The organism is Mammaliicoccus sp. F-M27, assembly GCF_022387115.1.
Classification (GTDB): Bacteria; Bacillota; Bacilli; order Staphylococcales; family Staphylococcaceae; genus Mammaliicoccus; species Mammaliicoccus vitulinus.
The window spans coordinates 1-56,658 of the sequence record NZ_JAJNIE010000006.1; the positions used below are offsets into that span (position 1 = coordinate 1).

Genomic DNA, 56,658 nt, shown 5'->3' on the forward strand with positions numbered 1-56,658 from the left:
CGCACAGTCTACTCCTCTCTATAACTATAAAAAATAGCTATGAAAAAATCTATCGTCATAGATTTCTTCATAGCTAATCTTAGTATGTTTTTATAATAGGAATACACATAAGCATATTATCATCTTACAGAATATTCAGTATTTAATAAACCCTATTACACCAGAATGGTAAAATATCTTCTGGTTCAAAATAGTAAGATATAAAAACAAAGATCTCTTCACTAGGCTATAACCTAATGAAGAGACCTTTGTTTCGAGAATGGATATTTATGTACCAAACTGTTTTATTTATTATCCTACATGTAGCACTCTACAATGTTTTAAAAACTGATGAGAGTATTGTTGTTTAATATCTTCTAATGTGCCATAGCATAAACCGATCATTCTCCACTTTGGATTGTGACGGTAGAATGAGTCTTTTTCTAAACTCCATTTGACCATTTTTCCTTCGTGGTTATATCTCGGTACTGTCATTTCATGCCCATCAAGCACATTTAAGAATAACTGAAGTATTTCTGGATCGATTCTTTCAAACTGATCTATAACGAGCCACTCTCTTTCAGAGTTCGTAATATGACCTGTGATAAATCCCTCTCTATAATACAACGCACCACTTTCATTCGGTAAATATCTGCCATATAACATTTCTTCTGAAAAGTCTGGATGACCGACAGTATATATACCTTTAGCAAGTTCACGTTCAACATAATGTTTAGCTTTTTTCAATCCATCTTCTTTATTATCACAAAGCATCAAAATGATAGGCTTGTCTTTTTTATGTTCAGTTTCTTGCTCTCGTTGAACAGGCATCTCATATTGTTGATTTGAGCGTTGTTGATACGTACCGTTACTCATATCCAACATTGCGTCATATTGAGCTTTAGTTAAGTTAGCAATAGATTGCTTTGAATTTTCTTGTAAGAAGTATAATTTTTTTAAAGATTGATGTTTATTTAATTCTCCAACATTTATAGGGTTAATATCGTTATGATATTTAACTTTAATACAAGTAGAATCTGTTCTACCAGGCTGTGGTGGAAGTTTATGTATACTATCAGAAACTTCTCCAGTACCAATAATTGAGTGATTAGCATTTCTACTTAAAAATACAATTTGGTCACCTATTTCTAATTGCGTATAATAGGTATAACCATTTCTTTTAATGCCATTTACAGTATGAGTAAATATAGTATAAGTTTCATCTTCTTCAAATGGGATTTCTTCAGATAATAGAAAATATCTTGGGATTTTAATTGCACCTTGTCCTAATCCAATAATTAAATCAAACTCTTCTTTTGAAATACGATTAAACAATTGATCTGTAATCTGTTTGATTCTTAATTCTAATTGTTCGCTTCTTTTTAAATATTCAATAGATAGCATCGTTAAAGATTTCTCGAATTTAAAGTGGATACTCACCTTTTGATTACCACCAGTTTGAACATGAACAATTTCACCATAACCTAGCAATCCTACTTGATTTTGAACTTGATAGTATATTACTTTGTCTCCAGGTCTTGCTGTTTTAAATGCATGATATCCTTGAGTAGGATTAAAACTTGCACCTGACTCAAATACCGCTATTTGTCCTTCTAATGGTTCCGTATGATTCCACCTATTATATCCACAATTTAACCAAAAGTAGTTTCTTTCTTCAGACATATGTATACTCCTTAATATCAATAATTATCGATTATCATCATCATCAAATTTGTTTTGATGTCATTGTTTTATATTCTATGAAAAGTTCACTTTGCATTTACTTTTTTAACAACACATTAATATTTACATTGTATAAGACATTCACATTCATGTCTATGTTTACACGTATAAAAAAACTGAGACAACAATGTGTCTCAGTTTTGTGTTTTAATGTATAAAATTATAACTTGATACTTGTGAAGCCGCTATTGTTCTATAAGTTAATACACCTGGAGATGAAGCAAAGTTCATTTCTGAAACTTGAATGCTACCATTTGAATTTATACGTTCTACAAATGACACATGACCGTAATATCCAGCAGATGATTGCAAGATTGATCCTACAGCTGGCGTACGATTGACTCTATAGCCATCTTTAGCTGCTGCACTAGCCCAGTTATTTGCATTCCACCAGTAAGTACTGATTGGTTTACCGATAGCTTGACGACGGTTAAAGACATGCCAAGTACATTGTCCCCAGTCATATAAATTTTGATGGTAAAACTTAGGTGCTACATAACCGCTATTGTTATTAGAAGTTGAATTGCCGCCAGTGTTAGAAACAGTGCCGCTTACTTTTAGTTTTTGTCCTGGATAAATAATGAAATTTGATAATCCATTTAAAGACATAATTTTTTGGTAAGTTGTACCATATCTAGCTGCAATTGCTGATAATGAATCTCCCGATTTCACTGTATATGTAGAAGTGCTACCTGAATTATTTGACGTCCCGGTATTATTAGAACTACTACTAGAACTTGTTGTTCCATTAACTTTCAACCTTTGTCCCGGATAAATAATAGTATTGCTCAATCCATTCAATGACATAATCTTTTGGTATGATGTACCATATTTACCGGCAATTGCTGATAATGAATCTCCCGATTTCACTGTGTAATATGTCGTTGATGAAGTTGAAGTAGAACCCGTGTTAGAATTCGATGAACTTGTTGTTCCCGGTACTTGCAATACTTGATTAGGGAAAATGAGATTAGAGTTTAATTTATTTAAACTTCTTATTTTCGCAATTGTTGTATTATGTTTGTCAGCAATTAACCACAAAGAATCTCCACTTTTAACTTTATACGTTGCCGCTTCAGCGTGATGAGAAGATACTGCTACTGCTACAGAAGCGCCAACGAAAGCCGCTATTGTCTTTTTCTTCAAATTAATTTACCTCCATCTTCTTTCCAGTTATGTATTTATTCTTTCTAATTATACACTGTATTTAGAGTGGTTTATATTACAGTTTTATTTCATTTTCACTAATCCTATAACTCTATATTATTTTGAAATATTAATAATAAGATAATAATATAAGATACTACATTTATAAAAAATTTCTCAATTTAAATAAACCACAAAACAGCCGGCAAATTTATATTTTGTCGGCTGTTTTTTCTATTTATATAATTAATGATAATCCGGCTAAGCATGGCATCAGATTTACTAAAATGCCTCCTAGCTTAAGTCCTGCTGAAATTTCTTTATCTTTTACTGTAGAGATAGCTAATAGCAATCCTATTAGCGCAATTATAAATGGAATGACAGGAGTAGGATATTTTGGTAAGCCAAAGAATATTCCTAGCCCGGCTATAACTGCACACGCTAATGATAAATATAAAAATTTCTTCATTTTATTTGCTCCATTCTAAACATAGCTAATAATAACTTCTAATTGACCGTTAATATGGTTATCTAAATCATCTGCAGTCATGATTAAGTGATCACCTTTATCTACTTCAAATACATTTCCGTCAGTTATAATTTCTCCGTTACCTGCAATGACACTAACTAAACAATAATCTCTCGGTTTTCTAAAGTTAAATGTTCCATTGATTTGCCATTTAGCAACTGTAAAGAAATCACTCTCAACTAACAATATACCTTTTTGTTCTTCGTCATCAATTTTTTTAGGCGGTACGTTCGGACTTTGTGAACCAACAGTAATGACATCTTGACTCTTATCTAAATGCAGCTCTCTTTTGTTTCCGTCTTGATCGATGCGATCATAATCATAAATTCTATAAGTTGTATCAGAATTTTGCTGTGTTTCTAAAATCATAATGCCGCTTCCTATAGCATGTACTGTTCCACTTGGCACATAAAAGAAGTCTCCCTGTTCTACTTTAATACGTTTAAAAAGATGATCCCAATCTTCGTTTTTTATAAATTCTTCTAATTGCTGTTTTGTATTAGCATATGTACCATATATAATTTCTGCATCTTCTTTTGCGTCAATAACATACCAACATTCTGTTTTACCAAATTCACCATTTTCATGTTCGGATGCATACGTGTCATCAGGATGTACTTGAACTGATAATTTATCATTAGCATCTAAAATTTTAGTGAGTAATGGAAATTTTTCTTCTGAAGGGTTGCCAAAAAGCTCAGGGTGTTCTGACCAAACTTGGTCTAAAGTTTGCCCTTTATACGGGCCACTTGCTATTTCGTTAGGTCCATTTTCATGAGCAGATATTCCCCAACATTCACCAATCTGTCCATCTGGAAGGTTATATCCCATTTTTTCTAAACTTCGGCCGCCCCATATGCGCTCTTTAAAGACAGGCTTTAACATTAACGGAGACATTAAATCATCCTTTTCTATTTGTTGTTATATATATTATATATTGTATATTCTTATTTGAAATGTTATTGATCTACCATTGGTGATTGTACCATATAGACAGTTATTTATGGAATAGCTTTCATACAAATATACTTGAAATAGAACTATTATAACTAACAATTAATTCGTCTAGAATAAATTTATTTATTAAAGTAAATATCTCCACCTGGACCAAGAGGTATACCTAATAAAAACCATATAATCATAAATATTGGCCAAACGATTGCTAGAACGATTGAATAAGGCATTAAACTAGAAATTAATGTTCCTAATTTCATATTTTGATCGTATTTTTGAGCATAGGAAAGTAATAATGGTAAGTAAGGCATCATCGGTGTTATTGGGTTCGTTATAGAGTCCCCTATTCTATAGATCATTTGAGTAAATGCTGGATGATATCCAAGCAACATAAACATCGGTATAAAAATCGGTGCTAATATTGCCCATTTTGCTGATGCACTTCCAATGAGTAAATTGATTAAACTACTCAATATAATAAAGCCGATAATGAGCACTACACCATTTTGCCCTTGCAACATCTCTGCTCCTTTTACAGATATCACGATACCTAAGTTGCTCCATTCTAAATATGCGAGTAATTGAGCAGCAAAGAAGACAATCACAATAAAGCTACCCATTGTCGACATTGAATCTGATAACATTTTCCCTAAATCTTTAGTATTGCCAATTCTTCCAGAAACAATACCATACACAAAACCTGGCACAAAGAAGACAATTAAGATGATAATGCCTACTCCATCCATTAATGGTGCTTTCTCAATTAAGCTACCTGTTTTAGGGTTTCTTAACCATCCGTTTTCTGGTATAGATAATGCCAGTAATACACCTACAACGATCATAAAACTAATGTTCGCAAATTTTAAAGCTTTATTTTCTTTAGCGCTAATTTCATTTTTTGCTTCATCATTTTCAGTATCTTCATTTGGTTTATATTCTCCAAGACGTGGAATAACAATTTTCATACTGACATAATAAATTGCTGGGAGTAAAATAATCGTCGATGCAGCTATAAAGTACCAGTTCATCGCTACATTTAAATTAATATCTTTATCAATAATTTCTGCTGCTGGTTTAGTAAATGCATATACTAGTGCATCGCCCATTCCTAAAGTTATATTCGCTGCAAACGCACCAAGTGCTGAAGCATAAGCCATAGCAAGTCCTGCAATTGGATGATAGCCTAACTTTATAAATACTAAGGCCGTTAAAGGTGGAAGTACAACTGGCGCAGCATCGCCAGCAGCATTACCTATAATACCTACAAATATGATAATTGGCACAATAATTTTTCTAGGTGCTTTTTGTACAACTTGAATCATTAATTTATCGAAATAACCTGTTTTTTCTGCTACCCCAACACCTAACATTACAGCTAATACTAAACCTAATGCTGGAAATTCAGAAAAGTTTGTAATGGATTCACTTATAATTTTCCCAAATCCTTCTCTAGAAATAAGGTTTGTAACTTCAACTGTCTTTCCTGTACCTGGATTCTCGACTTTAATATTAAATAAAGAAACAAACCACGAAAGAAAAATTAACCCAGCACATAAAAAGAAGAATAAAATACTTGGATCAGGTAATCTATTACCTGCTTTTTCTATAAAATTGAGAAATCGATGAATGAATGAAATCTTCTGTTTTGTTTGGCTCATAAGTTTTCCTCCCAAAAATAAATTAGGGACAGTATATCATAAAATGCATTATTTTTTGAAGTTTCTGATAATTTTTGTAAGTAGCATACCATAAGCATTTGCGAGTCATGTCATATATGAAATTTAAGTGTAAATTTGGCATATTTTTTTATGAATTAACATTGATAATATGTAATGTTGAGCTTATACTAAATATACAGATGATAAGTTGTAATAAATGTACTTCATTATTGAATAGGCATCATACAATTTATTATTAACTGTAAGAAGTCTTTATATATGATTATGAAATGGAACGGATGGGGTTATATACCCTAAAGCGATAAGCCTCCTGAAGCTTATCGCTTTAATTTTTACATAAAAAATTTAAAGTGTCTGGGACATAAATACCATTCACAAAATAAAAGATCTCTTCATTAGGCTATAGCTTAGTGAAGAGATCTTTTTATCATTTTAAAATCTTACGATTTTGAAAGTGCATGCTTGCCTGGGGGTATGGTTCGAGCCTGTAGTCTCTCGCACATACTATTCCCCCGGGCGTCAGCACTTTACAAAATCGTGGAGAATAATATATTTTCCATATATTTTTTTGCTTGTTCTTTTAGGTACATGCTCTATGTTGCAAGACTTACTAAACAAGCAACATAGAAGGCCTGAATGTTGCAAGACTGACCAAACAAGCAACATAGAACGTCTGTATGTTGCAAGACTCCTCAAATCACAAGAAGACTCAAAAGATATCATACTCAACTTTATATATCTTCTACAACTATATATGTTGCTTTAACAGGTCCATGTACCCCTACTACTAACTCCATTTCAATATCTGCTGAATTAGATGGACCTGAAATCAAATTGATACATGATGGAAATCGTTCTTTATCTTTCATCATTTTATTCATTTCTTGTGCTGCTTGTGTATATCTCGGCACAATTGTTGATTGAGGAACGATTGCTATATAGTGTGTTGGTAATAAACTGACGCTTCTGCCTTTGCCTTTTCCTGCATATAATACGACAGTGCCACTTTCAGCTAATGTTGTGTCACTGAATGTAATACCAATATTGGCTTTTTCAGCTACTACTCTATTCTCTTCACCATTTTCTTCGTTCCAAATATAAGTTTGATATTGTTCCAAATTTATACCATTTTCTTCAAAGCGCTTATCATTCCATGCAATGATTTCACCTTGATTATATGCTTTAATTACATCACGCAAAGTATTATCTAATGAAGCTTTAGTCGCCTTAACAAATCCTGTATGAATTTTTTTACATTGTTCTTCTAACAAGTCTACGAGTTGTGATGGACTAAGCCCCGTTAATGTTTTTTCTTGTGGTTGATATTTCCACTTAGGCTTGTTCACTTTTATTGGTTTCGGACGACCTAATTGCTCTGAAATATTGTTTAAGAACTTTGTTCTATTTTGTATTGTACCAGCCATTATTGATCCTCCCTTTCTTTAAGGTGTTGTTGCATCCAATCTTTAAACCTCGTTTCTTCAGGTAAAGGAAAATCTCTTGATTGTGTCCATGCGTGAAGTGGTGCAGGTCCTTTATGAATTGAATCATCATCACTGAAAGGTTTCATCATTGGTCTAGCTAACTTCATACTATATTTAAATAACGTAGGTTTAGAAGCACCAAAACCAAATCCTTTCATTAACATGCGCTCTGTTTTAGGCGTTGATTTTTGTTGTTCCGCTTCTACTTGTCTATGTTTTAACAATAAATCATGCAAAGGAATTTTAACAGGACACGCTTCTGTACAAGCTGCACATAATGAAGATGCATATGGTAATTGTCCGTAATCTTCATATCCTCCTAATAAAGGTGAAAGTACTGCACCAACAGGACCTGGATATATAGAACCATAACTATGTCCTCCTGAATGTCTATAAACAGGACAAACGTTAACGCAAGCGGCACAACGTATACATTGCAAAATGGACTGAAATTGTGTACCTAATATTTTAGAACGTCCATTATCAATAATAACGAGGTGAAATTCTTCTGGTCCGTCTATTTCACCAATGCCTCTTGGACCAGTTAAAGTCGTCACATAACTTGTTAATTTTTGACCTACTGCACTTCTCGTTAACATACCAACAAGGACTTCGAGTTCTTCATGTGTCGGAACAATTCTTTCCATTCCCATCACCGTAATTTGTGTCTTAGGTAAAGTAGATACCATTCTGGCATTACCTTCATTTGTAACTAAAGTAAAACTACCACTCTCTGCTACAGCAAAGTTACATCCTGTCACACCAACATCTGCTGATAAAAAGTCTTGGCGCAATTTATTTCTTACGAATGAGGTCATTTCATCAGGAATTTCTGTTCCTTCATAGCCTAACTTTTCATGTAAAGTATCTTTAATTTGGTTTCTATTTTTATGTAAAGCAGGTGCAACTATATGAGAAGGTGGATTGTGATCATCAATTTGTAGAATGTACTCACCTAAGTCGGTTTCAACAACTTCACAACCAGCTTTTTCCATTGCTTCATTCAAATTAATTTCTTCTGTTACCATAGATTTTGATTTTGCGACTTTTTTAGCTTTTTTCTTTTTCAAAACGTTTGTCACATAGTCATTAGCTTCTTCAGGTGTGCTAGCAAAATAAACGTGTCCGCCTAATTCTGCTACATTGTGAGCTAACAAATCTAAATAATAATCTAAATTTGAAAGTGTATGCTGTCTAATTTCTTCAGCATGATTTCTCCATTCTTCCCAATTACCAAGATCTTCTTGAGCTTGTAATTTTCTATCTCTTAGCCTATCTTGTGCCGAGCTTACAGCACCTCTCATAAACGTATCTTTACTCTCTACTTTAAAAGCTTCTTTGAACGTCTTATCACCTATACGCATTGCCATGTTATTGCACCGCCTTAGCTAGTTGATTATTTAATACTTCAGCAATATGCAATACTTTAACATTTGCTCCACGTCTTTTTAAACGTCCTTCAATATTCATTAAACAACTCGCATCTGCACCAATTAAATAATCAGCACCCGTTGCTAAAATTGAATCCACTTTTTCATCAACCATTTCAGTCGAAACATCACCCATTTTCACAGCGAACGTTCCACCGAATCCACAACAATTATAATAATGAGGCAATTCTACTAGCTCAAGTCCCTCAACTTGTTCTAATAATGCTGTTGGTTGATTCACTACACCTAGTAATCTCGTCATGTGACAAGAAGGATGAACGGTAGCCTTACCATCTAAATGTGCACCAACATCTGTAATATTCAACACATCTACTATAAATTGTGTAAGTTCATAAGATTTGTCGCTCAGTGCTTGAGCTCTTTCATACCATTCTTTATCATCTTCAAACACACTTGGATAATGTTTAAACATTGTAACGCAACTACCAGAAGGTCCAACTACATACTCAGAATCTTCAAAAGCATTAATCATAATCTTAGCTGCTTTCTTAGCTTCTTCAACATAGCCAGAATTGAATGCAGGTTGCCCACAGCAAACTTGACTAGCCGGATAGTCCACTTCACATCCTAGTCTCTCAAGCAATTCAACAGTTGCGATACCTACTCGTGTGTTTAATGCCTCTACTAAACAAGTAGAAAATAAACTCACTTTCATAATATAACCACCCTTATCAGTTTTTAAATTAGTTAATTCAATGCCCATATCATTAACTTAAAGTGATACTAATACTGCCCATATATAATTAGTACCTGCATTATATTGGTCTAACATGATCAACTATAATGTAATAGAAATATTATACCACAACTCATATAGTCATCGTATGACATTATATGTATTTATTATAAAATCTAGGTAAATCACACGAAGACTTGATCTGCTCAATTCAAAATAAAAAAGCATATCACGCTACTGATATTTCTCAGTAAGTAGTGTGATATGCTTTCTTTATACAGTGTTACGATTTTGTGCATGCTTGCCTAGATGTGAATGTCCCAAGCTTTTTATTATTTAACTGTCAGTTTTTTTAATATTACTTAACACGACTTTTTCTACTTCTTCTAAATGAAAAGCCATTTTACTTTGAGCTAGTTTAGCGTTTTGAATTTTGATTGCTTCAAAAATTTCTTTATGCTCGTTATACAATTTTTCGATTGATTTACTTTTAGTATATAAGTAAATTCTTCTTGTTTCTTTCATTGTATGTCTCATGATGTCAGATACGTTTAATAGCAATTGTTTTAAAATATCATTTTTAGCTGCATCCGCTATCGCTAAATGAAATTTTAAGTCTGATGCTTCTCCTAAATCATTTTCCTTTATTGCTAATTTCATATCTTTCAATGCAGACTCTATCGCTAATAAGTCTTCATCGTTTCTATTCTTCGCTGCTAATCTTGCAACGCCTACTTCTACAATACTCCGAACTTCTAATAAATTTTCGATGTCTTTAACATCTCCGTTTATTGCTTCAAAGTTAAATCGTGGTTCTTCTCTTTCCGTTATAAATGTTCCTTGGCCATGTTTAATATCTATATATCCCATAGCTCTTAAAGCATTTAACGCTTCTCTTATAGTTGCTTGTCCTACCCCAAAGCTTTCAGACAAAGCTTTAATAGATGGTAAACGATCTCCAGTATTTAAACGTCCTTCATTAATATCCAATATCATGACATCTGCAACTTTTTCGTATAATTTCTTGTTCGATATCTTCATTTATATTTCTCCACCTTGTTAAAATCATTAGTAGAGCAATTATATCATTTAATATTTATTAAATCGTAAAAAAATTTATATACTTTTACGAAAATTCTCTTTTAATACTTTCAATTGCTTCTTCTAATGTTGCACCTGTAGATAAAGATACGCTTGCTAAAAATGCACCTTCTACGATTGGACCGTCTACTTTATATAATTTATATTCTCCTTCATATAAATCCAGTGCCATTTCAAGGTTCATTTCAGATGAACCTATATCATAAAATAATAATGCATCTTCTGTTAATTCATTTATAACTTCATTAACGGTATCAATACTCGTACCGATTTCACCTTCATTTGTACCACCTTTTGCAATAACTGTTACATTAGGAGACATTTGTTCTAATAAATCTTTAACACCTTGGGCTATTTCTTTACTATGACTAATAATTCCGATAGTCGCCATAATTTACACATCCTCACTTAGAACTTTTAATACATACACCATACTTTGAGCACCTGGATCCATATGACCAATTGAATCTTTTTTAAAATAAGAAGCTCTTCCTTTAGTTGCTTCTAATGCTTTAGTATCTTCAGCAAATTGTTGCAAATCTTCTTCAGTTAATTGATGTCCATTTTCTAAATGTTCAGTTGCTTTTAACAACACATCATACATTGTCTTTTCTCCACCTGATACTTTACCCCTTGTAGCAACAGCATCTTTGAATGTATTAACATATTCTTTTAAATTTTCTTGGGTGATTTCATCATGGTCAAGACCTGCCATTTTAACAAAGCTAAATCCGTAAAGTGGACCTGATGCACCTCCAATTGAACTCATGAGTGTCATTCCCGTAGATTTTAATACATCACTAATTGTTTCACCCGACGCTTTCTCATCAACTGCTTTAAAGCCTCTTAACATATTTACACCATGGTCACCATCGCCAATCGCTCTATCTAGATTGGTTAAATTTTGTTCTTCAGTTTCAAATGTATTTTTTAAATCTTTAAGTCTATTTAAAAGCGTTTCTGCATTCATCAAAAATGCCTCCTATTTAAAATATTTACTTTCTGTCGGTGCATTAAAAGCCTCTTCTAACGCTTGTTGATATGGCACAAGTGTTATAGAGAATCCTTGCATATCAAGTGCTGTCATATAATTTCCAACAAAGTATTTTTTAATGTCTAAGTCTTTGTTTAATGCATATTCATTGAAATAATGAGCTATAATCGCAAGTTCTGAGTCCGGCGTTGCGCCCATACCATTAATCATAACAATTAATGACTTATCAGAAATTTCCTTTTCAAGCTCATGCATTAATCTATTTATGATTTCATCAATAGATTCCATATTCTCTTGATATATACCTCTTTCGCCGTGAATACCTATACCTATTTCCATTTTACTGTCATCTAAGTCAAATCCATATTGACCAGTTGTAGGTACTAAACAAGGATATATTGCCATGCCAATTGTTCTTATACTTTCAATAAACGCATCAACTTTTTCCTTAATTTCAGTTAAATTATATCCATTATCTGATAAATAGCCAGCGTATTTGTGGACTAATACCGTTCCAGCTACACCTCTTCTATCTTGTTCATTCTCTATAGAAATATCATCACGAACAATTACCGACTGACAAGAAATACCTTCCATTTCAGCCATTTCTTGAGCCATTTCAAAATTCATAACATCACCAGCATAATTTTTAATAATAAGTAATACGCCTTCATCTGTCGCAACATGTTTAATAGCCTCAAGAATTTTATCAGGTGTTGGTGACGTAAATACTTCACCACATACAGCAGCATCTAACATACCTTCCGCAACAAAACCTGCATGTGCCGGTTCGTGACCTGATCCACCACCAGAAACTAAAGCCACACCACTTTTTTTAAGTTTTTTTCGAACAACAACATTATCACTTATAATTTCAACTGAGTTATCCATTACTTCAATGCCTTTTAGCATATCGGCAACAAAATGTGTTTTTTCTTTCATTAATTTCTTCATAAAATAGCCTCCCGTTGAATTGTTAATCCTACATTTCTATTATAAAGCGTTTAACTTAGTAAGCGTTAACAATATGAATAAAAGTATGATTGAATCCCTAGAATATCTTTGTCCTTTAGCTTGTACCTTTCACATAATTTATATAAGTTCCTCTAAAAATCAGAGATACAATTTCATACTAAATCTTTGTTAATTTTAAATTTTGATCATAATCTCTTGCAATTATAGTACATAGGGTGTACTATAATCTTTGTGTTAAGTACAGGAGGTGTACTAATTGGATGAAGATTTAAAAAGAGCATTTAATTTATTTCATGAATCTATCATTAATATCCATAGTGAAGTAGCAAAAATTTTAAATAATTCTGGATTAGATGAAGTTATTTCTAAAGAACAATATCAAACTTTAAAAATTATTAAAGATTTCCCTAAGTGTACGTATAGTTTTATTGCATCTAAACAAGGTGTTTTTAAAACAGCAATATCAAATAGAATAAACAAATTGAAAAACCTCGATCTTATTTCAATTCAACAAGGTGAAGATAAAAGAGAAAAATCTGTTCTGTTAACTGAAAAAGGATTGAAACTTGTTAACCGTACTGAAGATGTCATTTACGAAACATTCAATCGTAAACTGTCTGCTCACTTCTCTGATCAAGAAATCATCACATTTGTTAAACAATTAGAAAAAGCTAATAATCTTATAACAGGAAAGGACAATGTTAAACATGTTTGATGATATAAAAAATCTGTGGACACACAAATTTTTACTCGTTTCCTTAATCGCAATTATGTTAATCCCCTTAATTTATAGTTCAGTTTTTGTAGGTTCTTTATGGGATCCGTATGGTAAGACTGGCGATTTGAAAATATCTGTCGTTAACAATGATAGTGGCGGAGAAGTTAACGGAGAAAAAGCGAATATCGGTAACGATGTAGAAAACAAATTAAAAGATAACGATAAGTTTAAATGGGAATTTGTTAAACAAGAAACAGCAGACAAACATTTAGAAAAAGGTGAATCATTCGCTGTTATTTCAATTCCTTCTAACACGTCGAAACATGCTGGCTCTATGTTGGATAAGAACCCTGAAAAAATCGATTTAAATGTTAAGACAAACCCAGGTTATTCTTACACAGGTTCACAAATAGCATCTAAAGCTGTTACAGCTGTTGAAGATGATTTAAGCGCTTCTGTTAGAGAAAAATATATATCTGAATCATTTAAAGGTATGAACAAACTTACAGATGGTTATAAAGATACTTCTAAAGCGCTCGGACAAATGTCAGATGCTGAATCACAACTAATTGATGGCAACAAACAAGTTGAGTCAGGCTTAGAACAATTAGCCCCAATGGCAGGCGCTGAAGGTCACCAACTATTACAAGGTAGCATGCAAGTATCACAAGGTTTAAACGATTTACAACAAAACAACGATAAATTAAAACAAAATATCGATAAAGCAATCAAGCAATCAGAGGGTAAATACTTTAACGAGGAAAATGTTAAAGCTATTAACAGCCCAGTAGTATCAAATGAAGATGACTTAACTGAAGTAGACAACTACGGACAAAGTTTCGCACCATATATTCTCTCATTAAGTTTATATGTTGGAGCTGTCGCATTCTCAGCAGTCTACCCTATTGATAAACGAATTGGAGATTCAACAGGATTTAGATGGTGGTTAAGTAAATTTGCTATATTTATGATGCAAGCTTTAGGATCAGCTTTAGTTTTAGCAGCCCTATGTTTATATGGTTTTGAAATTGAAATAGCTGATCCAGTATACTTCACGTTAACATTATTATTATGGAGTATTGCAGCATATATGATTGTAACGTTCTTAACAGTCGTATTAGGTAATATCGGTAAGTTCTTGGCAATCATTTTACTCATCCTTCAATTAGGATCAAGTGAAGGAACATTCCCAATACAATTATCAGGTAAGATATTCCAAAACTTACATCCATTCTCACCAATGAGTTATGTCATTAAAGCTCTAAGAGAAAACATATTTAACTTTACAAGTGATGTAACTTACGGACAATCAATGCTCATAATTGGCCTTATTGCAATAGTGTTCGCAGCACTTACGTTGCTCGTATATGTCGTGCGTTCTAAATATCCACACTTAAGACGTAAAGCAAACGAAAATGACTATTAATATGAAATTAAAAAAGCACAACCTCAGCAGAGGTTGTGCTTTTAATTTTACGATTAGTTGTACATCTTCAAGTCTTCGTGTGATTAAGTAGCTCATGAGAATCGCACAATACTTCTAATATTCTATTACAATCTTACCTATAGTTTTACCTTCTTCTATAAGTCTATGTGCTTCTGTCACACTTTCAACACTTAGTCCTTTTAGTTTTGTATGCAAGGTTGTTTTGATTGTACCTCTATCAAGTAAATATGTTAATTTTCTTAAATATTCATGATGTGCTTGCATATCGTCAGTTTCATATTTTGGTCTCGTAAACATAAATTCAAATGAGAATGTCACACTCTTATCTTTTAATAAATTCAAATTCACTTTATCCATAAAATTAACGAGCGCAACAATTCTACCTCTTGGTTTAATCATTTCTGCCATTACGTTAAAGTATGCATCACTACTATGTGTATTAAAAATATAATCTACTTCATTTATTTTATGTGCTTTTAATTCATCTAGTAAATGATGTTTATGATTTAATACGATATCAGCGCCCATTTCTTCAGACCATCTTCTCGTTTCTTTTCTAGATGCTGTTGTAATGACTGTTAGGCCTAAATTTTTAGCGATTTGAGTAGCAATAGAACCAACCCCACCAGCACCATTGATAATGAGTAACTTTTTATCTTTATTATCTTCTGGATTAGTGGATATGCTTAACCCTTCAATAAGCGCCTCGAAAGCAGTGAGCGCAGTTAACGGTAAAGCTGCTGTTTCAGCATAAGATAAATGTTCTGGTTTAATGCCGACAAGTCTTTCATCCACTAATTGATATTCTGCATTAGATCCTTGATGCATATTTGAACCTGAATAATATACTTCATCTCCTACATGAAATAATTCAACTTCATCTCCTACAGCTTCAACCACACCAACTGCATCATATCCTAATACTTTAAATTCACCTTCATTAGTAGTTCTCAATTTTGTATCGACTGGATTAATACTAGCTGCTTTCACATTTACTAATATTTCTCTTCTACTAGGTTCAGGAATAGGTAAATCAAGCTCTTCAAATTCATTTGTCTCTTTCAAATCAAAACTTTTTTTAAATCCTATTGCTTTCATTTAAAGTCACCTCTACCTCAATTTTATAATTGCTTACTATAATAATTATGTTCATCATCAATTTGCATGCCTAGTTTAGTATATAAACGATTACCGCCTATATTAGATTTTTCAGTTTCTAAATATATTGTCTCATAACCATTTTCTTTCCCATACTTAAATGCTTGATGCATGAGTTTTTCGCCTATACGTTGACCTCTAGCCTTAGTCGTTAAATATAAATCATTTATAATAAGCAACTCCGACATTTTCATTGAAGACAACATCGTATATAGTTGTATAAATCCTATTACATCATCATTGTCTTCAGCAATAAAAATAACAGCATTGTCACAGGATAAATTCTCATTCAAAAAGCTTTCGGCTGCATCTATATCAGATTGTTCTCCAAAATAAACTCGATATTCGTTAAAAATGGGGATGATTTTATTCACTTCATTAACTTGTAATCTTGAAATATTCAATGCATCACCTCATTTACGCCATTATCTATCTCTTATTACTGTGTTTTCATCCGCTTTCACTTTCGGTCGAACGACAAGCTCACCATTACAATTTGGACATACATAAAATAAATTTTCAGCACATTCTCTACAAAACGTATGCTCCTTCACACAAATAAAAGCATTACTCTTACTATGAAATTCATAGTCGCATTTTTCACAATTCGTTTTCATCTCTAAAGCCATTTCAATCACTCCAATAAAAATATGTTAATATATATATAATTATCATATCATTTTTAAGCACGTAAATAGAATTTAAAGGTGTGATTATATGGAAAAAGAATTTGTAGGTAAATGTAAAGCATGTCATTCAAATATTTATTGTAGTAGTGGCTTTATTGAAGGCGTCGTCCAACAAGACAAAACACTATTATGTTTTAAATGTTCAAATAAAAAAGACGAGGGAAAAGAAACATAATCGTTACTTTTCCCTCGTTTTTCTATACGCCTTGATCTAAGTTCATTAACATATTTTTCATTAAATTAATTTGTCCAATATGATAATTTGTATGTGTAATCGCAAATGATATCGTTTCATCAAAAGTCGCCATACCTGCTACAGGTTGTTTTCTTGTTTGACCCATTTTATCATCTAACGCATTTAAGATTCTTTCAAGCTGTTGCATCAAAATATCTTTTAATTCTTGGAATGTAGGTTCTACACCTGTAAAATCTTGAGGTGACGTACCTGGAGAGAATGATTCACCTAATTTTTCACCAAGCACATTCCCTTCTTCCTCACTACCAAATACAAAAGCCTCATTCGCCATAATCACATGACCAAGCTGCCACTTAATATTATTTTTAGCTAACTCTAATTGAAAATCCGCTTGTTTCTCATCGACATCTTTAATAATGTTCGATAACATATTGTAAGAAACTTGGAACTGTTTTTCTATCATTTCAATTTCCTCCTGTTAATCCGTTATAGCAAAGTAATTGCCTTCTATGTCATGAAAGTTGGAAACACTACCTTCAAGCATATCAATAATATCATGCCCAGTTAGCCCTTGTGCAATTAACGGCTCATACAACGCATCTAAATTCATTTAAGACCTTTAGAGTAGGCAGTAAGTATTAAATGAATTACAAATCATAACAATGCATAGCCTCACTCAGCATCTTTCTCATAAAACATAATGTCTCCAGGCTGACAATCCAAATACTCACAAATCGCTTCAAGCGTACTAAATCTTACAGCTTTAGCCTTACCAGTTTTAAAAATAGATAAATTAGCAATCGTAATATCTACAGATTGGGCAAGTTCAGTTAAAGATACATTTTTCTCTTTCAAAATTTCATCTAATTTAATTTTTATCATTTTCTCACCCTTAAATAGTTAAATCATGTTCTTCTTTGATAGCTTCAGATTCATTATAAATAGATAAGAAGTTTAACATCATTCCACCTATATTTAATAATACAACACCTGTAAAAAATGAACTACTTAATATTTCTTTATTTACAGCGTCAACAGGAATCCAAGTTTCTATAACATTTAAAGTAGCATAAATAATAATTAAAATAGTCGATTTGAAAATAATATCGAAATTTTGAGAATTAAAATAATTATTTCTTCTAATATTATTTGAAAACTTAATAAACAATAAAAACACAATCAAATACAACAAAACTTGAATAGAATAACATAATAAATAATAGAATAAACCTTGTTTCAGATCAAATATCTCACCTAAAGGAACAGATTTTTGTAATGTAATTAAACTTATAATGTAACAACTCATACCTGCAATAATAGATAAAACTGTAGTCCACGAAAAATTTTTAACAAATAATCTCATCACTATTTACTCTCCTTTTATCGTTTTTCAATAAAATTTTAACATCATTTTTATCGATTATCAATAAAAATAGCATGATATTTTGCAACAAAAATTGACTCTCCAACAAATTATTGGAGAGTCATTACTATTTCATAACTTTAATTAATACTAGCCCATAAAGTCATATTAATTAACTCACTCTTTTATTTTGGAAAATATAAAGTTAGTTTTTGTATGTCCATATGGTTGTATGTCATCAATAAATGATTCTACTTTCTCCATATCTTCAAATCTAACTTTAAAGATATAACATGCATCTCCTGAAACTCTATAACAAAAGTCCACATTATCTAAGCTGTTAATATATTTCTTAAAGTCATCATATATGTTGTTTTTTATGATTATTTCAACTATGACCTCTATATCATAGCCTAATTTTTTATAATTGATGTCTATTGTATAACCGTCAATTATATCTTGATCTTCTAATTTATTTACACGTTCTCTTGTAGCTGGAGCTGATAGATTAATTTTTTTACTTAATTCATTTATCGTGATTCTGCTGTTTTCTTTTAATATTTCTAGTATTTTTTCATTAATAAAGTCATCCACTATATTCACCTCTTTTTATAAAGTTATTACGCCCTTTTTACTTTTTTTACATATTCAATTTTTAATATAACATACTTATAATTTAAATATGACATATAAAGGAGTGATATGATGGTATTATTAAGCACTAGTTCATTAGGAGACACACCATTTCAACAGTTATTAGGACATAATCCCCCTATTTATTATTCATGGAATAATTTATCTCATGTATTAAGTAAGGACGGAAAACTCTCTCATTCTTTAAAAGAAGAAATGCGAAGAATACTAGCACAACAAAATGGGTGTCAATATTGCAAAGCAAAAGGTCTCCCTACTAACCAATTTACTGATGATAAATCAGCATTGTGTATAGGTTTTGTAGAAGTTTATTTAAAAATGAAAGAAAAAATCCCTTACTATATTGTTGAAAAGTTAAAAGAACACCTGACAGATGACGAAATAATTGAATTGATAACATTTACCTTATTTACTACTGCTCAGCAGCACTTTGGCGCCATATTACAAATAGGAGCTGAAAACGATCATAAAGCATAGATGATAATTGGTGCATATGATTAAAGATATATTTTAAACACAAAAAAGCACTTCTCGAGTATATTCGAGAAGTGCTGTAAACGTTGATATAACTTGCAATTAACGTTTTGAGAATTGTGGTGAACGACGAGCACCTTTAAGACCAGGTTTTTTACGTTCTTTCATACGTGGGTCACGAGTAAGTAATCCAGCGCGTTTTAATGATCCACGGTATTCTGGATCTGCTTCTAACAATGCACGTGCAATTCCGTGACGGATAGCTTGTGCTTGTCCTGTGAAACCTCCACCATGAACGTTTACTAAAACATCATAGTTTCCTTTTGTTTCAGTTACATCAAATGGTTGATTTAAATCTAAAATTAATGATTCAAATGGTAAGTAGTCACGTACGTCACGATCATTGATTGTTACGTTACCTTCACCAGGTACTAAACGTACACGTGCTACTGAATTTTTACGACGACCTGTGCCTTGATATTCAACTTGTGCCAATGTAGTATCCTCCTCTTAATTAACCACGTAACTCGTAGTTTTCAGGTTGTTGTGCAGCATGTGGATGCTCTGCACCAGCATATACGAATAATTTTTTACCTTGTTTTTCACCAAGTTTATTTTTAGGTAACATACCTTTGATAGATGTTTCTAATAAACGAACTGGGTTTTTCTCTTTTAATTCACCAGCAGAAACTGATTTGATTCCACCTGGGTGATTTGAGTGACGGTAGTAAATTTTATCTTGTTCTTTGTTACCTGATAAGTAGATTTTTTCAGCGTTAATAATAATAACGTTATCTCCTGTATCAACGTGTGGTGTATAAGTTACTTTATGTTTACCGCGTAAGATTGTTGCGATTTCTGATGATAAACGACCTAACGTTTGTCCTTCAGCATCAACAACATACCATTTGCGATCGATGTTTGCTTCATTAGCCATAAATGTTTGACGCATTATAGAGTCCTCCTAAAATTTAAAAAAGTTCTTGGTTAAGATGTATGTATTAACCTGTACCAAGGAAATAAATACATCTTAAATTCCGTTATCTGATTCCTGCTTATATATCTTAAAACACAATAAGATTCCGGGGCTTATCGTGGTGGTGGATATAAAACAATACCGTTAACTATAATATAATTTATTTATCATTTTGTCAATTGATTTCAAACATTTTCTGTTGAATTTTTATTATATATTTCGATATTTGTTCCGAATTCGTTGACTAGCTCTTGTTTGTCTAAATATACTTTTTCTAAATACAATCCATGTGCTGGTGCAGTAAATGGTATTTTCTTTCTATCTCTCTCTTCAAGCAGCGTATGAATTTCTTCACCGCTTCTCTTACCTTCTCCGACAAGTATTAAATAAGCGACCATAACTCGAACCATATTATAAAGAAATCCTGATCCTGTTACGACAAATTCAAATCCATCTTCTGTTTCATTTACTTCACTTTGATAGATTGTACGAATTTTATTTTGTATTTCTGTTTTTTGTGAACAAAAACTTGTAAAATCATGTGTGCCTAAAAAGTGTTGTGCGGTTTCATTCATCTTTTTGATATCTACTGGTTTCTTCTGTTGAACTTTTGTATCATGTTCAAAAATATGTCTTTCTTCGTCTATATAGACTTTATAACGGTATTTCTTACCTACACAATCATATCTACAATGGAAATCGTCACTGATTTGTTCGACACTTTGTACATATATATCTTTAGGTAATGCAGAATTAAAAATGTACTTCCATTTATCTGGTGGGATATTTAAATGTGTATCAAAATGAAAGCACTGTTCTATTGCATGGACACCTTTATCTGTCCTACTTGAAGGGTTTATTCTAACAAATGTCTGATGCATTCTTTTTAGAATTCTTTCAAATTCATATTGCACAGTACGTTCATGATGTTGAACTTGAAATCCCATGAACTTTCCACCGTGATATGAAATTTTAACTAACATCCTCAAAGTCTGTACCTCAATTCCTTAATAAATATAATATTATGGCTATTATAAGGATAGTCGCTAATGCGAGGCTATCTTTAAATTTCCATTTTAACTTACGATAAGTCGTTCGTTGATTCGATGCATTATAACCTCTAGATTCCATGGCTACTGCCAAGTCATCCGCTCTCTTAAAGGCAGAAATAAACATAGGTATTAATAATGGGATAATGGCTTTTAACCTATTAAATATACTCCCTGCTGTTACATCTGATCCTCTTGAAGTTTGAGCTTTAATAATTCTATCTAGTTCATCCATTAATGTAGGAATAAACCTTAATGAAATTGACATCATCATTGCTAATTCATGCACTGGAAACTTGATTTTCTTGAGCGGTCTTAACATAGATTCTATAGCATCCGTTAAACTTATAGGACTTGTTGTTAAAGTCATAATGGTCGATATCATCACTAACAACACAAGTCTTAATACAATAAACGCACCTTGTTGTATTCCGTTCTGTTCAATCGTAAATAACTTTAAGTCTAATACAACTGGTCCACCTTTAGTCACAATTAAATGCATGACGAACGTAAAGATGAATAAAAGCATAACAGGCGTAAGACCTTTAATAAGAAACCAAAATCTTATTTTCGCTAAATACATAATGACTAATACAGTTAAAAGCATAAATGCATATGAAGACCATGTGTTACAAATGAAGATTAAAATCATAAATAAAAATACATATATCATTTTCATCCTAGAGTCTAAGCTATGAATAATTGTATTACCAGGTATATAACGTCCAATTATCATTTTATCAGTCATGACGTTTCACCTGCTTTTCATACATATCTTTAAACATCTCTTCACAAGTTGCAACTTGATCAAATTTCATATTGTATTTAGTTTCTACAGCTCGTTGTAGTTGAATAATCTTAGGTGCTTGCAAGTGTGTTTGATTAAGAAGTTCTTGATTAGTGAATATATTAACAGGTTGATTTTCTGCTACGATTTCACCAGCTTTAATCACTTTCACTTCATCAGCATACTTAAGTACAATATCCATTTGATGTGAGATTAAAATAATCGTAATGCCTAATGTTTGATGTATTTCATTAAACAATTCCATCATGTCATGTTGTCCTCTAGGGTCTAAGCCAACTGTAGGCTCGTCAAGGACAAGTATCTCTGGTTCCATAGCTAACACACCAGCGATTGCTATTCTTCGCTTTTGGCCTCCTGAGAGCTCAAAAGGTGATCTCTTTAATATACTTCGCTCCATACCAAGTAAATCTATTAATTCTTCTGCTTTATGAATGGCTGCTGCTTTTTCCATTCCGTAATTAAGCGGACCGAATATAATATCTTTTTCTACTGTATCTTCAAATAATTGATGCTCAGCAAATTGAAATACGATACCAACCTTTTTACGAACTGGAGCAAGTTTTTTGGACTTTGTCTTTTTAGTAATGACTGTATCATCAATTGTGATTTGTCCTTCAGTAGGTTTTAAAATCGCATTTAAATGTTGGATCAATGTAGATTTACCTGAACCTGTTTGCCCAACTATTGCATAAAATTTAGATTCGTTGAACGTAGTCGAAATTTCATTTAAAGCCCTATATTGATAAGGCGTTTTTATACTATAATCATAAGTTACGTGATCAAAGATTATTTTCATAGGCGATTCACCAACTGTTCGAAAGTAGTAAATTCGTAGTTGTTATATAACAAATAATTCATTCTCATTGAGAAAGGTAAGTCTAATCCTATTTCATTCAAATATGCACCTTCTTTAAATATTTCTTTAGGTACATCTTGTTTATAAACTTCACCTTTATTCATGACGATCATGTCATCAGCGTTGATTGCTTCTTCTAAATCATGCGTAATAGAAATCACGGTTAAATGATGTTCTTCCTGAATAGATTTAATTAAATTCATGATGCTTTCTTTACCTTCAGGATCCAACATGGCTGTTGCTTCATCCAAAACCATAACATCCGGAGACATTGCTAAAATACCAGCAATTGCTACACGTTGTTTTTGACCACCAGACAAATGGCTCGGCTCAAATGATTTCATATCAGACATACCAACTTCATTCAATACTTGATCCACTATATCATGCATAACACTATACGCAACACTTTGATTTTCCATGCCGAAAGCAACGTCATATTCTACAGTAGAACCAATAAACTGATTATCTGGATTTTGAAAAACAATACCTATATGCTTTCGTGCTTCTTCAATTGTTTTCTCAGAAAGCGTTAAGTCACCTACTTGAATATTACCATCATATTTTTGATTAATTCCCATTAATAATTTGGCAATTGTAGACTTTCCTGAACCATTATGCCCTACAATTGACGTCCACTTACCTTTTTGGATGCTAAATGAAACATCGTGTAATGCAGCTGGTTCATTTTCATCATATTTAAATGTAACGTTAGAGAACCTAATTATTTTTTCCTGCACCATTTAAATTCATCCTTCAACAAGTTAATTACTACTTCATTTTACAGTATAGATAAGAAATTGTAATCATTAATTGCTTTAAAAGTCCGATGCGTTATTATAGATAAATTTGCACATAAAAAAAATCCGTATAAACGGATTTCAAAATAAAAAAGCGCGCACTCCACCATAGACGAGTTCACGCTATAAGTCATTCAAATGTGGTGGAGTACTCTGAGCTAGACAATATCTATGTGTGGGTAAACATTATCATTGCACTCATTTGCTTTGTGTGTGTTAAATAAATTGTATTTATAAAGAATGATTGAAGTGACTTTCGTCACTCCAATAAAGAGTAAATTATACTAATTCAATAATTACTGATTCAGCACCGTCACCGCGACGTGGACCAACTTTCATGATACGAGTATATCCACCTTGACGCTCTTCATAGCGTGGCGCAACATCATTGAATAATTTTTGTAATGCAGTAATTGTTTTGTCATCTTCTAAGATTTTAACATCGCGCAACGTTTCACCAGCTCTACGACGTGAAGCTAAGTCACCTTTTTTACCTAAAGTAATCAAGTTGTCGACAACTTTACGTAGTTCTTTAGCACGAGATTCTGTAGTCTCAATGCGTTCAGAAACGATAAGTTGAGTAGCTAAGTCACGTAACATTGCTTTACGTTGATCAGAAGTACGACCTAATTTTCTGTAACCCATGAATTAACCTCCTTTATTAGTCTTCTTTTCTTAAACCAAGACCAAGATCTTCTAATTTATATTTAACTTCTTCAAGAGACTTACGACCTAAGTTTCTAACTTTCATCATATCTGCCTCAGATTTGTCTGCTAATTCTTGTACAGAATTAATTCCTGCACGTTTTAGACAGTTATAAGAACGTACTGATAAATCTAATTCTTCAATAGACATTTCAAGTACTTTTTCTTTTTGATCTTCTTCTTTTTCAATCATGATTTCAGCATGTTGTGCTTCATCAGTTAAATTAACAAAAATGTTTAAGTGTTCAGTCATGATCTTAGCACCTAAAGAAACTGCTTCTTGAGGAGATAAAGAACCATCTGTCCAAACATCAAGTGTTAATTTATCATAATCACTACTTTGCCCTACACGAGTATTTTCAACTGTATAGTTAACACGATTTACTGGAGAATAAAGTGAATCGATTGGAATAACACCAATTGGCAAATCACTTGTGTTGTTTACTTCAGCTAAAGCATAACCGCGACCTTTATTAGCAATTAAGCGCATCTTAAGGTGTCCACCTTTAGAAACTGTTGCAATTTTTAAATCTGGATTTAATATTTCAACATCACTGTCATGCATGATATCTTTCGCAGTAACTTCACCCTCATCATTAATATCGATTTCAAGTGTTTTGTCTTCTTCTGAATATATTTTAAGAGCCAATTTCTTGATGTTCATAATGATAGTTGTAACATCCTCAACTACATTTTCAACTGCTGAAAATTCGTGAAGAACACCTTCAATTTCGATATTTTTAACTGCCGCACCTGGTAATGAAGATAATAGGATACGACGTAAGGAGTTGCCTAGTGTTGTACCATAACCACGTTCTAGCGGTTCAACAACGAACTTACCGAATGTAGAATCATCACTAACTTCAATTGTTTCAATTCTAGGTTTTTCGATTTCAATCATTTAAATATATCCTCCTTATAAACGTCGATTAAACTTTATTAATTTCTATCCAGTGATTCTTGAACATAAGAACTAACAAAAATTATACGCGACGACGTTTTGGTGGACGACATCCATTATGAGGAACTGGTGTTACGTCTCTAATAGCTGTGATTTCTAAACCAGCAGATTGTAACGCACGGATCGCTGATTCACGACCTGGACCAGGACCTTTTACTGTAACTTCTACAGCTTTCAAACCATGTTCCATAGCAGTTTTTGAAGCTGTTTCTGAAGCCATTTGAGCTGCGAATGGAGTTGATTTTTTTGAACCTTTAAATCCTAACGCACCTGCTGAAGACCATGATAATGCATTACCGAAATCATCAGTGATCGTTACGATTGTATTGTTGAATGTTGAGCGAATGTGAGCTATACCACTCTCAATATTCTTTTTCACTTTACGTTTACGAGATACTTGTTTACGTGCCATTTATATGTGCCTCCTTTACTTATTATTTTTTCTTGTTCGCTACTGTTTTAACTGGTCCTTTACGCGTACGCGCATTGTTCTTAGTGTTTTGACCACGAACTGGTAATCCACGACGGTGGCGAATTCCACGGTATGAAGAGATTTCCATTAAACGTTTAATGTTTAAGTTTCTTTCACGACGAAGGTCACCTTCAACTTTGTAACCATCTACAACTTCACGGATACGACCTAATTCGTCATCAGTTAAATCACGAACACGTGTGCTTTCTGATACGTTTGCTTCTTTAATAATTTTTTGAGCTGTTGTTTTTCCGATACCATATACGTAAGTTAACGAAATTACTACGCGTTTCTCACGTGGTACATCTATACCTGCAATACGAGCCATTTAATTACACCTCTCTTTATTAGCCTTGTTTTTGTTTGTGTTTTGGATTTTCACAAATCACCATTACTTTACCTTTACGACGAACAACTTTACATTTTTCGCAAATTGGTTTTACTGATGGTCTTACTTTCATCTTTGTATACCTCCTTGTATTTGGAGTGACGATTATTTATAACGATAAGTGATTCTTCCGCGTGTTAGGTCATACGGAGACATTTCAACTGTTACTTTGTCGCCAGGTAGAATTCTAATATAGTTCATACGGATTTTACCACTAACGTGTGCTAAAATTTCATGTCCATTTTCTAATTCTACTTTAAACATAGCGTTAGGTAAAGTATCTAATACAGTACCTTCTAATTCGATTACATCTTGTTTAGCCATGATCATTTCCCCCTTTTTCTTTTCATTCTCGTGAAATACAAATGTATTTCATGTTTTAAAACCTGGTCCAAAATTAGAGACATACTTTAGGTGATCAAATCACATAGAATAAGCACAGGTTTATAAAATTGGGATGATTTAATACTTAAGATTTGCATTCGACAACACTTCAAATACTTATCGCTTCTCGTAATCACTCCGATTGTATTTCAAAAACCTAAATACTATCTTGATTCTTCAAAATTGAACGCATTCACGCGTTCAAGAATCACCTAAAGTTAGGCGAATTCGGGGTGAAAGCGTCATTACTATAATAATTCAAGAATTTGAATAACATCTTCAGTAACATTATCAATTTGTCGAGAACCATCGATGTTTTTAAGGACACCTTGATTTTCATAGAAATCTAAAAGTGGTTTTGTTTGTTTAACATTAACACTTAAACGATTTGCTACTGTTTCAGGATTGTCATCTTCACGTTGATATAATTTACCGCCGTCAAGATCACAAACACCATCAACTTTTGGTGGATTGAATACTAAATGATAAGCTGTACCACATTCTTCACAAATACGTCTGCCTGTTAAACGATTCATAAGTTCTTCTTCTGCAACTTCGATGTTGATAACAGCATCTACTTTGCGTTCTAATTCACTTAAAATTTCATTTAATGCATCAGCTTGTTCAACTGTACGAGGAAAACCATCTAGCAAGAATCCTTTTCTTGCATCTTCTTCAGCTAGTCTTTCTCTAACGATACCTATAGTCACTTCATCTGGTACAAGTTCCCCACGATCCATGTGAGATTTAGCCTCTTTACCAAGGTCAGTCTCTTCTTTGATCGCTTTACGGAACATATCACCAGTTGAGATATGAGGAATAGGGTATTTCTTAACAATTTCACTCGCTTGAGTTCCTTTACCTGCTCCAGGTAAACCCATTAAAATGATGTTCATAAAAACCCTCCTACTTGCTTATCGTCTTCTAAAGCCTCTATATTCTCGTTGATTGAGTTGAGCTTCTAAAGTTTTCATTGTTTCTATTGCAACACCGATAACGATTAGTAAGCTTGTACCACCAACTTGTATAGCTTGAGGTAAACTCATTAACTTAATAGCTAATATTGGAACAATAGATATTAAAGCTAAGAAGATTGAACCAACAAACGTTAAACGATAGAGCACTCTAGTGATGTATTTTTTAGTTTGTTCTCCAGGTCTAATACCTGGAACATAACTACCTTGTTTTTGTAAGTTTTCTGCCATTTTTTCAGGATTAACCTGAACAAATGCATAAAAGTATGCGAACGCTATAATTAATATAACATAAACAATCATACCTATATTATGAGATGGATCAGCGTAAGTTGTAACAGTTTGCGCCCAATCTTGATCAGGGAAGAACAACGTTAGTGTCTTCGGAAGCATGAAAAATGCCATCGCAAATATTACAGGAATTACACCAGCTGCATTAACTTTTAAAGGTAAATATGTTGCGTTTGCAGATAACGAAATACCAGTACCTTGTTGTTGACGCTTAGCATATTGAATAGGAATTTTACGAATAGCTTGAAGTACATAAACTGCACCAACTGTTAGTAAAATCATTCCAACAAATAAGCCAATCGCTTTTAACCAAGCCATAGTTGTATCATCTGCACCAACAAAACTTTGCTGGTAAAACTGAATTAATGAGTTTGGTATTGAAGATAATATACCAGCGAAGATAATAATAGAAATACCATTACCAACACCGAATTGAGTTATCTGCTCACCTAACCACATTAAGAAAGCTGTTCCTGCAGTTAAAACAAGTGCGATTAACAAGTAATTTAACGTTGAAGTATTTTCAATCAAATTACCGCCCAGCATATTATTAAATGAATAAGACATACCTAAGCCTTGAACAAACGCTAGAACAATTGTGAAGTAACGCGTAAATTGATTAATCTTTTTACGTCCAACTTCACCTTGTTTAGCCCATTCAGTAAATTTAGGTACAACATCCATTTGTAATAATTGCATTACGATTGAAGCAGTAATATAAGGCATAATACCCATTGCTAAAATTGAGAAGTTCTGCAAGGCACCACCACCGAATGTATTGAACAAATCAGTAATACCTTGAGAACCTTTATTTTGATTAAATGCATCTGGATTAACACCAGGAGCTGGAATGTAAGTTCCAACTTTAAATATAACGAGCATTGCTAGTGTGAATAATATCTTGTTACGAATATCTTTAGTCTTTAAAAAACTAACGATCGTTTCAAACATTAGATCACCTCATGCGTTCCGCCCTTACCTTCGATTGCTTCAATTGCTGAAGCTGAGAATTTATGAGCTTTTATTGTTAATTTTTTTTCTAATGAACCGTTTCCTAAAACTTTAACGCCTGATTTTTCAGATTTAACAACACCTGATTCTACTAATAACGCAGGAGTAATTTCTGTTCCATCTTCGAAACGATTTAATTGATCAAGATTAACAATTGCATATTCTTTACGGTTGATGTTAGAGAATCCACGTTTTGGTAAACGACGGAATAATGGTAATTGACCACCTTCGAAACCTAAACGAACACCGCCACCTGAACGTGCTTTTTGTCCTTTAGTACCACGACCACTTGTTTTACCATTACCTGTAGCCATACCACGACCAACACGGTTACGTTCTTTACGAGCACCTTTAACTGGTTTCAACTCATGTAATTTCATTTTGGCACCTCCTTAATACTTATGATGAATTTATTTTTCAGTAACTTTTACTAAGTGACTTACTTTATCGATTTGCCCACGAGTAGCAGGATTATCTTCAACTATTGCAGTTGAATTTGTTTTTTTAAGTCCTAGCGCTTGAACTGTCTTGCGTTGTGTTTCAGGACGACCAATAACGCTACGAGTGAGGGTGATTTCTAATTTAGCCATAGTGTTTGTTCCCTCCTTAATTTAATAATTCTTCTACTGATTTACCGCGTAGACTAGCTACTTGTTCGGCATTTTTAAGTTCTTTAAGTCCTTCAATTGTAGCACGAACCATATTGATTGGTGTGTTAGAACCTAATGATTTACTTAAGATATCAGTGATACCAGCAAGTTCTAATACCGCACGAACTGGTCCACCTGCAATAACACCTGTACCAGGTGCTGCTGGTTTAATTAAAACACGACCTGCACCAAAACGTCCAATAACTTGGTGAGGAGTAGTTCCTTGAACACGTGGAACAGTTACTAAATCTTTCTTAGCATCTTCCACTGCTTTTTTAATTGCTTCTGGTACCTCTTGTGCTTTACCAGTACCGAAACCTACGCGACCATTTTTATCTCCAACAACTACTAAAGCTGTAAAACGGAAACGACGACCACCTTTAACTACTTTAGCTACACGGTTAATCGTAACTACGCGCTCTTCAAATTCTTTAACTTCTTGTTCTTTACGACGCATGAGTGTCCCTCCTTTAAATTAAAATTGAAGTCCGTTTTCACGAGCTGAATCAGCTAATGCTTTGATACGTCCGTGGTATAAATATCCCCCACGGTCAAATACTACAGCTTCAACGCCTTTTTCAGACGCGCGTTTTGCAACGAATTCGCCAACTTTAGCTGCTGCTTCTACATTACCTGATTGCTCTAGGTTTAATTCTTTATCTAAACTTGATGCTTGAGCGATTGTTACACCGTTTAAGTCATCAATAATTTGAGCATAAATATGTTTGTTTGAACGATATACATTTAAACGTGGTTTTTCGCTTGTTCCAGCTAATTTAGCACGTACGCGAGCATGTCTTTTCAAACGAACTTTATTTTTGTCGATTTTAGCGATCATGTTAGTGCTCCTTTCTTATGTTAATGATTACTTACCAGTTTTACCTTCTTTACGACGAACATGTTCGCCTTCGTAACGAATACCTTTACCTTTATAAGGTTCTGGTGGACGGATTGAACGGATGTAAGATGCGATAGCACCAACACGTTCTTTAGAAATACCTTCTACTTTAACTTTAGTGTTTTTCTCTACTGATAATGTGATTTCATCTTCAGCATGGATTTCTACAGGATGAGAATAACCAACGTTTAAGATGATATTTTTACCTTGCATTTGGGCACGGTAACCAACACCAATAAGTTCTAAGTTTTTCTCGAATCCTTTAGATACACCTTCGATCATGTTAGCGATCAATGCACGAGTTGTACCATGTACAGTTTTGTGCTCTTTAGAGTCAGATGGACGTACAACTTCTAAGCTGTTGTCCTCTTGTTTATATGTCATTTCTTCGTTAAATGTACTAGTTAATTCACCTTTTGATCCTTTAACAGTGATTACGTTACCTTCGATAGTAACAGTAACGTCTGCAGGAATCTCAATTATTTTCTTACCAACACGGCTCATTATGTGGGCACCTCCTTATAATTTTATAATTACCAGATATAAGCTAATACTTCTCCACCGATTCCACGTTGTCTAGCATCTTTATCAGTTAAAACACCTTCAGATGTAGAAACAAGTGCAACACCTAAACCGTTAAGAACTTTTGGAAGTTCGTCAGCTTTAGCATAAACACGTAAACCTGGTTTAGAAATACGTTTTAAACCTGTGATAACTCGCTCGTTGTTTTGACCATATTTAAGGAACATACGGATTACACCTTGCTTATCATCTTCGATAAATTCTACGCTTTTTACGAATCCTTCTTTTTTAAGGATTTCAGCGATTTCTTTTTTAATGTTTGATGCAGGTAACTCTAATTTTTCGTGGCGAACCATGTTAGCGTTACGCACGCGAGTTAACATATCTGCAATTGGATCTGACATTGTCATTTGTGTTTCCTCCTTTCATTCTTTTGAGTTTACCAGCTAGCTTTACGTACGCCAGGGATTTGGCCTTTGTATGCTAGTTCACGGAAACAAATACGGCAAAGTTTGAATTTACGGTATACTGAGTGTGGACGTCCACAACGTTCACAACGAGTGTATTCACGAACTCCGAATTTTTGTTGACGTTGTTGTTTAGCGATCATTGATTTTTTAGCCACTTAATTAGCCTCCTTTATAATTAGAGATTACTTTTGAAATGGCATACCGAATTGTGATAACAATTCACGAGCTTCCTCGTCAGTGTTAGCAGTTGTAACGATAACGATATCCATTCCTCGTACTTTACTTACTTTGTCATAATCGATTTCAGGGAAAATTAATTGTTCCTTAACACCTAAAGTGTAATTCCCACGACCGTCGAATGCTTTTTTAGAGATACCTCGGAAGTCACGTACACGTGGTAATGAAACTGAGATTAATTTATCAAAGAATTCATACATTCTTTCTCCACGTAATGTAACTTTTGCACCGATAGGCATTCCTTCACGAAGACGGAAAGTCGCAATTGATTTTTTAGCTTTAGTTACTAATGGTTTTTGACCAGTGATTGTTTGAAGTTCTTCAACAGCAGAATCTAAAACTTTAGAGTTTTGAACTGCATCACCGATACCCATGTTTACAACTATTTTTTCGATTTTTGGTACTTGCATAACTGAATCATAGTTAAATTTCTTAACTAACTCAGTAGAAATTTCATTATTAAACTTTTCTTTTAAACGTGTCAAAGTGGATCCTCCTTTCACTTAATAATTATTCTTGTGATGATTTAATTTCTTCGCCAGATTTTTTAGCGATACGAACTTTTTTACCATCTACTACTTTAAATCCAACACGAGTTGGTTCATTTGTCTTAGGATCAAGTAATTGAACGTTTGATACGTGGATAGTACCTTCTGTTTCTAAGATACCACCTTCTGGATTGAACTGAGTTGGTTTTTGGTGTTTTTTAATAATGTTGACACCTTCTACAACTACGCGTTCTTTCTTAGGTAATGCTTCTAAAACTTTACCAGTTTTACCTTTATCTTTACCTGAGATAACGATTACGTTGTCACCTTTACGTACGTGCATGTGTAGGCACCTCCTTAGGAATTTTGTTTTTTATCATTATAGATTAAAGTACCTCTGGCGCTAGAGAAACGATCTTCATGAAGTTACCTTCACGTAATTCGCGCGCTACAGGACCGAATATACGTGTACCACGTGGACCTTTGTCATCACGGATGATTACACATGCATTTTCGTCAAATTTGATGTAAGAGCCATCTTCACGACGTACACCTGATTTAGTACGTACAACAACAGCTTTAACAACTTCACCTTTTTTAACAACGCCACCTGGTGTAGCATTTTTAACAGTAACGACGATAACATCACCAATGTTAGCTGTCTTACGACCAGATCCGCCTAAAACTTTGATTGTTAATACTTCACGAGCACCAGAGTTATCTGCTACTTTTAAGCGTGTTTCTTGTTGGATCATCTTTGTTTGACCTCCCTTATCTTTATACTTCTATTAAATAATTACTGATTCTTCAACAATTTCAACTAGACGGAAACGCTTAGTTGATGATAAAGGACGTGTTTCTGCAATCTTAACGATATCGCCCATTTTTGCTGAATTATTTTCATCATGAGTTTTATATTTTTTTGAATATTTTACACGTTTACCATATAATTTATGAGTTTTGTAAGTTTCTACAACTACTGTAATAGTTTTATCCATTTTATCTGAAACTACTTTACCAACGTAAACTTTGCGGTCATTTCTTTCACTCACAGTAATGAACCTCCTCTACTTGATTATTTATTATCTGCTGCTTTCTCTTCTTCGATTTCTCTTTCGCGAACGATTGTTTTAAGACGAGCAATCGTTTTTCTAACTTTTCGAATGTTAGCAGTCTCTTCAAGTTGACCAGTTGCTAACTGAAAGCGTAAGTTGAATAATTGTTCTTTAGCTTCTTTGATTTCTTTTTCAAGTTCAGTAGTGGTTAAATTTCTGATATCCTTAGCTTTCATTTGTGTCACCACCCAATTCTTCACGTTTTACAAACTTAGATTTAACTGGAAGTTTGTGTGCAGCAAGACGTAATGCTTCGCGGGCTACTTCTTCTTGAACACCTGCGATCTCGAACAAGATACGTCCTGGTTTTACTACTGCTACCCAACCTTCAACTGCACCTTTACCTGAACCCATACGTACTTCTAAAGGTTTTTTAGTATATGGTGTATGTGGGAATATTTTGATCCATACTTTTCCGCCACGTTTCATATAACGTGTCATTGCGATACGAGCTGATTCTATTTGACGAGATGTAATCCAAGCTGCTGTTTGTGCTTGTAAACCATACTCACCAAATGTTACTTCATTTCCGCCTTTTGAACGACCAGTTGTTTTAGGACGATGTTGACGACGGAATTTAACACGCTTTGGTAATAACATTATTATTTTCCTCCTTCACTAGACTTCTTTGTAGGAAGAACTTCTCCACGGTAGATCCATACTTTTACACCTAATTTACCGTAAGTAGTATCGGCTTCTTCATGTGCGAAATCAATATCTGCACGTAGTGTATGAAGTGGAACAGTTCCTTCTGAATATTGTTCTGCACGAGCGATATCTGCGCCACCTAAACGACCAGATACTTGTGTTTTGATACCTTTAGCTCCCAATTTCATTGCGCGTTGGATAGCTTGTTTTTGAGCACGACGGAAAGAAACACGGTTTTCTAATTGACGAGCAATGTTACTTGCTACCAATGTTGCATCTAAATCAACTTTTTTGATTTCGATAACGTTAATGTGTACTTTTTTGTTAGTCAATGCGTTTAATTTGTTACGTAATTTTTCTATTTCAGAACCGCCTTTACCAATAACCATACCTGGCTTACCAGTGTGGATTGCAATGTTGATGCGGTTTGCTGCACGTTCAATTTCAACACTTGAAACTGAAGCTTCTTTTAATGCTTCTGCTATATATTTACGAACTTTTAAGTCTTCATGTAAAAGTGTTGCGAAGTCTTTACCTGCGTACCACTTTGCTTCCCAGTCACGAATTACACCGACACGAAGTCCGATTGGATTAATTTTTTGACCCACTATATTCCCTCCTTAATGATTTAGTTAATTATGCTTCTTTAACTTCTTCTTTAGATTCTTTTTCGCCAACTACTAGTGTAATGTGGCTAGTACGTTTGTTAATCGCACTTGCACGACCTTGTGCACGTGGACGGAAACGTTTTAATGTAGGTCCTTCATTAGCGTAAGCTTCTTTTATAACTAATGTGTCAGGATTTAAATCATAATTATGTTCTGCATTTGCTAATGCTGACATTAATAATTTTTCAACTACAGGTGATGTTGCTTTGTTAGTTAATTTTAAGATGGCAATCGCATCTGCCACTTCTTTACCTCTAATAAGATCTAAAACTAATCTCACTTTACGAGGTGCGATTCTTATTGTTCTAGCAACCGCTTTTGCTTCCATTGTGACTTCCTCCTCTTTTTAGAAATTAGCGTTTAGTCTTCTTGTCGTCTGCAGCATGACCTTTATAAGTACGTGTCGGTGCAAACTCTCCTAATTTATGTCCAACCATATCTTCAGTAATGAAAACTGGAACATGTTTACGGCCATCATATACTGCTATTGTATGTCCGATAAAGTTAGGAAATACTGTTGAACGACGAGACCATGTTTTAATAACTGATTTTTTTTCACCTTCGTTTTGAGATTCAACTTTTTTCATTAAATGATCATCAACGAAAGGTCCTTTTTTAAGACTTCTAGCCATTATGGCGCCTCCCTTCTTATTTATAGCGCGCGGCATCTAAGCCGCACACGTAAATAAGGTATTATTATTTTTTCTTACGACCACGAACGATAAATTTAGATGAACGTTGGCTTTGTTTACGAGTTTTCTTACCAAGTGTTGGTTTGCCCCATGGAGACATTGGTGATTTAAGACCGATTGGTGTACGACCTTCACCACCACCGTGTGGGTGATCGTTAGGGTTCATTACAGAACCACGAACTGTAGGACGTTTACCCATCCATCTAGAACGACCAGCTTTACCAATTGTGATTAATTCGTGTTGTTCATTACCAACTTGACCGATTGTAGCACGGCAAGTAGCTAAGATCATACGAACTTCACCTGATTTAAGACGAACTAATACGTATTTACCTTCTTTACCAAGTACTTGAGCACTTGTACCAGCAGAACGAACTAATTGTCCACCTTTACCTGGTTTTAATTCGATATTGTGAATTGTAGTACCAACTGGAATATCAGTTAGAGCTAATGCATTACCAACTTTGATATCTGCATCTGAACCATTGAAAATTTGTTGTCCTACTTTTAAGCCTTTAGGAGCAATGATATATTTTTTTTCGCCATCTGCATATACAACTAATGCAATATTAGCTGAGCGGTTTGGATCATATTCTATAGTTGCTACTTTAGCTGGAATTCCATCTTTGTTACGTTTGAAATCAATTACACGGTATTGACGTTTATGACCGCCACCTCTGTGACGAACTGTCAATTTACCTTGGTTGTTACGTCCCGCTTTTCTCGGAAGCGGTTGTAATAGTGACTTTTCAGGAGTCGTTGATGTAATCTCAGCGAAATCTGAAGATGTCATATTACGACGACCATTTGTAATTGGCTTATACTTTTTAAGAGCCATTGTCGTTTTACCTCCTTAGTGGTAATTGTTTTAGTTAAATAGGTCTATTGAAGAACCTTCTTTTAGAGTTACGATTGCTTTACGACGTTTGTTAGTGAAACCACTGTGACGACCAACACGTTTAGCTTTCGCTTTAACGTTCATGATATTTACAGTGTCTACTTTTACGTCGAAAATTTCTTCGATTGCGATTTTCACTTGTGTTTTATTAGCACGTGTATCTACATCAAATGTGTGTTTATTTAAAGCCATACCTGATGAAGATTTTTCTGTGATTACGGGGCGCTTAATAACATCTCTTGCTTCCATTATGCGAGCACCTCCTCTACTTTATCCACTGCTGCTTTAGTTATTACGACTTTACTAGAATCTAAGATATCTAATACATTTAAACTGTGTGCGTCAATAACTTTAACACCTGGAATGTTACGAGCTGATAATTCAACATTGCTTTCAACTTTATCAACGATGAATAATACTTTTTTAGAAAGTTCTAAATTGCTCATTACATTTTTAAATTCTTTTGTTTTAGGAGTTTCAAAATTGAAAGCTTCTAAAACTGCTAATTCGTTATCACTTACTTTAGCTGATAATGCTGAACGTAATGCTAAACGACGCATTTTCTTAGGCATTTTGTAAGAATAACTTCTTGGTGTAGGACCGAATACGATACCACCACCACGCCATTGTGGCGCACGGATTGTACCTTGACGAGCACGACCTGTACCTTTTTGTTTCCAAGGTTTACGTCCACCACCACGAACTGCTGAACGATTTTTAACTGCATGAGTACCTTGGCGTAATGAAGCACGTTGTAAGTTGACTGCTTCAAATAAAACGTGTTGGTTTGGTTCGATACCAAATACACTTTCATTTAATTCGATAGTTCCTGATTTTGAACCATCTACTTTTAATACATCAATATTAGCCATAATGTTGTTTCCTCCTTTCACATTAATAATTATTTATTACCTTGTTTTATTGAAGTTGTAAGTTTTACTAAACCTTTTTTAGGGCCTGGTACGTTACCTTTAACTAAAATTACGTTATGTTCTGCATCAACTTTAACTACTTCTAAGTTTTGCATTGTAACTGTATTTCCACCCATGCGGCCTGGTAATTCTTTACCTTTAAATACTTTAGAAGCATCTGAAGCCATACCCATTGAACCAGAACCTCTATGGTAACGAGAACCGTGACTCATTGGTCCACGAGAGAAACCGTGACGTTTAATTGAGCCTTGGAAACCTTTACCTTTAGAAACGCCTGTTGCATCAATAATGTCTCCTGCTTGGAAAGTATCTACAGTGACTTCTTGACCTGCCTCGTATGCTGAAACGTCAACGTTTCTGAATTCACGAGTGAAGCGCTTAGGTGCTGAGCCTGCTTTTTTAGCATGTCCTTCAGCAGCTTTAGTTGCATATTTATTAGATTTACGATCTTTTTTATATGCTTTTTTGTCTTCAAAACCGATTTGAACAGCGTTGTAGCCGTCTACTTCTTCAGTTTTAGTTTGTAATACTACGTTTTGACTAGCTTCTACTACAGTTACCGGTATTAATTCACCGTTTTCTGCGAATACTTGAGTCATTCCAATTTTTCTTCCTAAGATTCCTTTGGTCATCGAAAGTCGCACCTCCTGTTATTTTAATGAATTATAATTTGATTTCGATGTCTACACCAGATGGTAAGTTTAAGCCCATAAGAGCATCAACTGTTTTAGGTGTAGGGTTAAGAATGTCGATTAAACGTTTATGCGTACGTTGTTCGAATTGTTCACGTGAGTCTTTATATTTATGAACGGCACGGATTACAGTATAAATTGATTTCTCAGTTGGTAATGGAATCGGGCCAGACACTTGTGCTCCTGAACGTTTAGCTGTTTCAACAATTTTCTCTGCTGATTGATCAATCATGCGGTGATCATACGCTTTTAAACGGATACGAATTTTTTGTTTTGCCATAATTTTCCCTCCTTGTTCGTCTACTTTATAGTGATAGACTTCTCCACGAAAACTCTCTTACACATCGCCATGGCAAAGCGGCCTGGTGTGTCAGTAACCTCTCGCTTCATCGCTTTTTAAAGTCCAACATTAGATATGATACATGATTATTGACTATTTAGCAATAGATAATCAAATATTTTTTCTAAATCCATCTAACACATACCAAAGTATTATAACGAATATTACTTCTCATTTCAATAGATAATATTTAATTAGATAATTTGTAATCTAAATGTTATAATATAACAAGCAATTTTTAACAGGTGGTGAAATCATGAAAAGAGGAATTAAGTCTGTGTTACTTGTTCTTTCTATTATATTAGTGATATCTGAATTTTTATTAGCAACACCATTTCTAGGTGGTGGCATTGTACTTTCAACAGGCTATAATGCTTTAGTACTTAATGGTACATTATATTTTATTGCTACTCTCATTCTATTAATAGATAACCAGAACTCTGTAAAAGTCATTTTTGTCATTCCACTTATAGGGTTAATAGCTAGTTTTGTTGCAATCATTCCAATTATTGGTTGGTTACTACATATTGTAATGGTCGTTCTAATGATTATATTCTTATTTACTATTATAATAGCGCCAGTATATGTACCATCTAAATATTACAAGACGACATATAAAAGTTAATCTCTATATATAAAACAAAACGCCACGTGAAATCACGTGGCGTTTTGTTATTTAAGCATGTACAAATACGAAGTATGCGATGAACACAAAGAATAAACCATACATTATAGGATGAATTTCTTTATGTCTCTTTGCTACTATCATTGTAATAGGATAGAAAATAAATCCACATGCAATACCTGTAGCTATTGAATATGTTAATGGCATCATGATCATTGTTAAGAAAGCTGGAACTGCTATCTCAAATTTTTGCCAATCAATTTTGCCTAAGTTACTTACCATAAGAACACCAACGATAACTAACGCTGGTGCCGTTACTGCACTTGTAACGACTCCCATTAAAGGTGAGAACAATAAAGCTGCTAAGAAACACATACCTGTTACAACACTCGCAAAACCAGTTCTTGCACCTACTGCTACACCTGCACTTGATTCAATATAACTCGTTGTAGTAGAAGTACCAAATATAGCACCTACTATTGTAGCTAATGAATCTGCGAATAATGCTTTCCCAGCTCTAGGTAATTTATTATCTTTCATTAATCCAGCTTGGTTTGCAACTGCAACCAATGTACCTGCTGTATCAAAGAAGTCTATAAATAAGAATGTTAAAACGACAATTAAGAATTGTACATTAAATATTGTTGATAAATCACCAAACGCTTCGAAAGCTGCTCCAAATGTTGGCGCTACACTCGGCATTTTTCCTACAACACTATAAGGCATTGCGATTAATCCTGTAATTAAACCTGCTACAGCTGTTAATACCATACCTATAAATATTGCACCTGGTAATTTTTTAGCCATCAATATAATTGTAATAATAATACCAAATACTGCGAGTAATACTTCAGGGTTATGTATAGACCCTAGTGTAACTAACGTAGATTCTTCTTTTTTAACGATTCCCGCTCCTTGCAATCCTACAAAAGTAATAAATAATCCAATACCCGCTGATACAGCCATTTTTAATTCAAATGGTATTGCATTTATAATAACTTCCCGTAAACCACTCATCGTTAATAGTGCAAATATCAATCCTGAGAATAACACACCTGTTAAACCAGTTTGCCATGGAATGCCCATTGTTAATACTACTGTAAAGGCAAAAAATGCATTTAATCCCATACCCGGTGCCAAAGCTATCGGATATTTGGCGATAATACCCATGAATAAACAACCGACTAACGCCGCTAAAGCAGTAGCAACAAATACTGCCCCTTGATCCATTCTCATTGAATCAGGCACATTTTCTACACTTGCTAAACTTAACATAGATGGGTTAACGGCTAATATATAGGCCATAGACAGGAATGTTGTTAAACCACCCAATATCTCTCTTTTATAATTAGTTCCCAATTCATCAAACTTAAAGTAACGTTTCATAGTAAGACTCCTTTTTTAATTTCAACACTGTACATTGTATTACTCAGCACATTAAAAATCAATACTATCACGAACATTTAATAAAGTTATTTTATTTTCGTTCGTGTTATTGACACATACCTTTATTGCAGTGCTGTGATTTCAAGCGAACTATGATCACTATGTAACAAAAAGCACCAGTACTTTCAACTTAAGTACTAGCGCTTTTATGATGTTATAATTTCAAATCTTTTAACGCATCTTTAAATGGATTGTTTTCTACTTCATCATTCTTCATATATTGTTTCATTTCTTTTTTGCCTATCTTACCAGTTTTTCTGTTTTTAAGTCTTTCATCCATATGTTCTTGTGTTTCCGTATGACCACATACACAACGGTAAGTTGCTTTTTTACCTGTACCATATAGCGTTAATTTTTTCTTACAATTTGGACATCTAGCGTTTGTTTGTCTTTGTTGGTTCTTTTTAGTCTTACAAGTAGGATCCTGACATACAAGCATTTGACCATTTTTAGTTTTGACTTTAAGCATGAATTTACCACAAGTTGGGCACTCAGTTGTCGTTATATTATCATGTTTGAATTTGTCTTCGCTATTTTTAATGTCTGCAATGATTTCTCTCGTAAAGTCTCTCATCTCTTTCATGAACGTTCCTTTAGAATACTGTCCTTTTTCAATTTGGTTTAATTTCATTTCCCAATTTGCTGTAAGTTCAGGAGAAGTTAGTTGCTCAGGTGCTAAATTCAATAACTGCTTACCTTTAGGTGTAATTTTAATTTTACCTTGAATCGCTTCTATCACATTAGAACTATATAACTTTTCAATGATATCCGCTCTTGTTGCTACAGTACCAATTCCACCTGTTTCATTTAATGTTTGTGCCATTTTTTTATCTTTAAGCTTAAAGAACAATTGTGGTGATTCCATCGCTTTAAGCAACGTTCCTTCATTAAAGTATGCAGGTGGTTCTGTATCTTTAGTAGAAATGTTTACTTTTTGTATTTTTAGTTGTTGTTGTTCTTTGAAAGGTAATTCTTTAACAATCGCTTTTTCTTGATGAATAGCTTTAAACCCTAATTCAGTTGCTACTTCTTGAACAAGTTTAAACTTCTCACCTTCACATGTTAATTCTACAGTTGTTTCTTCATATTGATATGGTGGTAATAACACTTCTAAAAATCTTTCGGCTACAATCATATAAATTTTTTCTTCTCTTGGTGATAATTGATTCATGTTAGGTCTTACTTCAGTTGGAACAATTGCATGGTGATCTGACACCTTATTATTATCTATGAAATGCTTACCTGCTTTAATTTGTTGTTTTAGTAATGGAACTGCATATGATTTTAGTGATGTTGCACTTAGTGAAGAAACTCTTTCTTTTAATGAAGAAACCATATCATCCGTAAGATAATTTGAATCTGTTCTCGGATACGTTAATACTTTATGTTGTTCATATAATGACTGCATTGTATTTAACGTTTCTTTCGCACTCATTTTATAACGTTGATATGCAGTTTGCTGTAGACTTGTTAAGTCATATAACTTCTGTGGGTACTTCGTTTTCTTTTTCTTGTAAACTTTATGAATCGTTCCAATATTATTCTGAACTTTTTCTTTAATTTGTTCTATTAATTCTGAATCAAAAGTTTTATCTCCATTTTGATGAATCCAATTAAATTTGTAACCATCTATATCGATATTCATTTGATAGTATTCTTTCGGTTTAAACGATTGTATTTCATTTTGTCTCATTTGTACTAGATTCAATGTTGGTGTTTGAACTCTACCACATGACAATTGCGCGTCATATTTCGTCGTTAAAGCTCTCGTCGCATTGATACCAACAATCCAGTCTGCTTCACTTCTACATAGTGCAGCTTGATACAAATTGTTATATGCTTCTCCAGGCTTTAAATTTTGAAAACCTGTTTTAATTGCTTTCTCAGTAACCGAACTGATCCATAAACGTTTTAAAGGCTTTTTAACTTTAGCTCGCTCGATAATTAATCTTGCTACAAGCTCTCCTTCTCTACCGGCATCTGTCGCAATGATAATCGAGTTCACATCATCTCGCTTCATTAAATGTTGAACTGTATTAAATTGACTTCTCGTCTTCTTAATAACGACATGTTTCATATATTCCGGTATGATCGGCAATACATTTAAATTCCATTCTTTGAACTTTTTATCATATTCTTCTGGTGTGGCATTTGTTACAAGATGTCCTAATGCCCATGTTACGATATATTGTTTATTCTCAAAATAACCTTTCTTCTGATCATGAACACCTAATGCTTTGGCTATGTCACGACCGACTGAAGGTTTTTCCGCAAGAACTAATGCTTTCATATTATTTCACCCATTCTTTTTTACATTCGTATCATTATAACACGAATAAATACTGTTCTAAAGTTATCAAAAACTTTTATAAAGTTTCATTAAATTGTATAATAGAATATAATAATCGATGAATATTAAAGGAGTGACTGTCATGCAAATACTGCCACTTAAGCAAATCGAGCCTATAGCCTCTTATTTATACGAAAAAAATCTTCAAAACAGTAACTATGTCGAGTATATACCTACAACATTAGAAGATATAAAGTCAGCATTAATGAATAAATTTAATGACCAATCTTTCTATTACATTGAAGACGACAATCATATTATTGGTATTTTAGGATTCGAAAAAATTGATGCTGAGTCTGTCAATGTATGGGGACCAATCGTAAATAATACAAGTGAAGAATATTTAACTGCTTTAAAAGAAACATGGGACACGTTATTAAATAATCATCCTGACATTAAATATTGTCATATATCACTACATAAAGATCATATTTTGAATAATAGTAAACTAAAAAGACTGCATGCTGGATATGTCGAAACACAGTACACATTAGAAATTCAACAACCACCACTTCCTATAGATCAACAACATCAAATGACGCCTTTTAGTAAACCATATTACTATTCATTTGATAAGTTACATTCAAATAGTTTTAAACATAGTGACATTAGTTCAGATGATATCATTCAATCTCTTGGAGAAAATCATGCTTTATATTTATATATAGCTGAAGGGCTCGTTAAAGGATATATCTACCTATCTATAGATACACCTAAAAAATTAGCAACTATACCTAACTTAGCCTCTCACCATGATTATAGAAAACAAGGCATCGCTTTTCAGATGATACACTTTGCAACCACGAAAGCATTTAATCATGATGATGTAGAAACAGTGAGAATTTATGTCGATAGTAAAAAGCATGAACAAATACAGTTACTTTATGAAAAAGTCGGCTTCAAAATTGTTAATGAGACGCACCACTTCAAATATGTAAGAACTTTTTAAACAGTACACATGTACTGTTTTTTTGTTGTAAAATTACGTTTATTTACATATACTTTGAGCTATATGGTTTACAACTAATTTGTTTCACACGTATAATACACGGGTACTGTTTAAAATACAAATAAATAAAGAAAGCGAGTCGTGTGTATGGAATATCTTATAGCTCTGCTACCAGCATTGTTCTGGGGGAGCGTAGTATTAATCAATGTAAAAGTTGGTGGAGGTCCTTATAACCAAATATTAGGTACAACTATCGGCGCATTCATCATTGGATTATGCCTATTTGTCTTCGGTGATGTTCACTTCACATCAACTACAATCATCATCGGTATGGTTTCTGGTGCTTTCTGGGCATTAGGACAAGGATTTCAACTTAGAAGTGTTGAATTAGTCGGCGTTTCAATTACAATGCCTATTTCAACAGGTCTACAATTACTTGGAACAACATTATTTAGTGCTGCATTCTTAGGAGAATGGTCTACTGGTACTCAAGTAGCACTTGGATTATCTGGTTTAGCATTATTAATAATCGGTGTTATCTTTACTTCTGTACAGAAAAAAGGTGCTGGAAATAGTGGTAATACTAAGAAACTTGCTAAAGCCATTCCACTTTTACTTCTATCAACAGTTGGTTATGTTGTATATGTCGTAATCGGTCAAGTCTTCGGAGTTGAAGGATGGGATGCCCTATTCCCTCAATCAATAGGTATGGTAATTGGTGGTATTGTTTTATCATTCAAACATAAACCTACAGTGAAATATACGACATTTAACTTATTACCAGGTATCGTATGGGCATTAGGTAATATGTTCTTATTCATTTCACAGCCAAAAGTTGGTGTCGGAACAAGTTTCTCATTCTCTCAAATGTTAGTAATCGTATCTACATTAGGTGGAATTTACTTATTAGGAGAACAAAAATCAAAACGTCAGATGACATTTATCTGGATAGGTATCGTGTTAATTATATTAGCAGCATTCATTATTGGTGCAGCTAAAGGTTAGATTCAATTAAAAATATAGGAGTGTTTAATATGTATGAAGATTTAAAAGATAAAGTTGTTATAATCACTGGTGGTAACAGTGGTATTGGTAAAGCAACTTCTGAACGTTTTGGTAAAGAAGGTTCTAAAGTTGTGATTGGTTATCTTGATCACGTTGAAGAAGCTGAAAAAGTTGTTCAAACTATTAAAGATGCTGGTTCAGATGCAATCGCAATTAAAGCAGACGTATCAATAGAAGAAGACATCAAGAACTTAATCCAACAAACACATGAAAAATTCGGACGTATTGATGTTCTAATCAATAACGCAGGTTTCGAGAAACCAATCCCAACTCATGAAATGAGCTTAGCAGAATGGTCTAAAGTAATTGATATCAACTTAACTGGTGCATTCATCGGAAGTAGAGAAGTTATTAATTATTACTTAGAACATGACATTAAAGGTCAAATCATCAATACTGCAAGTGTCCATGACGTTATACCATGGCCAAACTACGTCAATTATGCTGCAAGTAAAGGCGGATTAAAATTGATGATGGAAACAATGTCTATGGAATATGGTAAAAATGGTATTAGAATCAATAACATTTCTCCAGGTGCAATTGTTACAGAACATACACGCGAAAAATTCTCAGACCCAGCAACTAGAGAAGAAACGTTAGAAATGATTCCATTAAATGAAATTGGTGAAGCGGATCAAGTAGCTAATATCAATGTATTCCTAGCTTCAGAACAAGCAAGTTACATTCACGGTACAACACTTTATGTTGACGGCGGAATGACAAACTACCCTGCATTTATGGGCGGTAAAGGTTAATATTATAAATTAGCAAAAATAAAAGAGCGCAAATTCTTATTTCCAAAGAATTTGCGCTCTTTTTAATTTATCTTTTGAGTCTTCGTGCGATTTGGCCGTGAATTTATCATGTCAGGTTCCACTTGATAAATAGAGACCGTGAATTTATCATGTTAGGATTCACTTGATAAATAGAACCCTTGAATTTATCATGTCAGGCTCCACTTGATAAATAGCAAAAAATCTCTTCACTAGGCGATAACCTAATGAAGAGATCATTTATTTTAGTATCGGTATTTATGTCCCAAGCTCTTTCTAATTTAAACAAAGAAAAATTGATACACATATAATATGACGATAGAAATGACAATACTAAGATTCGTTGCCATTCCCACTATTGGCAGTGTCTTATATTTAAATGTAATGGCATAGGATAATACAGAAACACCTATAGGCAATAACCAACCAATTAATAATGTTGTTTTAATCATTGGATCATCTACTGGTAAAAAGAAATGAACGAGTATACCCATTAATAACCCAAAACCATAATGAAATAATAAATATTTAACAACGATTGGTAAGTATGCTTTTTCTATTTTAAAATTCAAAAATAGTCCGAGTAATATCATAGAAAGAGGCATATTTGCATTAGCGATTACTTCAAAGAAATCTATAGCTTTTCCTGGTATTTTAATACTCATTATATTTAATACAAACATCAACATATATGTCATAAGTGGAACTGTTTTTAATAAATTTAAGCCCATTCGTTTGAAGTCAAATTGATCTCCACCATCATTGAAATAACTTCCTACAAAGTATGTTACACCGAACATAATAATTGCAGTACCTATATCTAACATACCGAAATATAACAATCCATTTTCTGGCCAAATTTGCGCTACCAGTGGATATGCAAATAATCCAATGTTTACAGATGCTGCCATCATACCGACAGTACCTCGTATTTGATTATTATAATTTTTCTTAAATAACCAAATAATTAAAAGTTTCGCGGTAATTCCATATATAAGCATCAAAATAGGCAACCAACCTAAAGATAAATCTAAATCTGATCCATTTAAGTTTACTATTACTAATGAAGGCAAAGTAACATTTAACACAAGTGTTGCAAGTACATTACCATCAGAAGCTTTAAAGAATTTCAGCTTCTTTAGTACGTAACCTAAAGCAATTAATAGTATAATCATTATAAATTTTTCTGTCACTTTATCACTTCTCTCGTTAGACTCACATTTATATATATTAACAACTGTTTATATTCTATGCACACTTTTTGTTTGAAATATTAAGGAAATATACTAAAATGAGTTTAGTTATACTTAATAACATCTTCGAAGTCTACATCAATGACTTTGACTAATTCTTGTGGATTCACTTCTATTTGGTAACCTCGTTTACCTGCACTCACAATAAATGATGATAATGATTGAGCGGTTGTATCAATAATCGTTCGAAATGTTTTTTTCATACCTACGGGTGAACATCCACCTCTCACATAACCCGTTACTTTTGTAAGCTGGTCAAGAGGTAATAGTTCGAGTTTTTTCTGGCCAACAGCTTTACTGGCCTTTTTCATATCTAAATGTTCAACGACAGGTATAACAAAAACAAAGTATTCATTTTTACCATTCATCAATACGAGTGTTTTATATACTTGGTTTTCTGGTTTTTGAATAAATTGAGCTACTTGATGTCCATCTATATAATCTTTTCCTATGCTATATTCATGAGTATGATAAAATATATTATATTGATCGAGGATGCGCATTGCATTGGTTTTTACTTTTTTCAATTTATCACCTACTTCAAGATAAAGTTAATTTAAAAGGAGTGTTTAAAATGGATTTAAACCAACAACTTTCAGAACTGAAATATGATTATGTACGTATACAAAATGATCTAGAAAAAAGAGAGTCTACTGGTCATGCAACTGATTTATTAGAAAAACAACTTGTTCAAATTGAAGAAGAAATCAGCAAAGTACGCTCTCAACTCAATCAAGATTAACGAAAGGAAAACACTATGTTAATTCTCATACTTTTATTATTTACCCTTATTTATCTTATTATAAGTTATTTAAGTATATTTCAACTACATACAATGCTTACTCAAGCTTTAAGATTCATAATGGGTTTGATGCTAATCGTCTTTCTTGGAAGTATCGTCATTGGATTCGCTACTCAAATTTGGTGGATTTTAGCGGTTCTTGTTTGTTTAGTCATCAATATAGAAATCACAGCATTTAAATACCGAATTAAAGATAAGAAAGCCGTCAAACTCTTAAATTATATGACAATATTTATACTCGTTATTTATGTCATATTACTATTTATCACTTTTTAACAAGACAAAATCGTATGACTCAGTCATGCGATTTTTTTATTTGTATAAATGAGCAAGATTTTGTAATCTTTTAGCACCTTCTGCTAACTCTGAATCGCTCAGTGCTAATGAAATTCTTACATAATTTTTGCCATTATCACCAAATGGGATACCAGGTGCTACTAAAATGGACTGCTCTTGCAATAAATATTCGACAAACGCTTCTCCATCATATTGAGCAGGCGTCTGTAACCATAAGAAAATACCACCTTTCATCGGTTCAAAAGGAATATCCACTTCTCTTAAAGCAGCTTCAAAGTGATTTCTTCTATTTTTGAATATTTCATTTTGTTCAACAAGAAAATCATCACATTCATTTAAAGCGACAGTACTCGCATCTTGCAAAGCCCCAAACATACCAGCATGCGTATGTGTTTGATACTTTTTCAAAGCAGCTATCATATCTTTATTCCCTACAGCAAAACCAACTCTATAGCCTGACATGTTATACCCTTTAGAAAGTGAGAATATTTCTATAGCTGTATCTTTCGCACCTTCAGACTGGAGTATGCTTGGATTCTTCTTATCAAAGCCAAAAGCACTGTATGCAAAGTCATGTACGATATTTGTTTTACTATTCTTGAACTTGTTTATAGTATCATCAAAAAATTGCTCACTTGCAACAGAACCAGTCGGGTTATTCGGATACGTTAAATAAATCAGTTTCGTCTTATCTAAAATTTCATGATCTATGTCATCCCAGTTAGGTAAATAATGATTTTCTGAAGTGAGTTCTAAAGAATATGGATGAGCTCGAGCAAGTAATACCCCCGCTAAATAATCTGTGTATCCAGGGTTAGGTAATAATACATAATCATCAGGTTCAACGACGCAAATAGGTAAAGCAACTAAACCATTTTTCGTACCAAATAATATACAAACTTCTTCTTCCTGATCTAATTCCACGTCATATTGCCTTTTATAAAAATCTACTATAGCCTTTTTAAAAGATTCTTTACCATGAAAAGCACCATACTTTTGATTTTCAGGCTTTTGAACTGCATGCTTAAATTCATCGACGATAACTTTAGGTGTTTCACCATCTGGTATACCCACTGCCATATTAATAAGGGGTAGTGAACCATGTTCAACCTTACGCCCCATCATCTTTCCAAAGTAACTATCTGGTATTTCTGATAATAGTTTTGATATCGGCACAATAACGACTCCTCAAAATAAAATTTCATCTAGCTAAAATTATATATGCATATATTCTATCAAAGTATGAAGTACACACAAGTATTTTCTTATTACATCACTAAGAAATAAAAGTGCAAAATTGATTCTTATTACATTATTTAGTGTTGATATTAGAAGTTACATATACATTTACTACCTTATTCTAAATGAAATATACTCTAATAAAAATATAAAAACCTTCCAATCCGAAGGTTCACACCACCGGATTGGAAGGTTTAATTGAGAAAGGATTGTCTATCCTATACTTCATTACAACTTAGTCTATTTGTTCTTTAGGACTTTTAAATATTTTCTTTTTGAATTTCATTATAATTTCATAAGTAATTGGTACGACTAGTAAAGTGAGTATAGTAGATGATACTAATCCACCTATTACTGTAATGGCTAATGCTTTAGAGATTAATACTGAACTGCCTCCACCAAATAACAGTGGCACTAATGCTCCAATTGTCGCTAACGCTGTCATAAGAATAGGTCTTAAACGTGTACCCGCTGCTTCTATTAATGCTTCTCTTGTCGACATGCCTGCTTGTTCCATATTAATTACTCTATCAATTAATACAATAGCATTTGTCACAACTATACCGATAAGCATCAACATACCGATCATACTTGGTACTGAAATCGTTTCTTGTGTAACTAACAATCCAGCGATAACACCAATGATAGATACTGGTAATGAGAATAATATTGAAAATGGTGCTAATCCACCTTTAAATGTTAATACGATAACTAAATATACTATAAGTATTGCTGCTGCCATTGCTAATACTAACTGTTCGATTGCTTCATTTATATCATCATTTGTACCCCCAACATTTAAATCTACGCCAGCGGGAGTATCCACTTTAGATACTTTTTGATTTACATCAGTTGTCACTTTTGCAACATCGTCAGCAGTAATTTTGGCGTCTACTGATACTGAGATTTTATCATTCTCTCTCGTAATCGTATCTGGAGAAGTTGTTTTCTCTAATGTAGCAATATCACTTAATTTAACATCTTTACCTAGCGGTGAAGTGATTTTTGTATTTTCCAATTTATCTTCTGACCAATCTGTCTCTTCTTTCTTAGTCAGTTTTACATCGATTGATTTACCATCATCATTTAATTTAGTGACTACTTTATTTTGAGTTGTTTGGTTAAGCGTCATAGCGATTTGTCCGGCTGATAGACCTAGTTTACTCGCTTTGTTTTGATCTACTTTTACATCGAACTGCTCATATGACTCAGAAAGGTTTGAACTAACGTTTTCAACACCTTTAACTTTCTTCATTTCTTTTTCAACGTCTTTAACAGTACCTTCTATGGCATCTGTTGTTGGTCCAGATACTTTCACAGAAACTTCATTAGCTGTTCCACCTGTTGAGAAGTCTTGTTGTTTCCACTCACCTTTATGGTTAAATGCGCCTATATGATCCATTACATCTTTACCAACATTATCCCAATCAGGTGTGTCTTTATCATATTTCACCATTAAAGCCATATCATTTTTAGCTGATGGATTGAATGGATTTTCTCCACCTACACTATATTGTACAAATTCTACGTTTTTATCTTTTGATAAATATTTCTCAGCTTGTTCTCCATTTTTAACTACTTGTTCTTCTTTTTCACCTGGAGATGGTTTATATGTGAGGGCTAACATCTTGTCTTCGCCTGTATCAATAAATGATTTACCAATATAAGGCGTAAATACAAGTGCAATACTTGCAACTACAAGTACTAAACTTAATAAAATAACTACCCATTTATGGTTTAAATTCCATTTCAAAATGCCTTTATATTTATGAGCTAACCAATGTCCTTTTTCCTTCTTAGCCTTTTTAATGCCGTTTTTAAAGAACATGTGGGATAACACTGGAACGATTGTTAACGCGATAAGCAATGAAGCTAATAAACTAAATGCAACTGCTAAAGCGAACGGTCTAAACATTTCTCCAATTTGTCCTGTTACAAATGCTAATGGTAAGAACACGACAATTGTAACAATCGTTGAAGACATGATTGGAATAAACATCTCTTTTGTTGCACTTGTGATGAGCTTGCTGCCTTTAAGTGTCTCACCTTTATCTGTCATTCTTCGATAAATATTTTCAATAACAACAATAGAATCATCAATAACACGTCCAATTGCGACTGTTAATGCTCCTAACGTTAAGATATTTAAGGATACATCCATTGCTTTTAATCCTATTAATGCCATTAACAACGACATTGGAATAGAGACCATTGCTATAATGGTTGATTTAATATCTCTTAAGAAGAACATAATAATGATTACAGCAACGATTGAACCAATCAATGCTTTTTCAACCATCGTAGATACTGAATCTTTAATCGTAGATGCTGTTTCCATCAACTGAACAGATTCTATATTTTTATGATCTTTTTTATATGCTTCTACTTCTTTATCTACATTATCTACAACATCTACTAAGTTAGCATCAGTAGCTTTAGTAACTTGTAAAGCTAATGCATCTTTACCATTTGTTTTAGAGATAGAGTCCCGTTTCTTCTCTTTTTTAACATCTGCTATGTCAGATAATTTTACAGATGGAATGCTTTGTGTTGCACTAGATTCTTCGCCACCTGATGATTGACTACTTTGTCCACCTTGTTGTGCCTGGCTTGCATCACCTTGGGAAGCTTGTTGTCCACCACTGGAAGCACCACCAGTCATCGGGATTTCTAAATCGTTTAATGCTTTGATTGACGTAAATCTTCCATCTACGACAATAGATTTCAAATCATCGCCAAATGTGTATAACCCTAGAGGTGATTCTTTCGTAGCACCATCAATATATTGAAGTACTTCATCTTCGGTCATACCTCGTTTTGATAATTCATTTTGATCAAACTCTAAATTGACTTCTTCTAATGTTTGTCCGGATAACGAAACATTTTGAACACCATCTACTTTTTCTAATTTAGGAATTAAGTCAGATTGCATTTGCTTCGTAGCTTTTTCTAAGTCATTATTTTTGTCGGAAATAGAGTAACTTACAACCGGAAATGAGTACATAGACATACGACTCATGTCAGGATCTTCTACACCTTCTGGTAATTTAAGTGCTTCTAATTTCTTTTTCAATTCTGTTTCAGCTTCATCCATGTCTGTTTGATATGTATATTCCAATGTGATTGCTGAAGCATTTTCTAACGATTGACTAGTTACATTTTGTACACCTTCCAGATTTTGTACTTCTTTCTCCACTGGTTCGGTGACATTTTCTAACACACTTTCTGGAGTAGCACCTGGATATGGTGTTGTAACAGTAATAACAGGTGTTGTTACATCAGGTAATAACTCCAGTTTCATTTTAAATGCTGAATAAATACCGCCTAGTAAAATAATTAATGTCATTAATAAAATCGCAAACTTATTATTCAGCGAAAACTTAATCATTTTTTGAACCACTTAATTTCCCCCTAATTTATCATTTGTAAATAATTGTAATATATATTATTTGTAAATCAAACCTCTACATAAAGAAAGCACTAAAATTTAAATAATTTAAAGTTTTAGTGCTTTTTATTCTATGATTATTTTCTTTTGATTTTCTTTTCAATCTTACGCTTATAAGTTGAGACAGCAGGTTTAACCTTTTCAATCGCTGTATATAGTGGTTTGTTTAATACATAATCAAACTCACCAATTTTTTCACTTAAGTATGTTCCCCATACTCTCTTAAATGCCCATAAGCCATAATGATCATGATCTTGATCAGGGTCATTATCTGTACCACCAAAGTCAAACTTATCAGCACCTTTTTCTTTCGCAAAGCGCATCATTTCAATAATCATACGATGGTTTGGTAAGAACTCACGGTATTCATTTGATGAAGCACCGTATAAATAATATGATTTCTTACCGGAGAATATAAGTATGCCTCCAGATAAATAAACACCATCTGGTTTTTGTTCTTTTAATTCTTCCATTTCTTGAATACGTTTCTCAAAATTGCCTAATTTTTCTTCCGCATCATTCAATTGGTTAACAACTTTTTTAGTTTGTCTTCTATTTGTAAGTTTCTCTTTTTCTTCTAATAATGCATCTCTTTCTTTAAACAAATCTTTCAACACATTATCAGGAACAACTTTAACTAAGAATAACTCACAATCACCATCAGGATGTAAATGATCATAAATATTTTCAAAATATGACACATCTCTCGTTAAGAAATTGTCTCTTTCCCCTGTTTCTTCCATAATTTGTGCAAAGATTTTTAAATCATCACGATTCCCAATAATTAACTCTGTTCCTCGTTTTAAAGAGTTTCTTACACGTGAACGATTTCGTTTATCAAAACTTTGCATTAAATCTTCTTCAGGTTGATCAATTTTCGTAATCATAGTCATACGTGGTTGAATATAAGATTTGCTTAGGCCATCTTCAAACCCTTTATGTTCAAATCCTAAAGATGTTAAATATTCAAGCACACCTTCTGATTGGTCCACTTCTATGTCTGGATCAATTTTGATTGCGTAACTTTTCTCATTTCTCGCCATTTCTTTAGATAATTCAAATAGTACTTTAACAGAAGTTTCATCTTTATAGTCCACAACAAAACCTCTAGATATGTAACATAAAGTATATGGTAATTTTGGCACTTTTTTAAATAACAGTTGTGCGACTCCTGTTAACGTTTCGCCGTCACCAACAGCTATACGACGAGAATACCAACCTGTAAGCTTTTTGGATTCTGCCCACTTTGTAAGTTGCAACATATCACCATTTGGATGTTGCTTTACAAATTCATCATGTTGCTCATGAGTGATATTCATTTTCTTTATCGTCATTTATAAATCTCCTTTTTGTCAATTCGTCTATTAATTATACAATGAAACATACTATAATTTCACGCAAAAGACCAATATTTGTTATACTTGTTAAATAAACCATTATAGTTAGGATTGAAATATATGAGACAATTATTTCTAACGCTTTTTATTCTCCTAAATATTATCATGATTATCATCAGCCTTAATTTTGATATCACTATTAATTATTTAAGTTATCGCATTATCATCGTGGCATTTACCTTCTTGTTAAGTATCGTTTTCATACTGGAAAATGCCCGAAAATCCGTTTTACTTATAGCGATTCTCAGTGCCATTATAGCATTAATTCATTTAGCACTTATTATTCAAAGTGTTTACTTTAATGTTTATGCAAATTAGGCTTAAATAAGTAGTATGCGCCTTTGTAAAAAGTGCGCGTTTCTTTTTTTATGTGTGAAGAATTTAATGATAACGTCGTATATTGTTCATCATTATTTTTCTCTAACGTAATCACGACATTGTCGTCAGTAAATCCTAAGTTAACATATTGCTCATCTTCTTCAAGCACTACTAGACCATACCATGATTGCCAATTTTCACTCGTTTTTTTGATGTTCTTCACTTGAACAGTTACACCCTCTATTGATAAATCATGATGAAAATACGCTTTGAGTGCAGACTTTCTTTCTTCATCGCTTTCACCCCACTGAATAATAAAAGGTAAATCAAGATCACTATCATCATCCAAATAGAGTAATTGCCAATTGATAACAGTGCCATCAGGTTTTGTGCGCGACATTTCTATTGGTCCTACTACATCAAGTTCAAATTGCATAAGGTGTTCTTTTACTTTATGGATATCATTTGTCCTCAAGCATATTCTTTTAAATCCTTCACATACGTCACGCACTTTAAAAGTATTGGCAAAACTTAGTCTACCTTCTTCTGTTTGAGCGTAAGATTGTGCTAAAGGTTTATCAAATACATCAATCCATTCTATATAATGTAAATCGATATAACTCAGCTGATTATAAGTACCTAACTCCGTATGCTTACCACCTTGAATGCTTTTAATATGATGATTAGGAAAATCGATTGATGCTATACCATTTACGTAGTGAATAATATGATCGAAATATAAAGTCATTTATAAAACCCCTCTCACATTCATATATTATGATGCTCTAAAAACTTTACTATTTATGAAATATAATATGATCAGTAAAATAGAAACAATAACAATCGTAAAGACATATGGGAAGACATCATGCTCGCCATTAATACCTACTAATGGTGATACTAGACCACCAAACAAGAATTGAGATAATCCTAATAAACTAGCAGCACTTCCAGCGCCACCTTTATTGTTGGACATAGCTATCGAAAATCCAGTCGCACCTATTGCTGAAACTGGGCTAACAAGTATGAAGAACCCTATCATCAACAACCATATTGGCCAACCATTTATCAGTGTTATTGAGACGATAATGACTCCAAATATTTGAATCATACCGAATAAACGCATTAAGAGATGTTCGTCATAATGATCAACTAATTTATTGATGATTTGACCTGATAATATTAATCCAAGTCCATTAAAGGCAAACATCCAACTGAATGACAAAGGTGAAATATTGTATACAGACTGTGTGATAAACGGTGAAGCAGATATGTAACTAAAGAGTAATACATATGTACAGCCTTGTATAAATAAAGGCATTAAGAACTTTGGACTTTTTAGTAGATTTTTAAAATCACTTAAAACCTCGCTTATTCTACCTGATGAACGTTTTTCTTCCGGTAAAGATTCTGATAATTTTAATGATGACAAACTAAACATCATTAACCCAAAAGCTGTTAACAAAATAAACACCGTTTTCCAAGTTGAAAATGATAAAATAATACCTCCCAATACTGGCGCTAATATAGGCGCTACACCATTGACTAACATTAAAATAGCTAGAAATTTCGTCAACGCTTTACCTTGATATAAGTCGCTTGATATTGCCCGGGAAATAACCGCTCCTGCACCACCTGTAAAACCTTGAATAAATCTTAATGCCATCATAATGTATATATTTGGCGCAAACACACATAAAATAGATGCGATCGTATATACAATTAAAGCAACCATTAATGGCTTTTTACGACCAATAAAGTCTGAAAGTGGACCAACAAATACTTGTCCAATCGCTAATCCTACCATGAATAGCGTTAACGTTAATTGAGTATTTGAAGTCGTCGTATCAAAATCACGACTAATTTCAGGTAAAGCTGGTAAGTACATATCAATTGAAAATGGTCCGAAAGCTGTTAACAAACCTAGAATAATAATTAAAAACAGTGACGGCTTTGCCATCTTTTGCTCATTCATGAAATACGCTCCTTTTAGCTCTATTATTTAACATTATATGCCTCTTAAAATTCAAAAGGCAATGTTATATATAATCAATTGTTAAATTGCTTTACTTTCACTATATCATCATTCAAAATATAGTGAGAAACTTAGAATCGGAGTGGAAACATGAATATCTTTTTAACTGGTGCAACGGGATTTGTAGGTGCTGAGTTAATACAATCACTTGCAAAAGATTTACACAAACATTTTTACGTATTATATAGGTCTAATCATAAAAAAATGTTATTACTAGAAAAATTAGACCCATCATTTCATTCAAGAATTCATTTTGTATATGGGGATATAACAAATGAATGTTGTGATGTTAATGATCATGACATTAACAATATACCTCAAATAGA

General features: G+C 33.3%; 75 protein-coding genes (1 of these 75 only partly in view). 11 read left to right on the forward strand and 64 right to left on the reverse strand.

What is annotated here, in order from left to right:
- Window positions 1-291 precede the first annotated feature (291 nt).
- The 12 genes from LQ598_RS07365 to dhaK all read right to left on the reverse strand — a co-directional run bounded on the left by LQ598_RS07365 (window position 292) and on the right by dhaK (window position 12,690).
- Window positions 292-1,662 (reverse strand): EVE domain-containing protein, encoded by a 1,371-nt coding sequence (locus LQ598_RS07365; protein ID WP_239745397.1) that lies wholly within the window; start codon window positions 1,660-1,662, stop codon window positions 292-294.
- Between the two features lie 207 nt (window positions 1,663-1,869).
- Window positions 1,870-2,868, reverse strand: a complete 999-nt coding sequence (locus tag LQ598_RS07370; RefSeq protein ID WP_016912733.1) for a LysM peptidoglycan-binding domain-containing protein — start codon at window positions 2,866-2,868, stop codon at window positions 1,870-1,872.
- Between the two features lie 238 nt (window positions 2,869-3,106).
- The gene (locus LQ598_RS07375; protein WP_016912732.1) at window positions 3,107-3,337 is read right to left on the reverse strand and encodes a hypothetical protein; all 231 of its coding nucleotides are present in this window, start codon (window positions 3,335-3,337) and stop codon (window positions 3,107-3,109) included.
- Window positions 3,338-3,352: 15 nt separating this feature from the next.
- Window positions 3,353-4,294 (reverse strand): mannose-6-phosphate isomerase, class I, encoded by a 942-nt coding sequence (gene manA, locus LQ598_RS07380; protein WP_239745398.1) that lies wholly within the window; start codon window positions 4,292-4,294, stop codon window positions 3,353-3,355.
- Between the two features lie 179 nt (window positions 4,295-4,473).
- Entirely contained in the window at window positions 4,474-6,009 is a 1,536-nt protein-coding gene (locus LQ598_RS07385; RefSeq protein WP_107536794.1) for an AbgT family transporter, read from the reverse strand.
- Window positions 6,010-6,761: 752 nt separating this feature from the next.
- The gene (locus tag LQ598_RS07390) at window positions 6,762-7,454 is read right to left on the reverse strand and encodes a LutC/YkgG family protein (protein ID WP_107556973.1); all 693 of its coding nucleotides are present in this window, start codon (window positions 7,452-7,454) and stop codon (window positions 6,762-6,764) included.
- Window positions 7,454-8,884 (reverse strand): LutB/LldF family L-lactate oxidation iron-sulfur protein, encoded by a 1,431-nt coding sequence (locus LQ598_RS07395; RefSeq protein ID WP_192977804.1) that lies wholly within the window; start codon window positions 8,882-8,884, stop codon window positions 7,454-7,456. Before LQ598_RS07395 ends, LQ598_RS07390 begins: the two co-directional genes overlap by 1 nt.
- Window position 8,885: 1 nt before the next feature.
- A complete protein-coding gene (locus LQ598_RS07400; RefSeq protein WP_016911144.1) occupies window positions 8,886-9,620 on the reverse strand; it encodes a (Fe-S)-binding protein in 735 nt (244 codons plus the stop codon).
- A gap of 357 nt (window positions 9,621-9,977) precedes the next feature.
- Window positions 9,978-10,682, reverse strand: a complete 705-nt coding sequence (locus LQ598_RS07405; RefSeq protein ID WP_192977803.1) for a FadR/GntR family transcriptional regulator — start codon at window positions 10,680-10,682, stop codon at window positions 9,978-9,980.
- A gap of 85 nt (window positions 10,683-10,767) precedes the next feature.
- Window positions 10,768-11,133, reverse strand: a complete 366-nt coding sequence (dhaM, locus tag LQ598_RS07410; RefSeq protein WP_016911142.1) for a dihydroxyacetone kinase phosphoryl donor subunit DhaM — start codon at window positions 11,131-11,133, stop codon at window positions 10,768-10,770.
- 3 nt (window positions 11,134-11,136) lie between these two features.
- On the reverse strand, window positions 11,137-11,712 hold the full coding sequence (gene dhaL, locus LQ598_RS07415) for a dihydroxyacetone kinase subunit DhaL (protein ID WP_016911141.1): 576 nt from the start codon (window positions 11,710-11,712) through the stop codon (window positions 11,137-11,139).
- Between the two features lie 12 nt (window positions 11,713-11,724).
- The gene (dhaK, locus tag LQ598_RS07420; RefSeq protein WP_016911140.1) at window positions 11,725-12,690 is read right to left on the reverse strand and encodes a dihydroxyacetone kinase subunit DhaK; all 966 of its coding nucleotides are present in this window, start codon (window positions 12,688-12,690) and stop codon (window positions 11,725-11,727) included.
- A 277-nt stretch (window positions 12,691-12,967) separates the two neighbouring features.
- On the opposite strand from dhaK, the gene LQ598_RS07425 reads away from it, so the two are divergent.
- Entirely contained in the window at window positions 12,968-13,426 is a 459-nt protein-coding gene (locus LQ598_RS07425; protein ID WP_107559352.1) for a MarR family winged helix-turn-helix transcriptional regulator, read from the forward strand.
- Window positions 13,410-14,855 (forward strand): YhgE/Pip domain-containing protein, encoded by a 1,446-nt coding sequence (locus tag LQ598_RS07430; protein ID WP_192977802.1) that lies wholly within the window; start codon window positions 13,410-13,412, stop codon window positions 14,853-14,855. The genes LQ598_RS07425 and LQ598_RS07430 overlap by 17 nt, the downstream gene beginning before the upstream one ends.
- 114 nt (window positions 14,856-14,969) lie before the next feature.
- Here the strand turns inward: LQ598_RS07430 and LQ598_RS07435 are convergent, their stop codons facing one another.
- The 3 genes from LQ598_RS07435 to LQ598_RS07445 are packed head-to-tail and all read right to left on the reverse strand — an operon-like array spanning window position 14,970 to window position 16,663.
- Window positions 14,970-15,974 carry a zinc-binding alcohol dehydrogenase family protein gene (locus LQ598_RS07435; RefSeq protein ID WP_192977801.1) on the reverse strand — a complete coding sequence of 335 codons (1,005 nt, stop codon included), beginning with the start codon at window positions 15,972-15,974 and terminating at the stop codon, window positions 14,970-14,972.
- A 23-nt stretch (window positions 15,975-15,997) separates the two neighbouring features.
- Entirely contained in the window at window positions 15,998-16,438 is a 441-nt protein-coding gene (locus LQ598_RS07440; protein WP_192977800.1) for a GNAT family N-acetyltransferase, read from the reverse strand.
- A gap of 21 nt (window positions 16,439-16,459) precedes the next feature.
- A complete protein-coding gene (locus LQ598_RS07445; protein WP_016911135.1) occupies window positions 16,460-16,663 on the reverse strand; it encodes a DUF1272 domain-containing protein in 204 nt (67 codons plus the stop codon).
- 88 nt (window positions 16,664-16,751) lie between these two features.
- Between LQ598_RS07445 and LQ598_RS07450 the strand changes: the two genes are divergently transcribed.
- Entirely contained in the window at window positions 16,752-16,898 is a 147-nt protein-coding gene (locus LQ598_RS07450) for a hypothetical protein (RefSeq protein ID WP_192977799.1), read from the forward strand.
- A gap of 22 nt (window positions 16,899-16,920) precedes the next feature.
- On the opposite strand, the gene LQ598_RS07455 is transcribed toward LQ598_RS07450, so the two are convergent.
- The 5 genes from LQ598_RS07455 to LQ598_RS07470 all read right to left on the reverse strand — a co-directional run bounded on the left by LQ598_RS07455 (window position 16,921) and on the right by LQ598_RS07470 (window position 18,876).
- Complete coding sequence (locus LQ598_RS07455; RefSeq protein ID WP_169034952.1) at window positions 16,921-17,382, reverse strand: DinB family protein; 462 nt, start codon at window positions 17,380-17,382, stop codon at window positions 16,921-16,923.
- A gap of 15 nt (window positions 17,383-17,397) precedes the next feature.
- A complete protein-coding gene (locus tag LQ598_RS13800; protein ID WP_264298332.1) occupies window positions 17,398-17,529 on the reverse strand; it encodes a VOC family protein in 132 nt (43 codons plus the stop codon).
- 62 nt (window positions 17,530-17,591) lie between these two features.
- A complete protein-coding gene (locus LQ598_RS07460; RefSeq protein ID WP_107536786.1) occupies window positions 17,592-17,801 on the reverse strand; it encodes a helix-turn-helix domain-containing protein in 210 nt (69 codons plus the stop codon).
- Between the two features lie 10 nt (window positions 17,802-17,811).
- Window positions 17,812-18,282, reverse strand: a complete 471-nt coding sequence (locus LQ598_RS07465) for a DUF2975 domain-containing protein (RefSeq protein ID WP_328797674.1) — start codon at window positions 18,280-18,282, stop codon at window positions 17,812-17,814.
- Between the two features lie 177 nt (window positions 18,283-18,459).
- Window positions 18,460-18,876 (reverse strand): Lrp/AsnC family transcriptional regulator, encoded by a 417-nt coding sequence (locus tag LQ598_RS07470; RefSeq protein ID WP_192977798.1) that lies wholly within the window; start codon window positions 18,874-18,876, stop codon window positions 18,460-18,462.
- Window positions 18,877-18,987: 111 nt separating this feature from the next.
- On the opposite strand from LQ598_RS07470, the gene LQ598_RS07475 reads away from it, so the two are divergent.
- Complete coding sequence (locus LQ598_RS07475) at window positions 18,988-19,413, forward strand: carboxymuconolactone decarboxylase family protein (RefSeq protein WP_192977805.1); 426 nt, start codon at window positions 18,988-18,990, stop codon at window positions 19,411-19,413.
- A gap of 99 nt (window positions 19,414-19,512) precedes the next feature.
- Here LQ598_RS07475 and rpsI read toward each other — a convergent pair whose 3' ends face one another.
- The 35 genes from rpsI to rpsJ all read right to left on the reverse strand — a co-directional run bounded on the left by rpsI (window position 19,513) and on the right by rpsJ (window position 38,275).
- Window positions 19,513-19,905, reverse strand: coding sequence for a 30S ribosomal protein S9 (gene rpsI, locus LQ598_RS07480; RefSeq protein ID WP_016911124.1), 393 nt, complete (start codon window positions 19,903-19,905; stop codon window positions 19,513-19,515).
- Between the two features lie 19 nt (window positions 19,906-19,924).
- Complete coding sequence (gene rplM, locus LQ598_RS07485; protein ID WP_016911123.1) at window positions 19,925-20,362, reverse strand: 50S ribosomal protein L13; 438 nt, start codon at window positions 20,360-20,362, stop codon at window positions 19,925-19,927.
- Between the two features lie 209 nt (window positions 20,363-20,571).
- Complete coding sequence (truA, locus tag LQ598_RS07490) at window positions 20,572-21,375, reverse strand: tRNA pseudouridine(38-40) synthase TruA (RefSeq protein ID WP_192977795.1); 804 nt, start codon at window positions 21,373-21,375, stop codon at window positions 20,572-20,574.
- A 10-nt stretch (window positions 21,376-21,385) separates the two neighbouring features.
- On the reverse strand, window positions 21,386-22,183 hold the full coding sequence (locus tag LQ598_RS07495) for an energy-coupling factor transporter transmembrane component T family protein (protein WP_239745400.1): 798 nt from the start codon (window positions 22,181-22,183) through the stop codon (window positions 21,386-21,388).
- Window positions 22,176-23,039, reverse strand: coding sequence for an energy-coupling factor transporter ATPase (locus LQ598_RS07500; protein WP_192977794.1), 864 nt, complete (start codon window positions 23,037-23,039; stop codon window positions 22,176-22,178). Before LQ598_RS07500 ends, LQ598_RS07495 begins: the two co-directional genes overlap by 8 nt.
- Complete coding sequence (locus LQ598_RS07505; RefSeq protein WP_103322224.1) at window positions 23,036-23,842, reverse strand: energy-coupling factor transporter ATPase; 807 nt, start codon at window positions 23,840-23,842, stop codon at window positions 23,036-23,038. The genes LQ598_RS07500 and LQ598_RS07505 overlap by 4 nt, the downstream gene beginning before the upstream one ends.
- 336 nt (window positions 23,843-24,178) lie before the next feature.
- Window positions 24,179-24,544, reverse strand: a complete 366-nt coding sequence (rplQ, locus tag LQ598_RS07510; protein WP_016911118.1) for a 50S ribosomal protein L17 — start codon at window positions 24,542-24,544, stop codon at window positions 24,179-24,181.
- Window positions 24,545-24,560: 16 nt separating this feature from the next.
- Entirely contained in the window at window positions 24,561-25,505 is a 945-nt protein-coding gene (locus LQ598_RS07515; RefSeq protein ID WP_016911117.1) for a DNA-directed RNA polymerase subunit alpha, read from the reverse strand.
- Between the two features lie 82 nt (window positions 25,506-25,587).
- Complete coding sequence (gene rpsK / locus LQ598_RS07520; RefSeq protein ID WP_016911116.1) at window positions 25,588-25,977, reverse strand: 30S ribosomal protein S11; 390 nt, start codon at window positions 25,975-25,977, stop codon at window positions 25,588-25,590.
- 22 nt (window positions 25,978-25,999) lie between these two features.
- Window positions 26,000-26,365 carry a 30S ribosomal protein S13 gene (gene rpsM, locus LQ598_RS07525; protein ID WP_016911115.1) on the reverse strand — a complete coding sequence of 122 codons (366 nt, stop codon included), beginning with the start codon at window positions 26,363-26,365 and terminating at the stop codon, window positions 26,000-26,002.
- 19 nt (window positions 26,366-26,384) lie between these two features.
- Window positions 26,385-26,498, reverse strand: a complete 114-nt coding sequence (gene rpmJ, locus LQ598_RS07530) for a 50S ribosomal protein L36 (protein WP_016911114.1) — start codon at window positions 26,496-26,498, stop codon at window positions 26,385-26,387.
- Between the two features lie 32 nt (window positions 26,499-26,530).
- Window positions 26,531-26,749, reverse strand: coding sequence for a translation initiation factor IF-1 (gene infA, locus LQ598_RS07535; RefSeq protein ID WP_001118443.1), 219 nt, complete (start codon window positions 26,747-26,749; stop codon window positions 26,531-26,533).
- Window positions 26,750-27,057: 308 nt separating this feature from the next.
- Window positions 27,058-27,705 (reverse strand): adenylate kinase, encoded by a 648-nt coding sequence (locus LQ598_RS07540; protein ID WP_239745402.1) that lies wholly within the window; start codon window positions 27,703-27,705, stop codon window positions 27,058-27,060.
- Between the two features lie 18 nt (window positions 27,706-27,723).
- Window positions 27,724-29,025, reverse strand: a complete 1,302-nt coding sequence (secY, locus tag LQ598_RS07545) for a preprotein translocase subunit SecY (protein ID WP_107559066.1) — start codon at window positions 29,023-29,025, stop codon at window positions 27,724-27,726.
- A complete protein-coding gene (rplO, locus tag LQ598_RS07550) occupies window positions 29,025-29,465 on the reverse strand; it encodes a 50S ribosomal protein L15 (RefSeq protein ID WP_016911111.1) in 441 nt (146 codons plus the stop codon). The genes secY and rplO overlap by 1 nt, the downstream gene beginning before the upstream one ends.
- A 30-nt stretch (window positions 29,466-29,495) precedes the next feature.
- Window positions 29,496-29,675 carry a 50S ribosomal protein L30 gene (gene rpmD / locus LQ598_RS07555; RefSeq protein ID WP_016911110.1) on the reverse strand — a complete coding sequence of 60 codons (180 nt, stop codon included), beginning with the start codon at window positions 29,673-29,675 and terminating at the stop codon, window positions 29,496-29,498.
- A 16-nt stretch (window positions 29,676-29,691) separates the two neighbouring features.
- Entirely contained in the window at window positions 29,692-30,192 is a 501-nt protein-coding gene (gene rpsE / locus LQ598_RS07560; RefSeq protein WP_016911109.1) for a 30S ribosomal protein S5, read from the reverse strand.
- An 18-nt stretch (window positions 30,193-30,210) separates the two neighbouring features.
- Complete coding sequence (gene rplR / locus LQ598_RS07565) at window positions 30,211-30,573, reverse strand: 50S ribosomal protein L18 (protein WP_016911108.1); 363 nt, start codon at window positions 30,571-30,573, stop codon at window positions 30,211-30,213.
- Window positions 30,574-30,600: 27 nt separating this feature from the next.
- Window positions 30,601-31,137, reverse strand: a complete 537-nt coding sequence (rplF, locus tag LQ598_RS07570; RefSeq protein WP_016911107.1) for a 50S ribosomal protein L6 — start codon at window positions 31,135-31,137, stop codon at window positions 30,601-30,603.
- A gap of 29 nt (window positions 31,138-31,166) precedes the next feature.
- The gene (gene rpsH, locus LQ598_RS07575) at window positions 31,167-31,565 is read right to left on the reverse strand and encodes a 30S ribosomal protein S8 (RefSeq protein ID WP_016911106.1); all 399 of its coding nucleotides are present in this window, start codon (window positions 31,563-31,565) and stop codon (window positions 31,167-31,169) included.
- A 29-nt stretch (window positions 31,566-31,594) separates the two neighbouring features.
- Entirely contained in the window at window positions 31,595-31,780 is a 186-nt protein-coding gene (locus tag LQ598_RS07580; protein ID WP_016911105.1) for a type Z 30S ribosomal protein S14, read from the reverse strand.
- A gap of 27 nt (window positions 31,781-31,807) precedes the next feature.
- Window positions 31,808-32,347: a 50S ribosomal protein L5 gene (gene rplE, locus LQ598_RS07585; RefSeq protein ID WP_016911104.1), complete on the reverse strand. Its 540-nt coding sequence runs from the start codon at window positions 32,345-32,347 to the stop codon at window positions 31,808-31,810.
- A 25-nt stretch (window positions 32,348-32,372) separates the two neighbouring features.
- Entirely contained in the window at window positions 32,373-32,693 is a 321-nt protein-coding gene (gene rplX / locus LQ598_RS07590) for a 50S ribosomal protein L24 (protein ID WP_016911103.1), read from the reverse strand.
- A gap of 43 nt (window positions 32,694-32,736) precedes the next feature.
- Entirely contained in the window at window positions 32,737-33,105 is a 369-nt protein-coding gene (gene rplN, locus LQ598_RS07595) for a 50S ribosomal protein L14 (RefSeq protein WP_016911102.1), read from the reverse strand.
- 33 nt (window positions 33,106-33,138) lie between these two features.
- Window positions 33,139-33,402, reverse strand: a complete 264-nt coding sequence (gene rpsQ / locus LQ598_RS07600) for a 30S ribosomal protein S17 (protein WP_016911101.1) — start codon at window positions 33,400-33,402, stop codon at window positions 33,139-33,141.
- Between the two features lie 23 nt (window positions 33,403-33,425).
- Complete coding sequence (gene rpmC / locus LQ598_RS07605; protein ID WP_016911100.1) at window positions 33,426-33,641, reverse strand: 50S ribosomal protein L29; 216 nt, start codon at window positions 33,639-33,641, stop codon at window positions 33,426-33,428.
- Window positions 33,631-34,065, reverse strand: a complete 435-nt coding sequence (gene rplP, locus LQ598_RS07610; RefSeq protein WP_016911099.1) for a 50S ribosomal protein L16 — start codon at window positions 34,063-34,065, stop codon at window positions 33,631-33,633. The genes rpmC and rplP overlap by 11 nt, the downstream gene beginning before the upstream one ends.
- A 2-nt stretch (window positions 34,066-34,067) precedes the next feature.
- Window positions 34,068-34,721: a 30S ribosomal protein S3 gene (gene rpsC / locus LQ598_RS07615; protein WP_016911098.1), complete on the reverse strand. Its 654-nt coding sequence runs from the start codon at window positions 34,719-34,721 to the stop codon at window positions 34,068-34,070.
- Window positions 34,722-34,749: 28 nt separating this feature from the next.
- Window positions 34,750-35,109: a 50S ribosomal protein L22 gene (gene rplV / locus LQ598_RS07620; protein WP_016911097.1), complete on the reverse strand. Its 360-nt coding sequence runs from the start codon at window positions 35,107-35,109 to the stop codon at window positions 34,750-34,752.
- Between the two features lie 25 nt (window positions 35,110-35,134).
- Window positions 35,135-35,413, reverse strand: a complete 279-nt coding sequence (rpsS, locus tag LQ598_RS07625) for a 30S ribosomal protein S19 (protein ID WP_016911096.1) — start codon at window positions 35,411-35,413, stop codon at window positions 35,135-35,137.
- A 64-nt stretch (window positions 35,414-35,477) separates the two neighbouring features.
- Entirely contained in the window at window positions 35,478-36,311 is an 834-nt protein-coding gene (gene rplB, locus LQ598_RS07630; RefSeq protein ID WP_016911095.1) for a 50S ribosomal protein L2, read from the reverse strand.
- A gap of 30 nt (window positions 36,312-36,341) precedes the next feature.
- Window positions 36,342-36,620 carry a 50S ribosomal protein L23 gene (gene rplW, locus LQ598_RS07635; RefSeq protein WP_016911094.1) on the reverse strand — a complete coding sequence of 93 codons (279 nt, stop codon included), beginning with the start codon at window positions 36,618-36,620 and terminating at the stop codon, window positions 36,342-36,344.
- On the reverse strand, window positions 36,620-37,243 hold the full coding sequence (rplD, locus tag LQ598_RS07640; protein ID WP_016911093.1) for a 50S ribosomal protein L4: 624 nt from the start codon (window positions 37,241-37,243) through the stop codon (window positions 36,620-36,622). Before rplD ends, rplW begins: the two co-directional genes overlap by 1 nt.
- A 29-nt stretch (window positions 37,244-37,272) precedes the next feature.
- The gene (rplC, locus tag LQ598_RS07645) at window positions 37,273-37,935 is read right to left on the reverse strand and encodes a 50S ribosomal protein L3 (RefSeq protein WP_016911092.1); all 663 of its coding nucleotides are present in this window, start codon (window positions 37,933-37,935) and stop codon (window positions 37,273-37,275) included.
- A gap of 31 nt (window positions 37,936-37,966) precedes the next feature.
- Complete coding sequence (gene rpsJ / locus LQ598_RS07650; RefSeq protein ID WP_016911091.1) at window positions 37,967-38,275, reverse strand: 30S ribosomal protein S10; 309 nt, start codon at window positions 38,273-38,275, stop codon at window positions 37,967-37,969.
- Between the two features lie 316 nt (window positions 38,276-38,591).
- Here rpsJ and LQ598_RS07655 point away from each other — a divergent pair, with 316 nt between their 5' ends.
- The gene (locus LQ598_RS07655; RefSeq protein WP_016911090.1) at window positions 38,592-38,960 is read left to right on the forward strand and encodes a hypothetical protein; all 369 of its coding nucleotides are present in this window, start codon (window positions 38,592-38,594) and stop codon (window positions 38,958-38,960) included.
- 51 nt (window positions 38,961-39,011) lie between these two features.
- Here the strand turns inward: LQ598_RS07655 and LQ598_RS07660 are convergent, their stop codons facing one another.
- The gene (locus LQ598_RS07660) at window positions 39,012-40,346 is read right to left on the reverse strand and encodes an NCS2 family permease (RefSeq protein ID WP_239745404.1); all 1,335 of its coding nucleotides are present in this window, start codon (window positions 40,344-40,346) and stop codon (window positions 39,012-39,014) included.
- Window positions 40,347-40,560: 214 nt separating this feature from the next.
- On the reverse strand, window positions 40,561-42,696 hold the full coding sequence (locus LQ598_RS07665) for a DNA topoisomerase III (RefSeq protein ID WP_239745405.1): 2,136 nt from the start codon (window positions 42,694-42,696) through the stop codon (window positions 40,561-40,563).
- A gap of 142 nt (window positions 42,697-42,838) precedes the next feature.
- Here LQ598_RS07665 and LQ598_RS07670 point away from each other — a divergent pair, with 142 nt between their 5' ends.
- The 3 genes from LQ598_RS07670 (at window position 42,839) to LQ598_RS07680 (ending at window position 45,525) form a co-directional block, all read left to right on the forward strand.
- Complete coding sequence (locus tag LQ598_RS07670) at window positions 42,839-43,705, forward strand: GNAT family N-acetyltransferase (protein WP_016911087.1); 867 nt, start codon at window positions 42,839-42,841, stop codon at window positions 43,703-43,705.
- A 147-nt stretch (window positions 43,706-43,852) separates the two neighbouring features.
- The gene (locus LQ598_RS07675) at window positions 43,853-44,710 is read left to right on the forward strand and encodes a GRP family sugar transporter (protein ID WP_016911086.1); all 858 of its coding nucleotides are present in this window, start codon (window positions 43,853-43,855) and stop codon (window positions 44,708-44,710) included.
- A gap of 29 nt (window positions 44,711-44,739) precedes the next feature.
- Window positions 44,740-45,525: a glucose 1-dehydrogenase gene (locus tag LQ598_RS07680; protein ID WP_016911085.1), complete on the forward strand. Its 786-nt coding sequence runs from the start codon at window positions 44,740-44,742 to the stop codon at window positions 45,523-45,525.
- 299 nt (window positions 45,526-45,824) lie between these two features.
- On the opposite strand, the gene LQ598_RS07685 is transcribed toward LQ598_RS07680, so the two are convergent.
- A complete protein-coding gene (locus LQ598_RS07685) occupies window positions 45,825-46,736 on the reverse strand; it encodes an AEC family transporter (RefSeq protein ID WP_016911508.1) in 912 nt (303 codons plus the stop codon).
- A gap of 104 nt (window positions 46,737-46,840) precedes the next feature.
- Complete coding sequence (gene ybaK / locus LQ598_RS07690; protein WP_107556957.1) at window positions 46,841-47,323, reverse strand: Cys-tRNA(Pro) deacylase; 483 nt, start codon at window positions 47,321-47,323, stop codon at window positions 46,841-46,843.
- Between the two features lie 47 nt (window positions 47,324-47,370).
- On the opposite strand from ybaK, the gene LQ598_RS07695 reads away from it, so the two are divergent.
- Together LQ598_RS07695 and mspA are read left to right on the forward strand one after the other, a co-directional pair.
- Window positions 47,371-47,538: an SE1832 family protein gene (locus LQ598_RS07695; protein WP_016911506.1), complete on the forward strand. Its 168-nt coding sequence runs from the start codon at window positions 47,371-47,373 to the stop codon at window positions 47,536-47,538.
- A gap of 15 nt (window positions 47,539-47,553) precedes the next feature.
- Complete coding sequence (mspA, locus tag LQ598_RS07700) at window positions 47,554-47,874, forward strand: membrane stabilizing protein MspA (protein ID WP_016911505.1); 321 nt, start codon at window positions 47,554-47,556, stop codon at window positions 47,872-47,874.
- Window positions 47,875-47,910: 36 nt separating this feature from the next.
- Here mspA and LQ598_RS07705 read toward each other — a convergent pair whose 3' ends face one another.
- From LQ598_RS07705 to LQ598_RS07725, 5 genes are all read right to left on the reverse strand, one after another.
- Window positions 47,911-49,071 (reverse strand): aminotransferase class I/II-fold pyridoxal phosphate-dependent enzyme, encoded by a 1,161-nt coding sequence (locus tag LQ598_RS07705; RefSeq protein ID WP_107556956.1) that lies wholly within the window; start codon window positions 49,069-49,071, stop codon window positions 47,911-47,913.
- A gap of 298 nt (window positions 49,072-49,369) precedes the next feature.
- A complete protein-coding gene (locus LQ598_RS07710; RefSeq protein WP_016911503.1) occupies window positions 49,370-52,534 on the reverse strand; it encodes an efflux RND transporter permease subunit in 3,165 nt (1,054 codons plus the stop codon).
- Between the two features lie 125 nt (window positions 52,535-52,659).
- Window positions 52,660-53,910: a lipid II:glycine glycyltransferase FemX gene (locus LQ598_RS07715; RefSeq protein WP_182475376.1), complete on the reverse strand. Its 1,251-nt coding sequence runs from the start codon at window positions 53,908-53,910 to the stop codon at window positions 52,660-52,662.
- Between the two features lie 367 nt (window positions 53,911-54,277).
- Window positions 54,278-55,045 carry a VOC family protein gene (locus tag LQ598_RS07720; protein ID WP_192977788.1) on the reverse strand — a complete coding sequence of 256 codons (768 nt, stop codon included), beginning with the start codon at window positions 55,043-55,045 and terminating at the stop codon, window positions 54,278-54,280.
- 27 nt (window positions 55,046-55,072) lie between these two features.
- Window positions 55,073-56,272, reverse strand: a complete 1,200-nt coding sequence (locus LQ598_RS07725) for a putative multidrug effflux MFS transporter TcaB (RefSeq protein WP_016911500.1) — start codon at window positions 56,270-56,272, stop codon at window positions 55,073-55,075.
- A 150-nt stretch (window positions 56,273-56,422) separates the two neighbouring features.
- Here LQ598_RS07725 and LQ598_RS07730 point away from each other — a divergent pair, with 150 nt between their 5' ends.
- On the forward strand, window positions 56,423-56,658 hold the beginning of the coding sequence (locus LQ598_RS07730; RefSeq protein ID WP_119596035.1) for an SDR family oxidoreductase. It continues 805 nt past the right edge of the window; 236 of the gene's 1,041 nt are visible here — the first part of the coding sequence; the start codon lies at window positions 56,423-56,425; the stop codon falls past the right edge of the window.

Coding starts and splice junctions, on each gene's coding strand:
- LQ598_RS07365 (WP_239745397.1), bottom strand. CDS start 1,662: ATGTCTGAAGAAAGAAACTACTTTTGGTTAAATTGTGGATATAATAGG.
- LQ598_RS07375 (WP_016912732.1), bottom strand. CDS start 3,337: ATGAAGAAATTTTTATATTTATCATTAGCGTGTGCAGTTATAGCCGGG.
- manA (WP_239745398.1), bottom strand. CDS start 4,294: ATGTCTCCGTTAATGTTAAAGCCTGTCTTTAAAGAGCGCATATGGGGC.
- LQ598_RS07385 (WP_107536794.1), bottom strand. CDS start 6,009: ATGAGCCAAACAAAACAGAAGATTTCATTCATTCATCGATTTCTCAAT.
- LQ598_RS07390 (WP_107556973.1), bottom strand. CDS start 7,454: ATGGCTGGTACAATACAAAATAGAACAAAGTTCTTAAACAATATTTCA.
- LQ598_RS07395 (WP_192977804.1), bottom strand. CDS start 8,884: ATGGCAATGCGTATAGGTGATAAGACGTTCAAAGAAGCTTTTAAAGTA.
- LQ598_RS07400 (WP_016911144.1), bottom strand. CDS start 9,620: ATGAAAGTGAGTTTATTTTCTACTTGTTTAGTAGAGGCATTAAACACA.
- LQ598_RS07405 (WP_192977803.1), bottom strand. CDS start 10,682: ATGAAGATATCGAACAAGAAATTATACGAAAAAGTTGCAGATGTCATG.
- dhaM (WP_016911142.1), bottom strand. CDS start 11,133: ATGGCGACTATCGGAATTATTAGTCATAGTAAAGAAATAGCCCAAGGT.
- dhaL (WP_016911141.1), bottom strand. CDS start 11,712: ATGAATGCAGAAACGCTTTTAAATAGACTTAAAGATTTAAAAAATACA.
- dhaK (WP_016911140.1), bottom strand. CDS start 12,690: ATGAAGAAATTAATGAAAGAAAAAACACATTTTGTTGCCGATATGCTA.
- LQ598_RS07430 (WP_192977802.1), top strand. CDS start 13,410: ATGTTAAACATGTTTGATGATATAAAAAATCTGTGGACACACAAATTT.
- LQ598_RS07435 (WP_192977801.1), bottom strand. CDS start 15,974: ATGAAAGCAATAGGATTTAAAAAAAGTTTTGATTTGAAAGAGACAAAT.
- LQ598_RS07445 (WP_016911135.1), bottom strand. CDS start 16,663: ATGGCTTTAGAGATGAAAACGAATTGTGAAAAATGCGACTATGAATTT.
- LQ598_RS07450 (WP_192977799.1), top strand. CDS start 16,752: ATGGAAAAAGAATTTGTAGGTAAATGTAAAGCATGTCATTCAAATATT.
- LQ598_RS07455 (WP_169034952.1), bottom strand. CDS start 17,382: ATGATAGAAAAACAGTTCCAAGTTTCTTACAATATGTTATCGAACATT.
- LQ598_RS13800 (WP_264298332.1), bottom strand. CDS start 17,529: ATGAATTTAGATGCGTTGTATGAGCCGTTAATTGCACAAGGGCTAACT.
- LQ598_RS07460 (WP_107536786.1), bottom strand. CDS start 17,801: ATGATAAAAATTAAATTAGATGAAATTTTGAAAGAGAAAAATGTATCT.
- LQ598_RS07465 (WP_328797674.1), bottom strand. CDS start 18,282: ATGAGATTATTTGTTAAAAATTTTTCGTGGACTACAGTTTTATCTATT.
- LQ598_RS07475 (WP_192977805.1), top strand. CDS start 18,988: ATGGTATTATTAAGCACTAGTTCATTAGGAGACACACCATTTCAACAG.
- rplM (WP_016911123.1), bottom strand. CDS start 20,362: ATGCGTCAAACATTTATGGCTAATGAAGCAAACATCGATCGCAAATGG.
- LQ598_RS07495 (WP_239745400.1), bottom strand. CDS start 22,183: ATGACTGATAAAATGATAATTGGACGTTATATACCTGGTAATACAATT.
- LQ598_RS07500 (WP_192977794.1), bottom strand. CDS start 23,039: ATGAAAATAATCTTTGATCACGTAACTTATGATTATAGTATAAAAACG.
- LQ598_RS07505 (WP_103322224.1), bottom strand. CDS start 23,842: ATGGTGCAGGAAAAAATAATTAGGTTCTCTAACGTTACATTTAAATAT.
- rplQ (WP_016911118.1), bottom strand. CDS start 24,544: ATGGGTTACAGAAAATTAGGTCGTACTTCTGATCAACGTAAAGCAATG.
- LQ598_RS07515 (WP_016911117.1), bottom strand. CDS start 25,505: ATGATTGAAATCGAAAAACCTAGAATTGAAACAATTGAAGTTAGTGAT.
- rpsK (WP_016911116.1), bottom strand. CDS start 25,977: ATGGCACGTAAACAAGTATCTCGTAAACGTAAAGTGAAAAAGAATATT.
- rpsM (WP_016911115.1), bottom strand. CDS start 26,365: ATGGCTCGTATTGCAGGTATAGATGTACCACGTGAGAAACGCGTAGTA.
- rpmJ (WP_016911114.1), bottom strand. CDS start 26,498: ATGAAAGTAAGACCATCAGTAAAACCAATTTGCGAAAAATGTAAAGTT.
- infA (WP_001118443.1), bottom strand. CDS start 26,749: ATGGCTAAACAAGATGTAATCGAATTAGAAGGTACTGTATTAGATACT.
- LQ598_RS07540 (WP_239745402.1), bottom strand. CDS start 27,705: ATGAACATCATTTTAATGGGTTTACCTGGAGCAGGTAAAGGAACTCAA.
- secY (WP_107559066.1), bottom strand. CDS start 29,025: ATGTTTGAAACGATCGTTAGTTTTTTAAAGACTAAAGATATTCGTAAC.
- rplO (WP_016911111.1), bottom strand. CDS start 29,465: ATGAAATTACATGAGTTGAAACCAGTTAAAGGTGCTCGTAAAGAACGT.
- rpmD (WP_016911110.1), bottom strand. CDS start 29,675: ATGGCTAAATTAGAAATCACCCTCACTCGTAGCGTTATTGGTCGTCCT.
- rpsE (WP_016911109.1), bottom strand. CDS start 30,192: ATGCGTCGTAAAGAACAAGAAGTTAAAGAATTTGAAGAGCGCGTAGTT.
- rplR (WP_016911108.1), bottom strand. CDS start 30,573: ATGATCGCTAAAATCGACAAAAATAAAGTTCGTTTGAAAAGACATGCT.
- rplF (WP_016911107.1), bottom strand. CDS start 31,137: ATGAGCCGTGTTGGTAAGAAAATAATTGAGATTCCTGCAGACGTTACT.
- rpsH (WP_016911106.1), bottom strand. CDS start 31,565: ATGACAATGTCAGATCCAATTGCAGATATGTTAACTCGCGTGCGTAAC.
- rplX (WP_016911103.1), bottom strand. CDS start 32,693: ATGCACGTACGTAAAGGTGACAACGTAATCGTTATCTCAGGTAAAGAT.
- rplN (WP_016911102.1), bottom strand. CDS start 33,105: ATGATCCAACAAGAAACACGCTTAAAAGTAGCAGATAACTCTGGTGCT.
- rpmC (WP_016911100.1), bottom strand. CDS start 33,641: ATGAAAGCTAAGGATATCAGAAATTTAACCACTACTGAACTTGAAAAA.
- rplP (WP_016911099.1), bottom strand. CDS start 34,065: ATGTTATTACCAAAGCGTGTTAAATTCCGTCGTCAACATCGTCCTAAA.
- rplV (WP_016911097.1), bottom strand. CDS start 35,109: ATGGAAGCAAAAGCGGTTGCTAGAACAATAAGAATCGCACCTCGTAAA.
- rpsS (WP_016911096.1), bottom strand. CDS start 35,413: ATGGCTAGAAGTCTTAAAAAAGGACCTTTCGTTGATGATCATTTAATG.
- rplB (WP_016911095.1), bottom strand. CDS start 36,311: ATGGCTCTTAAAAAGTATAAGCCAATTACAAATGGTCGTCGTAATATG.
- rplW (WP_016911094.1), bottom strand. CDS start 36,620: ATGGAAGCAAGAGATGTTATTAAGCGCCCCGTAATCACAGAAAAATCT.
- rplD (WP_016911093.1), bottom strand. CDS start 37,243: ATGGCTAATATTGATGTATTAAAAGTAGATGGTTCAAAATCAGGAACT.
- rplC (WP_016911092.1), bottom strand. CDS start 37,935: ATGACCAAAGGAATCTTAGGAAGAAAAATTGGAATGACTCAAGTATTC.
- rpsJ (WP_016911091.1), bottom strand. CDS start 38,275: ATGGCAAAACAAAAAATTCGTATCCGTTTAAAAGCGTATGATCACCGC.
- LQ598_RS07655 (WP_016911090.1), top strand. CDS start 38,592: ATGAAAAGAGGAATTAAGTCTGTGTTACTTGTTCTTTCTATTATATTA.
- LQ598_RS07660 (WP_239745404.1), bottom strand. CDS start 40,346: ATGAAACGTTACTTTAAGTTTGATGAATTGGGAACTAATTATAAAAGA.
- LQ598_RS07665 (WP_239745405.1), bottom strand. CDS start 42,696: ATGAAAGCATTAGTTCTTGCGGAAAAACCTTCAGTCGGTCGTGACATA.
- LQ598_RS07670 (WP_016911087.1), top strand. CDS start 42,839: ATGCAAATACTGCCACTTAAGCAAATCGAGCCTATAGCCTCTTATTTA.
- LQ598_RS07675 (WP_016911086.1), top strand. CDS start 43,853: ATGGAATATCTTATAGCTCTGCTACCAGCATTGTTCTGGGGGAGCGTA.
- LQ598_RS07680 (WP_016911085.1), top strand. CDS start 44,740: ATGTATGAAGATTTAAAAGATAAAGTTGTTATAATCACTGGTGGTAAC.
- LQ598_RS07695 (WP_016911506.1), top strand. CDS start 47,371: ATGGATTTAAACCAACAACTTTCAGAACTGAAATATGATTATGTACGT.
- mspA (WP_016911505.1), top strand. CDS start 47,554: ATGTTAATTCTCATACTTTTATTATTTACCCTTATTTATCTTATTATA.
- LQ598_RS07720 (WP_192977788.1), bottom strand. CDS start 55,045: ATGACTTTATATTTCGATCATATTATTCACTACGTAAATGGTATAGCA.
- LQ598_RS07725 (WP_016911500.1), bottom strand. CDS start 56,272: ATGAATGAGCAAAAGATGGCAAAGCCGTCACTGTTTTTAATTATTATT.